Here is a 57,671-nt window from a genome sequence, read left to right as displayed (position 1 = left end):
AACTCCCCGCCAGTCTGCGTGATGAAGTGCAGGGACAGATCGTAGTGCCGACTGTGGCGCACGGCCGTTTCGAGGAACTCCAGCGACGTCGCGTCGTTCATCAGATAATGCGCCTCGTCGATGGCGAAGATAACCCGCTTATCGGTCCCCTTGGCGCGCTCGTAGACGGCGTTGAACAGCACCTGCATCATCAGACTCGTTTCCGAGCGGCCGGTTGCGCCTTCCTCCTGGTGCAGGTCCAGATACAGTACTGCGGAGTCGAGGTCGAACGCCGTCCGCCGGGCGAGATTCGAGAGTTCGCCGCCCTCGCGGAACGATGGCCGAAGGTCCGTCAGGAGTGTCTGGGCGTCGTGCTCGACTTTCTCCTGTTCGCCCTCGGTCGCGTAGCCGAACGCTTCGGGGGCGTCCAGCATATCTTCGAGCACGGCGATCACGTCACGGATCGTCGGCGAGTCCCGGTCGTGCGTCGATGGGTCATGCGTGATACCCTGCCGTTCGTACGCCTCCTGTATCGCCCGGCGAAGCGTCTGCTTTCGGCTCTCGAGCGGGTTCGCCGCGACGTGGGTGAAGAACGTCTCGAAGAACGTGAGCACCCACGAGATCTGCTCGGACCACGGGTCAAGGTCGGGGACGTTCTGCAGCACTTTTTCGGGGGTTGCACGGATCTCGAGTGGGTTGAGGCCGCGCGTCCCGCCGACGGTGACGCGCTCACCACCGAGCGCCTGATTCACGCCTGCGAACCCCTCTAGCGGGTCGAGCATGATGACGACCGTATCCTGGTCGTACATCGCCCGCCGGAGTAACTGGAGTTTCGTCGAGAAGGACTTCCCGGCGCCGAGCTGGCCGATGACCATCGAGCAGTAGCCGGTCTCGCGCTCGAACCGGTCGAGGATGAGCGGGCTCTCGTTGAGTGCGTAAGTACCGTACTCGATCCCGGGCTCGGCGAACGCGCCAGCGACGAACGGAAACATCGCACCCACCGCGCCGGCGAGCATCGGCGTCGTCGTATCCATCGACTCGTTCAGCTTGTCGACGCCGACCGGGCTCGCCGACACGAACGAGTCGAGCTGTGTCCACCGCGGCGTTACGGGCGTCAGATTCGTCGGCGACTGGCGAGCGGTGCTCGTGACGCCGCCAGTGTTCAGGTCGTCCAGCGAGTCGCCCTGCACGGCGAGATACATCGACACGTCGAACGCCGTCATCGACGTGTTCCGCAGTGCGTCGTAGAGTGCCTGATAGTCCTGCAGGTCCTTCTCGACACCACGGGCACCGGCTCGTCGTTTCTCGTCGAGATACTCGCGGTCGGCCTCGAGATCCTCGATCTTGTTTTCGAGCGTGTCGAGCGTTGCATTCGTATCCCGCGGCGTGATGTGGAGACTGATGTCCGTCCGCCGCGTCTCGGCCGTCGAGTACAGCGTCTCGAAGAAGCCATCCATCGGCGTGTCCGGGTACTCCCCGACCCACAGCGTCCGCGCCCACTTTTCCCCTGTTCTGACGGCGCTGGGGGTCCGCTCGATGCTCGAGGGCGTGACGACCGTCTTGTGAATCTCCGGGACTTCCGGGATGGCCCCGTCCGATCCGTTGTAGTCGACCGAGACGCCGTCTCTGGGCCCTCCACTCGGTTGATCGTCTTCGGGAGCGTCAGTTGATTCGGATTCCTCGGTAGCTGACTCGTCGGTAGACTCGGAGTCGGACTCGCGAGTCGGGATGACCGACAGGATGGTCTCGATCATCGGCCGGGCCCTCCGACGATCCCGCGGGTGCGAAGCACCTGGTCCAGCTGTCCGTACTCCATGGACTCGTCGCTCCAGTACTCGCCGACGATGGCCGTCGCCTCCGTCGCGTCGACGCGGTGGGCGGTACACCCCTCGATCGACCGCAGGCCGGCCCGAACGCGGTCGAGTCGGTCGTCGAGTTCGTCGAGCAGTGCCTCTCGCTCGACCGCCGCACGCGGCGCGTACAGTTCGCGAACGAACAGCCCGAGGACGGGGAGCGCTGCGACTTTCTGTGCGAGACTCGCCTCGTCGAATCGCACCTCCGTGGGCGCCACTGGAACGACGACGTAGTGGTCGCGGATGGTCATCCGCCGCTCGTCGAGTTCTGCCTCGTACCAGTCGATGTACTGCTCGATGAGCGCCTCCAGTTGCGGGTTCGACTCGACGTCGGGGTCGTCGAGACGTGATTCGTATCGGCCGAGATGTTCCTCCACGGGAAATGGCTGGGTCGTCGAGTAGATCTGGATCGGGAACTCGACGGTCGTGTTGAGGAAGTCCTGGAAGGATTCGGCCTTGGTCGCCCACTCTGCGTCGGTCGCGAGCGCCATCGTTGGTGGGATCACCTGCACCAGACCGAAATACGCGCCGTCGGTTCTCTCGATAGCACCGCGGTCGGGATACACCCGCTCGATCTGCGTGTACTCCTTGGCCGCCTCGTGGTCGATGTTCTCCGAGCGGCTGTGGAAGGTCAGCATCGACGTGACCCAGTCGGCACTGCTCGTGTACGCGGGCGTGAGATACACGAACAGCGCCCCGAGGCCGATCATCACACCCGCCACCGGGAGCGTGAGCGAGTCGAGGTGATAGCCGCGGACAGTCGCGTTCGACGGGAGGAGTACCTGGAAGCAGAGGACGACCACCACGCCGGGGAACAGCGCGACGGCGAGGTCGGTCATCGTGTAACTCCCAAGCAGTTTCGTGCCTGTGCCGAGCGACTTCGGGATCCGTTTCGCGGGGTTTCGGTCCTGCATCGTTAGCGAATGTATCGCGGCTCGTCGTCGATCGTGCTCCGCTCTCGGTCGTCGGTCGACTGGTCCCCAGTCCGTGCCGGGTCGCGCAGGGCGTCGAACTGCTGATCACGGCTCCCGGTGGATCCGTCCGATGACTGCTGCGGTGTCGAATCGTCGGACCGGGTGTCGCCGGATCTGCCCGTCGAGCCACCGTCTGCACGGGCACCTGTGCTCGCAGAGCGTCGGAGCGTTCCACGGAGGCGCGATCCCGTGTCGTTGAGTCGCGACCCTGCGGCGTGTGCCCGGGAACTGCCGGAGTTGAAGACTGCCTGCCCGTCGGGCTTGATCGCTGACTGCCCGCGAGCACCCCGGACGAAATTCCGACCGCGATGGAGAGCCGAGCCTCCGGTGTCACGGGTGCGAGTTAGTCGTGACCGCGCTCGCCGTGTCGACGCGTGATGGGACGCGCTCTGGGCCATGAAGAAGATCGACCCAGCCTGCCAGAAGAGGACGAAGGGGGAGACGACTGCGACAATAGGGATAACCAATGCAGTAAGCCATGCGCCGATGCCTGATAGAGAAATTGCGAAATTTCCACCCAAGATCTCGGCTAACCGAAACAGCAGTACGACGGGAATAGTCATGAACAGAAACGGCACGTAGAAACCCGCTAAGCGCTTCACAAAATTCGATACAAGAGAGAGTGGACCGACACCCGGGATCCACAGAGCGATCAGGATCGGCATCATTAGGGTGAAAAGATACAGGATGATTTCCCTGATAAAGTAGATCAGAATCACGAGAACGAACAAGAAGAAGTCGACTGAGAGCGTGATGGCGGTCACTATTGCACCGAGCGAGCCGAATGAAAGTGTCTGGAATAACTCGATGTCTGAAAGGTCTGGTGCAAGGAAGAGTGAAAGCTCTTGAGTAAATTGACGAGCGAGCGCATCCATCCACCACCACGAAAGGATTCCAAGAAGACCCGCGAATGCTCGTCGTTTCAGCTTCGTTCGGTGGTAACTACTAAAGAGGTAACTCGTAGATTCTAGGAATATGACTAATCCAACAGCAAGTGCCCACAAGAGCAGGGAGAGTGGGACAATTACATCCCAAAAATATCCATAGATATCGGGCCAGGAATTGTTGGTTGGCTCTGAGAACACCTGGTCGGGGTGGGGAGTTCCAACGATAATGTCAATCACGTCGTTCGCGTGGCGTTCGATGATGACTTCTATCGGTTCGAATATTAGCTCGAGTGCTTCCTGTATCGCCCAAACAATAGTATCACCGAGTGCTCCCCCTCCACTGGACCCTCCATCGCTTTGAGCACGGACTGGGCTCGAAAATAAGCCCACAACTGTGGCCACGATCAGAGAATATCTGAATCGAGAGTGGCTATTCATTGCCACCTCCGTCCCCGATCATTTCGATCGAGATTTCAGTGCAGGTTACCCGGTGCAGTTCTTGGAGTTTCTCACCCGAAAGCGTGGCTCGGAGTCGTTGTTCGATATTCTCTCCGACACCGGAATAGACAGTTAGTGTGAAATCTACCGTCATCTCTCGGCAGTGTTCATCCCCTGAGAAACGGAAAGGAGGCCATTTTCCAAGGAACGCCTTTGGGCTATCCAGGGAGACAATAGTTTTAGCCGACGATTCTGGCTTTTCAAGCGATTTTGACGGTGAATTCTTTCGATGATTCTCTCGAGGAGTGTGAGTTTCTGACGGTGTTCCCTCGTACGCTAAATAGTATACCCAGGTCGGGGCTGTACCAGTGTTTTCTACTGTTACCAAGAGATTCGCACGGTTCTGAGGACTATCTTCACCGCCAGAGTATTGCTCTACATCAAGAACTCGGAGATCTGGCCGTAGGTCGATCGTCGTTGAAGAAACTTCCTCGCCGTCACGAACTGCAACAACCTCGTGATCCCCAGGCGAGTAATGCTCACCAGAATCGACATCTAAGAGTGGTAACTTGACTGCCGATGCACCGGTTTCTACGTTGGCTGTGCGGAAGGCACTACCATCTGGTGCAACGAGATTGATCTCAGACAAATTATGGTCAGAGCCCAATTCAACGGACAGATAACGTCCATTTATCGAAGTCCCTGAGATCGGACCTTGTGACCCTAATGAGGCAGCGGGTCCGGTACAGCCAGCGATTCCAACCGTTGCTATTGCTAGTCCTTGTTTCAGGTAGCACCGTCGAGAAGACCGCTTACCCGTCATAATCCCCTCCATGGGGGCCAGACAGGCATCCCCGTGATCCGGTCGATCAGGAAGACCGCCAGCAAGAACAGCGCCACTGGCACGCCTGCACGGTAGATCCACCGGACGATGGTCATCGCCGTCCCGTCGACGGACACTGTATCCGAGTCGCCGGCGTAGGCCGTCGGGAACTGCCACCAGCGTTTGGGTTCGAATCGAGCGGTGATGGCCCCGGGTGGCCGGTCGATCGTCGTCGTGAACGTCCCGTTAGTATCAGTCTGGACACGCTCGCCTGCGAGGACGACATACCCCTCGCGGAGCCCTGTCGAAATAGGGTCGCCAGTCTGTGCCTCCCGCAAGGTTACCTGCACTGTCGCAGTCTCTGCCGTCGTATCCAGCACCTTGAGCGTGAGGTTGCTCCGGTAGATCGAGACCTCGTTGTGCGTGTCGGGACCGGCTTCGGTCTTTACGCCGCGGACGAGCCCGTAGACGGTCAGATCCGATACGTCCTGGTCGGGCGTCTGATAGCGCGCCGCGATTCGGAAACTCCCCGTATAGGACTGTTCGAGGACGTCGAGTATGACAGTCCCCGGGAGCGACGGAGGTTCGTGCTCCCGCCCGAGAACCTCCTGAATCGAAACCGTGTCGGCCGGTGACGCGGTCGGCCCGGTCTTGATCGGATACGCCGAGAGTCGCAAGGGATGCATCGGCGAGTGACGGCGCGACGTACCGGACTCGGTCGACGTGATGAGACTGTCCCAGCCTGGGTCACGGGCGGAGTAGAAGCGCCAGACGCCGTTGATTCGGCCGCCGGGGAGTTCGTATCCCAGCCACGGGCCCTCCAAATACGTCATGACCCCGAGGTCGCCGTCAGGAAACCGGGCGTAGTAGCCAGAGACACCGACGGAGTGCTCTTTCACGTCGATCGAGTCCGAGACAGAGATGGTCTCGGTCAGGTTCGTCGTTTCGGACGACCACGACGTGCAGTTCCCTGCGGTGAGGTTTGAACACCACTCGTTGTGGCGCTTGATCGTGACCGTGACGTTCGCGGTGACCCGGAGTGTGTGGTCCGTCCCGAAATGGTTCTCGAGGTCGTACTCGAGGTGCGGGGTTCGCGTAGCGTCACTCTCGACCTCGGGGCGACCGTCGACGAGCAACTGCAGGTCCGTGACGTTGTGCTCCTGAAGTTCCCAGCTGAGAGTGTAGTACGGACCGTCCGAATCCTCTGGGACGGCAAGCCGGTAATCGAGCGTCGCGAACAGTTCCCCCTCTGGAGCGACGTATCGTGGCTGTCTGTCGGGCTCGGCGCGGACGATCGTCGACGGCTGGACGGTGAATATCTCGACGTACGCGTCGCGGACGTACGTCCCCTGAACGAGCGACGCGCTCGCTGGGAACACCGACCGGTCCGCTCTGAACTGTGGGAACCTGGATACGACCTCGAGGTTCCACTCGGCAACGTCACCGACCGGCCGATTGAACGGGACGTCCGTCGTCGCGGCGAGCGAGCGCTCCGTGGCGTCCTCGCCCGTCCAGTTCCGCAGCGTCGCCCGGTCGACGGTGTCGCTATCGCGTGACCAGAGTTCGCGGTCGCTGTCGTGGTGATGGTCGGTCTCGTTAGGTCGAAACGCGGGCTCGCCGAGTGGCCGGGCGACCGACTGCGTCGCGACGAGTGCGCTCACGCCGACGGCGAGGGCGAGTGCGACGCCGACGCCGAGTGGGTGGCTCAGAAACTGCAACTGGACCCACCCGCCACGACGGACGTGAGCAGGAACTGGAGGATCGTCGTCCCCAGTGGCGCGACGATGACGCCCCAGAGCACTCCCTGTACGCGCATCGACTTCAGTTCCTTCTTCGTGTCGGCCCGCCGTATCATCGGGATCGCGACCGTCGCGCCCAGCGCGACGAGTCCACCGACGAGCGGCCCACCGAACTGGATGAGCGTGAAGAGGTTCCGTATCGTGTCGGCCATGTTCGTCTCGCAGAACGATTCGCCGACGGACTGCGCGCTCACCGGTTCGACGGCGAACAGGGCCAGCGCGACCGTTAGGAATCCGAGTTTTGGAACGGTCCCCCTCAGGGCTCGGACTGCTTTGTGAATTGATTCCCCCGTGTCGTAGATCTCACTAACAGGGCGCATGTTTTCCAATGTCGCCACTTGCCGTGTCACTCGTTCCCCCCGGAACGAGGTCGCGGCCAGTGTCTATTGCTTGATTGAAATGCCCCGATACATATACTTTACTTTTGATTGTTACTTTGTTACGGAATTAGTTTAGATTCGAATAGAAAATGGTGAGAGACCCATCTGTCTCTTTTTCAATATGGGAGTACGTCAATCTCGAAAAGCGAGGCCGGTCCACGCGGGTTTAGCACTCTCTGCTGTAGAATTGTCACAAACCGATGGTTCACTGCCGTGCGACCGCCACCGATCCTTAGGGACAGTTATTCGAACGAACGCCACTCCGTTTCAGTGCCGAGAATCTCCGCGAGCGAGGTGACCATCGATTGTAATTCGTCGATCTGTGCTTGCTGGTGCTCGATAACCTCCTGTAACTCGTCGATATCCGTGTCAGTCTCGTCGTGCTGTTGTCTGATCTCGTCAACGGTTTCGGAATACGTCTCCATCGCTTCGGAGAGATGGGTGATATCCTCGTCCGTTGCCAGTCCGTGTTGGTCCGGCTCACGGAGCATCTCTCTGTGCGTGACGATCGCGTCGGACACGCTCTCGCTCCCCTCTGGAAGCGCGATTTTCAGCCCGTTTGATGCGTCTGCGTCCTCGTTCGACGACTCGTCATCGGATCCAGAGGCCTGCTCCTGTTCGGTACGTGCATTCGAGTTCGTCGATTTACTGCTCATGTGAAAACGGGGGTGTCGCAATAGCATAAAACATCGTCAGACATATGAATTAAAGGAGAAAGATCGCGTTCGACTACCACTCATCTTTGTGCGTCATCGGTCCGCTTCGCGTGGACGAGATGCCGATCATGATCGTCGAGTACTCCGTCACCTGGTGCACCGCCTCGGGGTAAGTCCCGAGGCACTCGATCTTCTCCGCCTGTGGAATCTGCAGTGGTACATTGACAGTCTTCAACGAACAGCCGTTCATGATGCATCATGTCTGGAGAGGGCACTTCAATGGGGCCAGATAATCCTCTTAGGGCAATTCCTTGCGGCCGGACAGAACACACTCCCAGCACGGGAACTCGCCGATGCAGTCGTCGCAGTCTTGGGTCGGTACGGCCGAGTCGTCCCCATCAGTACGTTGGTCGGTCACTGTCTCGAAGTCCGATAGCGTCGTGGGCGAGTCAACCCGCCCACCATCGGCGACGATGGGTTGGTTGGTCGTCGTCATCGCATCGAGGATCGGCCGCCTGATCGCGATTGCGACGCGGTGCTTGCAGGCGCCCTCGTACTGCTCGTCTGCTGGGCACTCGCAGGCTGTAGGGAGTCCGTCGTCGACGGTGACGAGGTATTCGTGCTCACTGGGATCGGGGTGACTCCCGTTCCGGACGACGACGCCGTCGTCGGTGAGGGTAAACTCGAAGGCTTCGTACTGAGCGCGCTTTGCGACGCGGGTCGGGAACTCCAGTCGTTGCAGTGGATGCATGGTCTCTGGAGCGCCCGTTCGTGAGCGCCCCGCCCCTCGGGGCGCGGACAAACACACCGTGCTGTGCGTGCCTATCCGGCCTCGAGAAGTATGTTGTTGAATGGTGGCAGGGTCTGTTCGTCTCCGCAGTCGGCCGCCAACTTCTCTCAGTAGAAATACGTCGATACGTCTAATACATTCGCCGACAATGAGATACACATGCCCATCGACATCGAGACGTTCGAATCCTCCTCTGAAGAACGCCTTCAGAACAGCGGGGAGACGAACGCCGACCGAGTCATGCGATTTCTCGCCGCCCACCCCGACCAGGCGTTCACCCAGAGCGAGATTCGCGACGGGACCGACGTGAAAGCCGGTAGCATCAGCGTCGTCCTCTCACGCCTCGAGGAGCGCGGGCTCGTCCGCCACAAAGGAACCTACTGGGCGCTCGGAGCAGCCGACGAGGTGGCCGCCTATGCGGGACTATCCGAGAGTACGCGAGCCGCAAACGACCGCTTCGGCGAGGAAGACATGGACGAATGGCTGGAATACGCCGTCGACGACGAGGATACTGAATGAGTTACCAGCGCGGCGATGTCGTCTGGGGCCCAGATCCGTTCAAATCGGGTGAAAACCCGCGGCCATGGCTGATCCTGAACAACGACAGCCACCCGTTTGGCGGCGAAGAATACATGACAGTGACGTTGACGACGACGCCCCACGACGAGGGAATCCCTCTCGACGACGCCGACTGGATCGAGGGTGGGATGCCTCGGCAGAGCTACGCCTCCCCGTGGGTGGTGGCGTCACCGAAGCACGCCGCGATCGTTCGGCGACAGGGTCGGCTCGAAAAATCGTTCGTCCGAGCCGTCGTCGATGCACTCGAAACATATCTCGAACCGCCGAACGAGGAGTGACTGATCAAGCGGCCGTGTCTACCGTGCAAGAACTGCTGTTGCTCGGCAACCCGGTCCTACAGATCTCGCTGTGACGCCGCTACGAACACCGCCGTCTACTCTCTCGAAACGACGGGACCAGAAACCGGACTGTCGTCTGCGTGCGGTGCGTGCCTACCCGAGCTCGTAGGTCGCGATGCCCGACCGGCCACAGGACGGACAGGATTCACTCGTCCCATCGACGCCCTCTCTGCAGTGACGACACTCGTGGATGCATTCCACGCTCGAGTCGAACCCGGGGAGTCGTTCGCGAAGCCAGGCGAGCATCGTCAGGTCCACGCCTCCCGGTCGGCCTCGATGGTGTCGCGATGGGTGCGAACCGTGACCGGTGCTACATCCGCCTCGGCAGCGAGGTCGAGTTGGGTGCAGTCCACACCGTGATCCCGGCAGGCGACTTCGAGACAGGCCGCCGCGAAGCCCGCGGGATGGGAGCCGATGCTCTCCCCGGCCGCCCACGCTCGTTCGGCCAGTGAGCGTGCGTGCCGCTCCGTGTCCGCTGGCACGTCCACGGACGACGCGAGCCCCGGGATGTACTCCCGCGGCCGCTGGGGCGGCGCTGGGAGACCGAGTTCGTCGTTGAGTACGTCGTAGGCGTTGGTGACTCGCTCTCGAGACACCTGCGCGGCGTTCGCAATTTCGCCCCGCGTCCGGGTTGCATCCGTACACCGACAGACTGCGTACACCGCCGCCGCGGCGAACGCCTCGATCGATCGTCCGGGGAGGAGGTCTTCATTTTGAGCGGACCGGAACAGCCTGCTCGCCTGTTCACGATGATCGTAGTCGAGGTCGAGCGCGCTCACCAGCCGTGCGATCTCCGCACAGCCGTGGGCGAGGTTGCGTTCGGCCTTCGATTGCCACTTCGCGCGGGTGTGTTCGCGACGCAGGCGCCCCAGTTGTCGCCGCTTCTGTCGAGAGAGCGCGTTCCCGTTCGCGTCGGTCTTGCTCCCGATCTTCGTCGAGAGCCCACGATCGTGGCGCGCTTCGGTGAGCGGGGCGCCCGTCCGTTCGCGGTTCGTCTCGTCCTCGGGGAACGTCCGCGGGCCACGCCGATCGACGCGACACGCCTCGACGACGAGTCCGCAGTCCGCACACCGGGTTTCGCCGCCTTCCGTGGTGAGTCGTCCGTCACACTCGGGACAGTCGTCGGCAGGAATCGATTTGTCGGTCTGTTCGTCGAAGTCACGCTGGTAGGGTTCTTTCGTAGCCATCGACGGTCAGCGCGAGGCTCTGTTTGTGCCCCCCGCACCCCTCAGGGGGTGACAAAACGAACGAGGCGTCGCGTGATGTCTCGAGGAGTAGCTCAGAGAGTGGCACTACTGACGATGGAAGTACCGCCTTAGATGTGGAATTTCAGTGGATAGGTCCAGTCTCGGAGACAATTCAGTGGGCAAACGATACGCAAAACGCGTGTCGTAGTTATTTCAGTCACAATCCATTGTCGTGGTGTGCCAACAATGGACTACGAGAAGCAGGTGGCGCGGAATATGGAATATTTCGCGGGGTCAGATATTCATCCAGCGAACAAGGAGTCTCTGCAGGCATATCATCAGTATATGGTTCTCTCTGATATCAGTGCGGCCCAGCAACAGAAGCTCACGTCGCATCTCAGAATCATCGTAGACCACATGGGATCGACCCGATTTGGCGACCTCGAGAAAGACGATATGGAGGACCTCATCGCGTGGCTCTATACTCGGGATACGTCGAAAGCAACGGTCGGTGACTACAAACAGGTAATCAAACAGTTCTGGAAATGGCTCAATGGGGGTGAAAATCCTCCAGAAACCGAGTGGATTCAACGTGGTCGAAGCTATACACGTCGTATCCTTCCACAGAGTTTGCTTACTGCAGCGGATGTGCAGGCGATGATCGACGTCTGTCCGAACAAGCGGGACCAGGCGTTGATCGCCGTTCTTTGGGAGACGGGTGCCCGCATCGGAGAGCTGATTGATCTCACGGTCGATGATATCGAACTCACCAACCACGGGAGCCACGTCATCGTGAACGGAAAGACTGGCTCTCGCCGACTGCTACTTTCAGAGTCCAGAAAGTATCTTGAGGCGTGGCTCGCGGAGCATCCAAGACGACAAGCGGGCGCCTATCTCTGGTGCAAGGTTGACCTGAGTCAGGGTGATGCGACCGAGCAAATCAGTTACCAGTACATTCGACTGAAGATCCTGGACCGGTCCCGAGAGAAAGCCGAGATCGAGAAACCAGTCAATCCACACCACTTTCGACACAGTCGCGCAACAGTGCTGGCGAATTACCTGACCGAGGCCCAGATGTGTGAATGGTTTGGCTGGGCTCGTGGGTCGCGAGTGCCAGGACGCTACGTCCATCTGTCCGGGAGAGATATCGACAATGCATACCTAACGATGCTCGATGACCCCGCATACGAGCAGGTCTCGTAATCACTCGCCGAGATTCGGCCTGCGAATGATCAACTCTTCCTGGTCTTCGACCCACTCGTCGAGTTTTGTTTTCAGGTACTCGATGGCGTCGGCGTGGGTGAACACGCCCCGGTCGATCATGTCGCCGGCGACGGCTTTGAGCGCCTGAAACTCTCCCTGGGCGAAGCCGTCGCCGACGGGCTCGCCCTCGTACCAGCGCACGGTTCGGAGCGCGCCGTTACCGACCGTTGGCGTGTCTTCGACTGCTCGGCAGTCGTACTGCAGTCCGAACCAGTGGGTTCGGTAGGCGGTAACTCGGAAGTCGGTGTCGACGACGTAGAATGCCTCGTGGTGCAGGTAGTCCAGATACTGGGTGATGATCGCGTCGATCGTGACGTGGGTCGCCCACGGGTCGATATCGACCTGTCTGGACGGGAGGTCGGTGGCGTCGAGGACGCGGTCGACGGCACGTTCTGACGTGGCTTCCAGAAGTCGCCTGTGGACGGTCTGGACGGTTCGGTCTGGGTCGTCGCCCCCGAAGGGTGTCTCTTTCGAGATGGCTGGCTTGAGGCGGAGGTTCTGTGCGCCCCAGTGCGTGAAGTGGCAGTTGTAGGTACTATCCGGTCGTTCGTAGGCGATGAGTGCACGATGTCCCATTGGTACTCGCGGGAGGATTGCTGGCGCCCCCGCGCCCCTCAGGGGGAGATAAACGGATCGCTGCGTCACACACCAGATTTCGAGTGAACGTGTTGCTCCGGTACCAGCCTCTGAGGGACTGCTATTCGGTCAGATTGCTACCAGCACCGCGCAGGGTCATCGCTTATCGCTGGCCATCGGTCGAGAATCTACCGGATGATATCGACGTCGAGTAGTTGCTGGACGGGTTGGTTCGCGAAGTCGCCCTTGTCGACGGTGACGAACGTCGCCCCGAGGTCTTTCGCATGGGAGGCGATCAACAGGTCTCGCATCGGGAGCACCGCGTCCTGGGTTTGGAGCTTCGCCTCGACACTCGCCGCTGTCAGCCCTGCGCTCTGTGTGAACGGTTCGACGCCGTCTAGCACTCGTCCCAGCCACGCGTGGACTTCGCGGGAGTTGTCCCGCCGTTTTGCAGGTCGGAAAAACTCGAACAGCACGAACGACGAGGTAACGAACTGCTCGTCCGCGTGGTCCTGCAGGTACGGAACGACCTCGTCACTCGCTGCTGGGTCGCCCCACTTGGCGAGGACGTTCGTATCCAGCAGCCTCATTCGTAGTTGCCCGACTCCATGTCGAGCGATTCATTCACGTCGGCCGAAGACTCCTCGACCGCTTCGGCGAAGTCGGTGCCGAGTCCGCCCGCGAGCTCGGCGATCTGTGCTTCGGTATCCGGCGAGTCGGTCAGTCGAAGGACGACGTCGCTGAAGCTTTCGCCCTCCTGTTTCGCTTCTTTGAGCTGTTCGTACGCTTCGTCCTTCAGTGAGATCGTTGTCGTCCCCATGCATGCATGTACGTGCATGTATTGAGTATACTTTTCGGTGAGCATTATATCAGTCGTGGGCTGTTGAACAGTGAAGGTACGTAGCCTCGTGGACCGACTCGAACATCTCGTCCCTGTCGTCGCTACCGAACGGTGATTCTCGGGGACAGCTCTATCGATCCCGAAGCGCTGTGCCCCAGTGTAAGTAACGTCGGTTGTAGGCACTATCCGGTCGTTCGCACACGACGAGTGTGAGAAATCCATTAGTATCCGTAGGAGGCTTGCTGACGCCCCCGCACCCCACAGGGGGCGATAAAATCACATCTGGCACGCACCCTGAGTACGTCAGGCGAATCGCACAGAAGCTAGGCCTGCAACGCCGCTAGCTCATCGGCGAGGGAGACAATTTCCTCGTGATGTGAAAGCTCGGACCACCATCGATCGGGGAGCGCCGACGCGCCAAATCGGGCCCCGGTGATCGCCCCGGTGACGGCGCCGACTGTATCCGTGTCGTTGCCCATGTTGACCGCGGAGACGATAGCCTTCTCGGTGCTGTCGGCCGTCAACCCGTGGTACAGGGAGGCCTGAATCGTGTGGACGACGTAGCCGCTCGACTGCAACTGGTCGGGATAGATCCTGTCAGGGATGGGATCCAGCGCAGACACGAGTTCCTCGGGTGCGTCGGAACGGAGTTCGTCGAGAGTGTCGTCGAGTTTGTTTCTGGTGTCGTTCAGAAGCCTTGCGAGCGTCCGATAGAGGGGCGCAAACCCGTACGTACAGCGCGGGTCGGCCTGGGTGATCGCCGACGACTGTCGACTCACCTCTGTGAGTCGCTCTGGCTGGTCGGCGAAGGCAGTCGCGTACGGCGAACACCGTATGGCGCTCCCGTTCCCCGCGTTCTGCCCTTCGGGGCGTTCGTCTCAGACGTCCTGTCCAACCACGCCCCACGGAGTGCCGTCCCGGATTTGACGGAGTGCGTCCATCGTCATGAGCCCGATATCGAACGGGTCGCTCTCGTACTACGCCACGAATCTGTCCGCGACGTCTGCGGGATCGAAGTTACCCTGTTCGACGAGACTACGGGCGATACACAGGGCCATTTCCGTGTCGTCGGTGATGGTCCCCGCTGGCTGGCCGTGTATTCCGTGGGCGAGCATCTCGGTCACCCGACTGTGGGTCTGTTCGATCTGGCCGGTCGACTGAAACTCCACTGGACGACCGAGTGCGTCGCCACAGCCGAGGCCGAGCAAGAGACCGGACGCCAGATCGGTGGCTATCATACATCCTATATGATCGGACAGCATGTGCCACTTGCCCTTCTTTGAGCAATCGAGATGGTTCAAAGTTGTGAAACCTGTCCAAACTTGCTACCGGCCAAGAACGAGGTGATTACAGTATTCCCATATATAAAATGACATAATCATGTGCGAATAAATCGATCGCTGAGAAGACACGCTGCACACTCGTGTCAGAGGGAACGATTACTCTTTTTGTTATGAGGGTCTGTGGAACTTAATATGGACGACGTGCAGATCGTGTACAGTCACTCGCAGCTTCGGTTTCCATCTGAAGGGGAAGCCAATGTGAGGGAGTTTCTATCTAAACAGTGTGACGAACACGATATCCACTTCGACGAGAAGTCACTCACGGGGGTATGGCAAGGTCGGATCCTTTCACTGATCTACGAATGGGAGTTCGAGGAAGCAAATGACGAGGAGGGATGCGTAGTCCATCAAGAGGTGAAAACATCTCCATGGTTACTGAAACAGCAATTGCGTGGATTCTGGCCACTTGGTGTGCTGTTTACTCTTGTTTATTACATCCAAAATACCGGAACAATCGATATCTATGCTTATGGCTTCGCTGTAATCTTGGGGGGTCTACTCCTTCTCCTATTCATCATCAAATCACTACTCCGTGACGGGTTGCGGAGTACAGATGTTGACAGCGCACCCGACCCGCTCATCGATGGATTGAACAGGGGGATCGAGTATCAGAGATACAATACCCTGAGAGTGATCTCGCTACTACAGATCAGTACACTTGGTACGTTACTGGTCGCTGCCTACGTAAATCGGGCTAAAGTGACGGTCACGATCGCTGGAGCATCAATCGTTTTCACTATATTGCTGTTCGTTCTCTTGTACGCGGATCGGGGGAGATGGGCGATTCGACTGCTCAAAGGGACGTTCATAGGAGAATTGCAGATTTCGGGAATCGCCCAACGCTATGCAACACATACAATTCGGTTACTGTGGATCTTAGCATTCCTTCCAGCGGCATCTCTACTCAGCGAAGTATTCATAAACAGACATCTAGAAAACAGTGACGAAATATTCCGAACTGCAGTATCCGAAGGTCCATTTAACGCTCCGTTCCTCGACGAGGCTGTTGCACTGATACTACTGATCGGTAGTATCGACGCCTTCAGAGATGCTGGCGACGAAGACCGTATTTTGGGTTATGTTAACTTCCAACGGCGGAGAGTGACGAACGCCGGTCGGTTGATAGATTCGCTGGCAGTTCTTGCTTCTTCAATCCTGATATATTTCGCACTCGAAACGACCCTCACTGTCCTCTTCGGAATCGAGGTTCGTCAGTTTCCTGATCAATGGATTACTCTATCTACGACCGAAACAGTCGTCGGTTTGTTAGCTCTATACTTCCCCGCTGGTATCATTTACCAGTACGTCAGTCGACAACGTCGTATTCATGATATCCTCGAAAATTCGACGCGAAAGAGTGTTTCCGTAGCAGGCTACTCTTCTCAATTCCGTGTCTACGACTCGAACGAGCTATTTGCGGCGAGCTTCTCGACTTGGAAGCAGTCGTACATCGTTGTCTCAGAGCGGTACGTCTCACTATTTGACGACGACCGTGAACTTGCGGCGATCGTCGCTCACGAGGAAGGCCACATTCAGAACGGTGACACCCGTCTCTGCAACCTCGTGACGATCCTGAGTACGGTCACACTTGTCGGTCAGAATGTCCTGTACGCAATGGTCGATTTCCAGTACCGAGAGGAACGAGCTGACGACTATGCCAAAGAGGCAGTCGGCGCGCAGTGGCTGACGAGTGCACTACTCAAAATCGCGATGGTTCCGGACGAGAAACCGGCTGAAGCGTTCGGTGTCAGCTTCACGCCGCGATTCGATCCTTCGACCTCGGGAGGATTGCTCGACGATTCTTTTGCCTTGTTTTTCGGTGAGTTTGCACTGAACGATCATCCCGACTATCAGCGACGAACACAGCGATTACACGAATCCGAAGCAGAGCGATCATGGTGGGATCGAACGGTTCAGCTCGTCGACCGGTTCGTCCCATAGTACAGTCGAAACAGACTCATGTGTGCCTGGAGACGTTGGCTTAGCATCCGACGGCTATCGTTCAGTAAGTTGCCTACGAGCGATCGTTCACGCTGGTCTGGTTCGTCCTCGTTAGTCTCGGGAGTGGAACTGGCTGTCTGCCATTCGGCGTTCAGACGGTCTATTCGCACCGATCCCGTCGGTGGTGAAAGTGACCGCCGTATTATCCGACCGCCGGGGACGAAAACGACTACGATGCTCAGAAGTAGCAAAAGAACGGATTGATCCTGGCCGCCCCGACGGACTTCACTGAGTAGAGATCGCAATTGCTCGGAAGAGGTGGACTCTCCGATTTCGGGACCCAGAAAGATGCATACAGTCTTTCCAAAAATCCGAATTGGAACGATGCCACTGACGTGATCAGTTCGCCTGACGAAGGGAACAGTGGTTTCTGGCTCGCAATCGACAGTTGAACTCTGTATAAGTGTCCACAGGATTCTGACCGGGGTCACGACGAGGAGAAAAACGAATCCGACAGAGATGTACACCGCTGGAGCAAGAGTGAGCAAAAGCAGTATTAGAATTCCATTCTCTCCAAGTGTGAACGGAATTGAGGAGGCCGCAGACTGGAAGACAGTGAATACACTTCCGACGAGGCCTTCTGTAGTACTCTCGATAGTAGACGGGAGATATGGGGAAAGAGGTTCCAGCGGAACGACCGGCAGATCGAATCGGGCACTCACTCTCGTGAGGAGGGTCACCACAACACCAGCAGTCAAAACAAGTGCGATATTGCCCCAGAAAAGGCTTAATCCTGCTCGTAGCAGTTTCGACCGTCCTGACGATGCAGCTGCTACCGTCGATGTCGTGAGTTGTGCGTACAGATGTGTCCCGCTTTTGGCAGTCTCCCGATTCCAGGATAACGAAAGACGGACACAATACAAACATATGAGGAGCGGAAACCATTCTCGGGCCAGAACCATCAGGTAGAGAATCAACTCGGGGAGATTAGCCGATCCGCCAACGATATCTGATGCGATCGATTCGAATGCTCGTACGTCCTCTCGTGATTGGAGCGCCTCGATCCCGAGTTTCGTTGCTCGTTCGACCCACGCACCAGAGACACCGGCCACGAGAATTGCTGTCACCGGGAGACTTATCGAACGAACTGCATCGAGTGGGATTCTAACGACGTGTGAGACGACTGAATAGGACTGTCTCGGCAGAGCATTGTTAGTGTATAACCGGCTAGAAGCGTAGAGAACGCATATTAGAATGATGAACAGGCGATGAGAAAGTGATGGTGCCATTGCTGCGACGATACGTGCCCAGGTGACAAACCCGACGAAATACAGAACAGCCACTGCGTTACTTACCTGATGCGTTATCTGAATAGCAGGACTATCCGTGAGAGGGCTAGTATCGTAATTTAATCCGTAGACCCCGACCCAGCTGAGAATGAGAGCGGTGTGCCAGGATGGGAACAAAATTGCCAATGGAACCAAACATATACTAAAATATATCAAATATCGGAACCACCCCGAGAGGCTCCGTGAGACATACATCTCGCCTCTATCTTCGATAGTCACTTGATATCCCTGAATTCCCGACTCTGTCGCATATTCCCACTTCCCTGCTGCAACGGAAAGCCACTGAATATCTCTATCTAACCAATCTGATATATCGTGGCCAGGTCGAACTTCCCACCGTTGTTTCATCGTCACGACTGGATCCGGGTCGATGATCGACATCGAGATAGAGGAACATGTAGAACATACCCCTTAGAGTTTCCGACGACCCATACTAGAGCAATCTCAGCCAATCAGTGCCGGGACGATATGACTACACTCGGTGTAGACGTACGTGCTGGTTCATTGAGAGACGCTGTTGCGCATATTATATGACGATCACCCGATCGTTCAAAGTCGTCTGGATCGACACCTCAGGGAAAACCCGAGAGCGCGTCTTCGCGATAGATCCATCTCGGGCTGATTCGCGAGCCATCGAACGGGCTGGTCGCCAGATGGCAGCGAACAGTCGATATGGATACCAGTCCCTCGTCTGGATACTTCCGTGTCGGCCAGACGGAACATGCAGGTTCCATGGCGAGTTTCGTTAGGGACGGATCCTCGGTCCCGTGACTCGAGGAGAAAGGCCACAGCTTCAGTGTCAGTCGGATCAAAAAGCGGCCAGAGCCGTCTTGTCCGGCGTACTGTAATTTGTTCGTCTGTTCCGTTGTTCGGATACGCACACCACTGCGGAGAGAACCGAGATACACAATCTCTGTGGAGCCTTCGCTGGCACGGACTCGGGCCTTTCGTACGCTGCGACAGAAAGGCAACCTACATCGATCGATACTCTCGAAAACTGTGATCCTGCTATGGACGTTCGAATTCGACCGGGTTCGATTTCGTGATCGGTTCCCAATCTTCATCGAGCGTATCCTGAACCTGCTTGTTCAACGAGCGGAACATCGCGTGACAGAGTTCAGGAGTGAGCCATTCGGTCTCGATGGAGCGCGTTTCGAGCCGATCGGCGATCCGGGAAACGGTCATCTCCCTCGGATCGTGAACCTTTGATGCGATAGTCCGACCCCAGAAGTCGATGTAGGCCGGCACCCAGTGTCGGTACGGTCGAGTGACTGGAAATTCGGTATCGAGGGTCGCGTTGATACGATAGAAGACGTCTCTACTGGAGTCTGGCGACTCACAATGGGTCACGATCAGTCCATCGTCCTGGAGGACCTCGGCGAGTCTGTTGTAGAATTCACGGGTAAACACCGATTGTGCCGGACCCTGCGGATCCGAAATGTCGAGCAGGATCACGTCGTAGCGACGATCGGTCGACCTGACAAATTCGAGCCCGTCGCGGAAGTGGAGAGACACTCGGTCGTCTTCCAAGCCGCTCGCGAACGACGGGAAGTATTCCCGGCAGATTTCGACGACCCGCTCGTCCAGCTCTATCACGTCGACGCGGCTGACTGGATGTTTGACGATTTCACGACTGGAGGCTCCATCGCCTCCACCGATGACCAACACATTTCGCGGATCTGGATGGGTGAGGAGTCCGGGGTGTACCATCGGTTCGTGCACGCAAGCATCGGAGTCCTCAGCGATCTGGATTTCACCGTTAAGGGCCATGATGCGTCCATACTGGTCGGTATCGAGGACGGACAGATTCTGGAACTCGGTCTCCTCGACGTGGACTGGATCTGAACGGACGTACTGATACATCGATTCTGAGTGGTAGTTTGCGAACCAGTGGGTACGGGTATCGTCGTAGGTCATAGGTTTATCTCGATCGTGTCGTATTCGACGGTCGCGATGCGCTCGTATTCGTCTGTGAACAGGAGATCGTCGTAGGCCCGAAGCGACGCAGCGGTGAACTCGGAGAGAGCAGCCCGGGCTGACTCGACGTACTCGGCTAGCGTCTCTTCGTCAAGCACCTCGGTCAACGGACAGCCGACGAGAACGATGTGCACGACCTCTCGTCTGTCGTCCAGTTCGAATCCAACCGGGAACAGACGACAGTCGAGTGGTCGGTCCTCGTAGATTCGACAGTGATTGTCGTCCGCAAGTAGGGTGCACGACCCATCCTCGTCGACTCGTGTCCGGCGTCCACACTCGTGGATTGCCTCACTGACTCCGCACTGTTCGAGAGTATCGACGTCTGCTGGACGGAGGAACGCACCATCCTGACAGCACGCTGCGCCACACTCCGTGGCACAGACCGAGACCGCGCCGACATCGCTATTCGGCATCGGACACCACCTTCACGATGTATTCCTCGTCGACCGGAAATCTACTACGGAGCTCCTGAGAGTCAGGGAGCGGAGTGCAGGTGAGCAACTCCACGTGGGCATAGCCGCATTCGGGCCAGGTATGGATGGAGACGTGCGACTCGCCCACGACGGCGAACGCAGTGATGCCATAGGGATCGAACTCGGTTTCTCCGTAATCCACGACCGTAAAATCGAATGCGTGGACGATGCACTCGATCAACTGTCGGACTTCGTCTCGGTCGGCGAGAAACGATGCTGGGGCACACAGCTCGACGACTCCACGATGCATCGTCGGTCTGCTCCACCGGATACTGTCGGGGGACTTCTCGAAGGTAAACTCCGGAAGCTTCCGATCCCCTGTCGATTGTAGCTTCGCTGGCATCGCTTGAATTGACCCGGCGTAAAGACATAAGCCAGGCTCAGCTGCTACACCGAGTGTATTCGTCGAGCTAGTAGCTACTGCAAACCGGCAACACTGGAGGGAAAGTGCCGCTAAAACTATTTTCTACGGTGTCGATAAGAAATACCGTGAAGCCGAGCCGATACAGTCGGCGAGAGCTGCTGAGGGTTTCTGCGGCGGCAATTGGCGGGTTGAGTGGCTGTCCAGTGATGCAGAATCACGATTCGTTGCCGTCTCCTCCGAGCGACCCCGCGCCACCGACTGTTGCGAGAGTCGAGGAGACTCCGCTACACGTCGTGATCGAAAACGAACTGATACGACTCAGAGTCACACCTGGAGACCGGACTTCACTCGCAGCCTGCCGTCGCCTTTTCCCACTGGGGACGCAGCCACTTCTGCGGCCAATAGCGGCTCGTCCGAAGACTCCGATATCGCGGACGGAGAGTGTGACACCGTCGGAGAGGAGACTGGTCCAAGTACGACCGATCGAGAGTTCGCCATCCATCGGGGGATACCGCCTCGTCAGGAACGCTCGTCTGCACGAGACACCGGTCCAAATCTCTTGGACCGTGCGGATGCCAGCCGGCCGTCGCTTCGTCGTGTTCGACCTTCGGATCACGAATAGGGGGACGACGCCTGTCCGCCTCGATCAGGACCGTGGAGATACTCACGACGGTATACAGCTTGCAACGCGCTTCGGGCTGGACTCCTCGCTCTCGTCAGTCGATGGGTCGGGCCGATTTACACTCCAGCGGTCTGGAATCCATTCGTTCGCCGACCAGCCTCGGTGGAAGACCTTCCCCAACACGAGGCGAATCAGTGTCTTCGACGACGAAGGTGGAGCGACTCTCACATATCTCCGGGGTGCATCTGCCCCGAAGATGGTCGTCGTCCACAATGGAGCTTTGAGTTTCCTCGTCAACGAACTGATCGTCGACCCGAGCGAATCCGTAGACTATCGGTTCGGGGTATTTATCCACCAGCGTGGCGGGCAGCCGGACATATCCCGGTTCCCACAGGCAGCCAGTCGAGTCAACAGGTGGGAACGTGACCGCTTCTAGCCGTGGCTGTGTAGTTAGTCGTCGTCTCGAGATTCGTCCCGGAGCCGGCGCTTGCGGTCGTCGATACTTGGATGTGCTCTGGTGAGTGCAAAGCTCCCGAAGAGCAACCCGAAGTACCGCTCGAGTGCCTGCAGTGTGTTTGTAGGGCGAGCGAGTGTACCCGGTGTCTGGACCGCCGGGACTGAAACGAGTGCCGCACCGGGCGATCCTTCGTCTGTGCTCCGCAACTGGTCGAGGGCGTCGATCAACGGTTCTGCACCGACCCGTGAGGCGGCGTAATCGTCGGCTGCAGTTTCCCGGTCTCGATAGTTGGCCAAAGCGTAGAGTACACTCTTTCCAGTTAGAGTGAACATGCCCAGCACAGGGAGAAGCGTTCCCAATTGCGCGTCACTCAACAGACTCTCGTCTGTATCCAGATGTCCCTCTTCGTGGGCGATAATTGCGGTAAACTCCTGACGTGAGGAGAGTTGCTTGCGGAGTCCCGTCGTCACGAAAATATACTGCCACGGACCGAGAGCTAGTGTGAATGCACGGGGTGCAGCCTCGGGGATCAGCCTGACGGGTTGATTCAGATGGGGAGATTCCCCGACGATGGTGGATTCGACGAAGGCGCGCCCCACCAAAACGAAGTGCGAACAGACCTGATATGTCACTCCCAGAAGGAGATACACGGCGGGGGACATACTCGCGAGTATGATGACGAGTAACACTGGTTTCTCGAGGACCGGGAGGGGATTTTGGTTGAGGAGCGGACCACCCAAGTAACTCCAGTATTTTCGGACAACGCCCACCAGTGAGAGAGCGACGGCGTACGAAAAGACTGTTCCCACACAGGCCACCGCGATTCGTCCCCTGATGGAGGAGAGATTACTGAGGCGCTCGATAGTCCGTCGAGAGACGTACTCACGGTTCTGGACTACCCACCAGTAGATGAAGACAGGCAGGGAAGCGGCCATCACCGTCGGCGGAAAGAGGAAGTAGATCCACTGTCTGGCCGGAGAGAAGCGATAGATCGCCGGGAGCAGAAAGTACGAATTCGAAAGCGCGATCAGTGGGACCCCAGCGATACCAAGTAGAAGAAAGTATCCCCCGGTGAGTTCCGGGGTGGGACCGCTTACTCGGGTAACGAGGTCGAACGGGAATATCTTGATCTGCGTTTCGTCCGCCTCGAACGCGTAGATGAACGCACCGAGCAGACACCCGACTACCCAGAACCCCAGCATCCAGGATGCACCGAGTAGCGGCACCACGAACCAGGTTCGAAACATTTGGATGTCGACGTAGATGCTGTCGCGGATCGTACTGAAGAGTAGCGGCATTCCAGCGAGGAAAACTGGCCCAGAGGCCACCAGTCCGCCAAGGAGCGCCGTCATGGACGGTCCAATACACGAACATCGATACGACTGTGGGTCCAAGACCGAATACTCGGATACTGCGTCCGGTGGCGGTTGTTCGGCTATCGCTGGCAAATTTATCCCGACTGACTCACCCCCCGTATCGTCGTCGGACATCTCCGTGTGATACTCGTCGACGTACCGAGCAAGTGGGCTAGGGACGAAGAGGAACCCTGTCAACAGCGCTGCAAAAACGAGGACGGCCGTTCCGAGGAGCAGCAAACCGAACGGGTCCGGAAGGTACACCCAGATGAACGTGGAAAGGAACGCGACAGTGAGGGCTGCAGAGAATATACCCGGTGCCTCGATTTCTTCCCTGAAGAGGGCGGTACCCGACCCATCGGCCTGTTCGGTCACGAAGCGCAACGTGACCAGCAGCCACCTGTGCTGATACTCGCAAGCGGTTTCCGTGGGCTGGTAGCCTACTTGTCGGGCACGCTCTTCGATGTTGGGTTGATCGAGCAGTTCGATAGCGCGTCGGTTCATTCTCCCTTCGATTGCTGATTGCTGATAGGTAAATCCAGACCGTGGATCGAAAATACGGAGGAGCCGTCGTAATGGACGTGAAGATGTCTTCTCCAGGACCGATCCTAGCCCAGCCATGGGACAACCTTTCGTCTGACCCGTAATTAAACTCGCTCACGGTCACCCTACTGGCTTTCAGAGATGCAGTGCTGGACCTACTCCTTGCTATTTACCATCGGGAACGGGAGGACATCCTTGATCGATTGCGAGTCCGTCAGTAGCATGACGAGCCGGTCGATGCCGATCCCGAGTCCGCCCGTTGGTGGAAGTCCATAGCTCAGTGCCTGAAGGAAACCTTCGTCCATCTGGTGGGCTTCTTCGTCTCCAGCCTCGTATCGTTCTAGCTGTGCAGCGAAGTGCTCTCCCTGCTGAACTGGGTCGTTTAGTTCGGTATAACTATTCGCGAGTTCGGCGCCGGCGACCATCAGTTCGAAACGTTCGATCCGCCCGTCCTTCTCTCGGTGGTCCTTGCACAACGGCGTCGTCTCCTGTGGGTGATCGACGACAAAGGTAGGATCCCAGAGTTCCGGCTCTGCAACTGTTTCGAACAATTCCATGATCCCGAGCCCACGACTGAACCCGCCGGGGAACTCTGCCCCGTGCTCCCGGGCTATCGTTTCGAGTTCGTCGTCCGAGAGCGACTCGACGTTGATGTTTCCGTGACGGTGGATCGCCTCGGTCATCGTGAGTCGTTCCCACGGGCGCGAGAGGTCGATCTCTTTCCCATCGTATTGCAGAGTTCGAGACCCGTCGAGCACCGAATCGACGACGTAGCAGACGAGGTCCTCCGTGATCTGCATCATATCCTCGTAATCCGCCCAAGCCTGGTAGAGTTCCAGCATCTGGAACTCCGGATTGTGGGTCGTGTCGATGTCCTCGTTGCGGAACACCTTGCCGATCTCGAACACACGCTCGAATCCACCGACGACGAGCTTCTTGAGATCCAGTTCCGTGGCAATTCGCAGGTACATCGTCTGGTCCTTTGCCTCACAGAAGGTTTCGAAGGGAGTCGCGTTCGCTCCCCCGTAGACGTTCTGCAGGACCGTCGTGTCGGCTTCGGTGAAGTCTCTTCCTTCGAGGAACGACCGGATCTCACTGATCGTGTCGAATCGGGTCTCGAGTCGAGCGCGCACGTCCGGTTCCCACATCGCGACTGGTCGGTTGCGTAGTCGCGATTCTTCGTTCAGTTCGTCACGGGGCGGGTGGTTGAGCGTCTTCGTCAACACACTCAGCTGCTGGACCCGCAGGGAAAGTTCACCGCGGTCAGTCCGTATCGGTTCACCGGTTGCACCGATAATATCCCCATGGTCGAGCGAATCCAGCAGGTCGAACCCTTCCGTCTCGTCGTCGAGGTAGAGCTGCACGCCACCCGATTCGTCGGCGATCCCGAGGAACGCGATTCCACCGAGATCGTTAAATCGACGGATGCGACCAGCCAATCGGTACTCCTCGTCTGAAAGCGACGTCTCGTCGTCGTACCGATCGGTGAACTCTGCGAGCGCGCAGCTGCGGTCGAACGACGGTGGATACGGATTGATTCCCTCGTTCTGGAGTCGCTTTAACTTGTCCAGCCGGTCGGTCGCGAAGTGGTCTTCTGGATTGAATTCCACCATACTCGTGAGCGAGAACCGTCAGGATATACCCCCTCGCTCGGTGCTACAGTCACTATAGTTTCTATTCCGGGTGTAGTGTCTGGTTCCCCACTATGTCCGTGCCCAGGTGCACTGCTGGCATGGGCAAACACTTCCCAGACTGGTATCAGCCCACGAACCTCGGTATCAGTCACGAGTCCGATGCCGAGGACGACCTGTCACTCGGTGATACCGACATAGAGCCCCCGGAGTCGTTTCAGGACACCCGACCAGTCCTCGATCAGTTCGCTGGAGCAGAGCACAAGTATTCGGAGATCGAGGGTCGGCCAGAGACGCGTGAGGCGGTCGCCGAGAGATGGCTCCAGTCGGACCGATTCGAAGACCCGATCGACGTGCCAGAAACCGACGACGGCAAACAGTGCATCATCCTGACCCCGGGGGGTCAAGCGGCGATGCATCACGCCGTGAACACAGCCTTAGAGCGAGGTGAGACGGCACTGCTGATCGAACCGTACTATCCGTACCACCGCAAGTCCGTCCGGATATTCGATCAGGACCGACGGATCACCTCCGTGAGGGCGGGTCCAGAGACGGGATTCCAGCCACCGATTTCGGCCATCGAGTCGGCTGTCCGAACTGATTCGGTCGGTGCGCTGGTGCTCTGTAGTCCTGGCAACCCCACTGGTGTCTGCTACGACGGCGACTGGCTGGCAGATGTCGCCGAGGTCGCCCGTGCGCACGACCTCCTCGTCGTGTCCGACGAGGTGTACGCGTTCCTCACCTACGCAGACACGACCCATCGTAGTATCGCCACCTTCCCGGGAATGTCCGAGCGGACCTTCGTCGTCGGGTCGTTCAGCAAAATATTCGGTCTCAGCGGCTGGCGTATCGGATTCGTTCGATTCCCCGAGCACTACTTCGAGCCGTTGGTCGACGTGACGGACGCGGTCGCAATGCAGTCGGCCACGGTGGGCCAGTTCCTTCTCGAATACGCCCTCCGTGAGGAAGAGGCGTTGTCGAAAATCGAGGACGTGGCCAGCCGATTCGAGTCGCGCCTACCGGTCTTGCTCGAGCCGTTCCGTGCGAGTGAGAAGATCACGGTTTGTGAACCCGAGGGTGGGTTCTACCTGTTGCCGTTCGTTGAGCAGTCCTATCGAGATCCAGTCGAGAACCTCGGCGGATTCGAACAGGCCCGGGCCAAACTTCCCGACGGTTGTACTCCGGCGGCGGGGGACTGTCTGCAATGGCACCTTTTGGAGGAGGCAGACGTCGAAGGGACTCCCGGGCGGACTTTCGGAGACGCCGCGAAGCCAGCTGTCCGTCTGGCCTTCGGCCAGACGTCAGTCGATGACCTCGAAGCGGCCGCTGAACGGATCGAAGAAGCCCTGAAAACGTTCTGAGAGGGGACATACGACCACCCTCGTTCTGTTTTGCCGATACGTCCTATCTTCAAGTGAGATCTGTGTATAGTGGACGACATGTCGCTGAGCGACCCGAGCAGACCAGACGAACCCCACTGGATCCCACTGGGCGTGAACGAAGTTCGAATCAACGACGGCGGTGGAATGATTTCCATCCCCAAGGAACTCATCGACGCGGGAATCCTTCAGGAAAACAAACTCGGGGATTCTACCGAACACTACGGTTATTGGTCGTACGAGCGGGAAAACGGTTGGATACTGCTCGGGAACGAGGCCCTGACGAACAACGAGAATCGGGTCACAGATATTGCCAGTGACGGTGGGGTGTACGAAACTGACGATACCGACGGTGATTTCAAATTCGCGAAGAGATACAAACTCCGGCAGGATGGCCGTCTGCAAATTCCTGACCGATTCTTTTCGCCAGTGGCCGACATCGAATCGGCTCAAGACACGACCGAACAAGTAGTGCCTGAACAAGCTGCTATGACTGAGGGTGAACAACGCTTCTTCATGACCTGGTCGGAGTGGCTGAAATCGGACCCGAAGGTCGCCGTGCTGTTCCGAATGGACCACCTCCCATTCAAATCACCGGATCAGGTACCTGGGACCGGTGGGACCACCCCAGGACCGCGGTTCGGAGGTGGCGACGGTACGTTCGAAGAGCCTGATATCGGACTGTCGAACTAAGCAGGCTTTCTCACTTCGTTTCATCGTCCGTTGTAGCTTCGTCGGTATCTTCGAAACCAAACGCGGAAATTACCTCTTCGAGCGTTTGGCTATCTGCTGGATCCCGATACTGATCGATCGTTCGGTAGAGACTTTCGTGTAAGTGTCTGATGGCGATAGTGGAAAGAGTGATTCCGAGGAGTGTCTCTTGCATCGTTTCCCGAGACTGTGCCAGTGGGACGTCCGCGGAAAGTACTACGTCGGGGCTATCGAACACGGAGGTTCGATCCGTAGTGTACCGACGAACGACTGTCTCGTGCGCATTTCCGAGTGCCCAGACGAACGGTTCTCGATCTCGATTCGTTCGCCGTTCACCGAAAGATGGATCGAACGGATAGGTAAGGGTGAGATTCGGTTGCTCGTCTGGGACACCCCATGGGTACGTCAACTCCAGTATCGCGGTCGTATCTGGATATCGGAACTCGACGAGGTGGGTCCCAGTTTCAGTGACATCGTCAGGGATTCCGATCGCATTGAAATCCGTTAGTAGTTCCCACCCGTGTGAGAGAATCTGATCGAGCAGGAATCGATACCACGGTGTCTCGTCACGGAACGTTGGTCCGGTCATAGTTCCATGCTACAGAACTCCCAGTCGTCCCGAGAAATACGAGTGAGTGCTACAGTCGGTATAGCAGAGTTCCGACCCCTAATACGGGCGCTCTCGTCGTCCAGTCTGTGGTCGCAATGAACGAAGGACTGCTCGCACTGATATTCGCGGGGCAGGTTGGCATCGGTCTCGCCAGCACCCTCGTGGTGTACAAAGCGATCGAACGCAGCTGGGCGATCGGATGGCTGGTCGGCGTCGCACTGGTCACCATCGTCCCGGTGGCGGAATGGATGGCCGGTGAAGCGCTGTTCGAGATGACGACCGACGAGATGCAGCTGGTCGCTGTCGTTGCGGTGATCGGGAGTCTAGTCGGTGTCTTCACGATGGTCGTCCTCACGAAACCGGACCTGAAACACGATGATCGGACGACGAAAACGGAACCGAAAGCAGACTACACGGAGGAACGATAACGATGGTTAGTTTCAGAGAACCAGTCCTCGACTGGGCAAAGGAGACTTTCGGAGTCAAAGTGCTCAACGAGATGAAAGAGGTCGCAGAAAAACAGGGTGAAAAGGTGTTCGACACCGAATACACCGTCGCAGACTACGAGGCCGACCTCGACTACCACGAGAACAAGATGGCCGAAGCCGAACAAAAGTTCGAGAACTACAACGAGATCCGAAAGGATGCACTGGAGGACGCAGAGAACTCCTCTAGCCTGACGCGCAAGCGTCACCTCGCCAAGGCACGGCGGCTCCGCAAGCGGGCGACCAAACACGTCAAGCTGTTCGTCGCCCACCTGGAGAAGTTCGAGCGCAAGCTCGACGAGGTGACTGCCTACGAGACGAACGCAGTCTCGGCGGACGAGAACGCCCGTGTCGACCTCGATCAGACCGCGGAGAACGTCACTGAAGCGCTGGTCGAGAATCCCGAGGAGACCGAGAACCTGGAGCGCCAGCACGCCGACAAAGCCCTCGAGAACACTCTCGACGAGCTCAGTCTCGACGACAAAGTCGGCCGCGAAGAAGAGGCACTCCGGCAGATGGAACAGGAGGACATCTCTGCTGAGGAAGTGGGCCTCGAAAACGACGTGGACAGCTTCCTCAACTCGGAGTTGAACGGCGACCTCACCGAAGAGGCGGCGGCCGAAGAAGAAGACGATGAAGTCGAACTGAACTGGTAGATCAATGTTCGGACTCAACAGCGAATCTCGCAAACAGGCCTCGAAACAGGAGCTCAAGCACCAGATCGCGGAGCTAAAGTCTGAGGCGTCACGAGTCGCTACCTCTGACTCGCCGGACCAGACGGAGCTCGCCAGATATCTCGAGGAACTCGAGAAGTGCTATCGTGCACTCGCAGACGCCGAATCGTTTCCGCCGCTCGAGGACAAATACCGCTCGAAGGCCGCAAACTGGCGGAAAGCGGCCGAGGAAAAACGCGTGGTGGAGGCATCGGAGCTGACCGACCAGTCGTCTGAACCGGAACCGCAGCCCACTACGCAGGCCATAAACGAAGAAGACGACGACACAGATCTGTTCGACTGGGAGACCCCAGAGCTAGACTTCTCTGAACTCGGTGGCCGCGAAGCGGTCATCGACCGACTCAAGGAGTTGATCATCGCTCCGGTCGAAAACAAGGAGAAGCACAGAGAGTACGGGATTCCTGTCCCGAACGGAGTCGTCTTTACCGGGCCACCCGGCACCGGGAAGACTACGCTGGCCAAGGCTCTTGCTGGTGAACTAGGGCGTGATTTCCTCGATATCTCGCTGGCAGACGTTCGCGGGAGTCTCGCTGGGGAATCAGAACAGAACCTCCAGCAACTCTTCCAACAGGCAGTGGAGCACCAGCCCTGCCTAATCGTAATCGACGAAGTGGACGCGCTGGTCTACGATCGGACGAGTGCGTCCGATTCTGCCGAGATGCGACAGCTGATCACTCAGTTCCTGGGCGACATGCCGTCGCTAAGCGACGAGGACGTGCTGATCGTCGGAACGACGAATATGAACGGTGATATGGATGATGCCGCGACCCGGCCTGGCCGCTTCGGCCACAAGTTCGAAATCGACATGCCAGACGCTACCTGTCGTCAGGAAGTGCTTCGAGTCCACCTCAGAGAGCGTCCCGTCGCGGCCAGCGACATCGACTTCCGCGAACTCGCCCGACACACGCCCCAGTATAGCTGTGCCGACCTCGAAGCCGTCACTGTCGAAGCTGCACGGAAAGCGATGAACGAAGAGACGGTGATCTCTCAGAACCACCTGATGGACGCTCTCGAATCCGTCTCACCCAGTGTGAACATGAACAACTGGGAATGAGTGCGCTCCTGTCGTCGAGAACAGCAGAGAGGCACTCCTGGCTGGCTCGGTCCGGGGTCCCAGCTTCTGTTTTCCCCTCGTGATAGTCCCTTCACTTCCAGTCATCAGATCCCGGTCACCATCCATGCGTAACTAACGATGGCGACCGCTGCGGACTCGACTCCGAACTAGTCTCCACTTCTCTCGCGGTGACCTGCGCCGTCTGGCCGACCTCCGCGACTGTTTCAGATTGACTCCAGATCGTTCGGTCCGAACTTTCAATCGGATACGTGCGTTGTATGTGCTGTGTTACTTGCGAACGCGAAGTCCATCGCCGAACTCGCTACGGCTGTAGGCGATGCCGATATCGCGATCTCGTCTGAAGCGCCGCTGACGCTCGCTCTCGACCGACGGGCGACCGAATCCAGAATCGGTCGGATGGCCGCAACACCGCGGAGTCAGGCCAGCGGTGAACTGGCACCTGACGACCGTCTTGACCTCTTCGCGAGATTCGTCTCCGACACGGCTCTCTCGTGGAAGGCCGCGACGCGAGCGCTGGAACTGGCCCTCGACTGCTGGGACCGAACGGGCGAGTACGACGCGATCTGCAACTCCCCGAAGTTCGATACGCCACCGATCCGGGCCGCCGTTTCGCTCCTCGAGTCGGCGCCGAGTAGCTACCGCGCGCTCGACGAGACGACGCTCTCTCCGGGACAGGATATCGCCGTGATCGACGACCAGTCGCTGAGTGCACTCGACCGGCGCTTGCTCCTGGAACCCGACGAGTACCACTCACTCGAGCCGTTCACCGATGGAACCGCGGAACTTCCCGACTTCCACCTGTATCCCTCGGCGACGGCGATCGTCGAGGCGATCCTTGACCACGTCTCCGCCGAAACCGCCGATCAGGTCGGGATCGTACTCGACGAGGAGGCGATCTACAGTTCGCTCTCGAAGCCGAACTCGAGGCCGCAGAGATCCTTTATCAGGGTGGGCCGGGATTCGTCGACGACGACGAGATCCGACTGTTCTGTCGACTGCTCCAGACGACCTTCGCCGGTGAGGGACTGACAATTGGCGATATCCGGCCGCTACTGGTCACGGCTGGGATCTCACTCTCCGGAGACCGCGACGAACACTGACTCTCCGTCACCGACGTCGACGACGATGACGGCATCTGGACGTAGATCGAATCGTTCCAGACTGCCGTCCGAACCGGGACGTTCGCCGACGCGATCGGCGCCTTCGAGCCACTCGTCGAGGGATGCCTCGAAACACTGCGGACGGAACTCCAGTCACTCGGCCGACTCGAGAGCGAGGTCTCCGAACGGCGAGTGAACGACATCGTCTACTACCTCCGGTCGTTCGAGGTGCCGGTCGACCGAGAGGGCGAGGGCGTCCTGCTGGTCGACGCAGGGTCGACCGGGAACTCGTCTTCTATCTCGGCCTCGGCGACGGATGGGCGCGAACACCCCCGGAGTATCCGTGGGTCGACGTCGAGTCGTTCGCCGAACGCGACCTCTGTCGCTTCCAGTTGCTAATGCAGAATGGTGAGCAACGATATGTACTCGCCCAGACCTCGATGGCTGGTGACGAAGTGACCCCTTGCCCGTATCTCCGAGAGGTCCTCGACGACCGCGCGCTCGACGGCCTCGACGACCTACCGGACGTGACGACACATTCGGGGTATCGAGCGGAGCAAAACACAGCGGGGTTCGAGGGACCGACCGACAGTCTCGGCGCCGAACCCATCGAGAGCATCAGCCAGTCGATGCTGAAGCAGCTAGTCAACGCCCCCCGGGAGTACTACTTCGACGAGGTGCTGGAGTCACCGACGAACCCCGCGATGGAACGCGGGCAGGTACTACACGCTGCCGCCGAGTTGTACGTGAACGACCCCGAAATCGTCCACGAACAGCGCGAGACGGTTCTCGACGCGATGTGTGACCGACTGGCCCCGTTCGTCACCGAACTGCGCCTCCGGCCGCTTAGGACCCGCCTCGACGTCGTCATCGCGTATCTCGACGCGAACCGACCGACAGTCAAGGCCGAGGCGTTCACCACGTACGACGACCCCGCCCACGACAACGATCGCGCTGACGCGCTCGGTGTCTCACTGAAGGCACACCACTGCGAGCGGTGGTTCACCGCGACTAATATCGGCCTCCACGGCGTCGTCGACGTTCTGCAGGACGAGCGGACACTCGTCGATTACAAGTCCGGCCCCATCCGCGACGCCAGTACTGTCCAACAGAAAGCGGCGCTCGACCCGGTCCACGATACGCCGGATTTCCAGGCGAAAGCCTACATCGCCCAGCACCGCGCGGAGTGACCGGACGGACGGCTCGAACTCCGGTTCGTTCACCTCCTCGGTGCTGTCGACGCGATGGTGAAAGGCGCCGATCCGGACCTCGACGAACTCGTGACGACGATCACCTACGTCCCGTGTTCGTTCGGAGAGTTCGTCGCCGAGCGGGACATGTTCGACCAGCTAACCGACTATGCTGATTCGAACGCCCGCTGCAAGGTACTCGACACACTGGGCTACGATGCGTATCGGGAGTTCTTCCAGACCCACGAGTTGCCGCGAGAAGACGTCGATCCCGACCAACGGGCCGCTATTCGGGAGGGGTTCGCCACGCTCGCCGAAGCGGAGGTCGGTTCGTACAAGTACGTCACCAGTGGTGTCGAGAAGATCTTCGGCGACCTGACCGAGCCGACGGGGTACTTCCTCGAAGACGATCTCGACGCCTTCGAGACGTTCGTCACCGAGCGCATCGATCACCTATCCAGCAACTCGACGAACTCCGTTGCAGTCTGGCTGATCCGCTGCAGCCGGTCGCGGACGATGTCGGCATCGTCCGGCTCCCACGCGGCAAGGTAGAACGCCGATCCGCTCATGTCGAGCCCGCAGTACCGACCGACGATGTACGCGACCGCTTCAGCCTCAATCTCGCGCTTCGCCCGTTCAGTCCTGTCGAGATCACCGGAATGCAGACACGCGTGAGCGTACTCGTGGATAAGTGTCCCAGCGACCGCAGCCCGCTCGGGTCGGTCCCGGATCTCGACAACTGGCTGCCCGTCCCGACCATCAGGCCACTCACAGACGCCGTCAGCGTTACCGTGCCCCCATATCTCGTCAGGCACAACGCGCACTAAGACCCCGACCTCGTCTGCAATATCGAATAGCTGGCCAACGAGGTCGCCGGCGTCACCCTTCGCTGCCGTGTCCAGTTCAGGCAACGGCTCACCCTCCGTCTGAGAGACGTCGAATACCGGCGCTGGCTTGAACCCGACCAGCCCCTCTGACCACTCCTCGGGCGTCGTCTCGTCGTACTCACACCCGATCTGCTCGTGGTAGCTCGGCGCGTTTTCGCACTCGGGACAGCGCGTCGTGATGATCGGTGCCCAGATCCAGATGGCCGACTCGCCTTCCTTCACGTGTCTGTCGAACTCCTCCTGCCACGTCCGGTAGCCGGCGACCTTCGTCGCCTCGGGACACTGCCGTTTGATCAACAGTGTGTTTCGATAAGAGTAATCGTGGAAGCGACTCTGGACATCGAGCCACTCTTGAAACTCATCGCTCGACTGTGCTTCGTCGACAGCCGTGACGAGGTCGTCGATCCACTCGTCGATCGCACTGTGCATCTCGGCATCTCGTGTGTCGGCCTCGTCGAACGAGACCGGCGAGTCACTGTTCAGAACCATTGAGATCACGAACCGGAGGACATGGTTTGCGGCAGTTCAGGTGCCCCCGCACCCCTCAGGGGGCGATAAAATTCACCGGATCGAGAGGGGTTGTATCGAGATACAGCTAAGCTATTCTGAGAGAGCCGTAGCTACTGCTGTTGAAGGTCTTCAGGGTCGTACAGAAAGTCGAAGACCGGATGTTTCTGGAGGATCGGTTTGCAAGAGAGGCACTGAGTCAGGAGAGATTGGGTAGCGTCCCAGTACTCAGTCCGCTCAACGGTTGTGCCATCAGTACTCCCGTAGTGGCCGCCCGTTGCTCGAAAGTGCCGATACTCAGTAGTCCCGCACTCCGGACACGGTTCTCCCAACTGATCCCAGTCTTCGCGCTGCGTACCGGTTATTGTTTGTTCGGTGCCATCGCTGTCGATGACGACAATTTCGTCCGTCACTGGAATGCCCTCGCCCTTCAGGGGCTGGACAAAACCACCGGCCGTTACTCAGCGGAGTCTGTGAGCGACTCGGCGTGATACTCCGGCCGCTCGGCGTAGTCGATTGGGTCCGAGACACCGACCCGCTGGAACGCCTGCAGGCGGAAGGCACAAGCATCACACCTTCCACAGGCTGGCTCTTCGTCTCGATAGCAACTCCAGGTGATCTCATAGGGGACGTCGAGTTCCAGCCCGCGCTCTGCGATGTCGGTCTTGGACCACTCGACGAACGGTGCGACAAGTTCGATCCTCGTCTCCGGCTTCGTGCCGACATTGATGACCTGCTGAAACGCGTCGAAGAACTCGGGCCGGCAGTCTGGATATCCCGAGAAGTCCTCGCTATGCGCGCCGATGAACACAGCCGAACAATCGTTTGCTTCGGCGTACGATGTTGCCATCGAGAGCAAATTCGCATTTCTGAACGGGACGTAGGAGGTCGGGATATCGTCACTATCCAGATCGGCATCGGCCACGTCGATGTCGGTATCCGTCAGGCTCGACGCGCCGATTGCCACCAGGTGGTGTGTCTCGACGTGGAGAAAGTCGGCCGCGTCGACCTCAGCAGCAAGCGCTTCTGCACACTCTTGTTCCTTGTTTTCGGTCTCTTGCCCGTACGACGTGTGGAAAAAGTACGGCTCGTAGCCACGGTCGATCGCCTCGTAGACAGCCGTCGCACTGTCCATCCCGCCCGATACTAGAATCACGGCTCGCTTTTCGTCACTCATTGGTCGTAATGGGTCGTTGGAACTGCATACTCCGTAGCTGGTCTGTGATCGGTAGCATCGATTTCGGTGTCACGTTCCGGGGGCATCGTTCCAGAGGTCGACGTGTAGCCGCGGCGTGTAGCGATATCCATGTTCGGTCGCCAGTTCGGCGACTTCATTTCTCGTCTCGTCCAGTTGATCGCGAGTCACCCCTTCCGGCATCAGCAAGATGTCTGAATCGGGGATCGCAGTCGACGTTGCATCCCGGACTCGGTCGACCAACTCCTCGATCTCGTCCATATCATCGGGACCTGTGACGACGAACTTCAGTTGACTCTCGTAGTCGTCGACGAGCGTCGTGAGTGCCCCCATGTCGATCCGTCGGTCTTCGTGACGAGATGCCCAGTCTCCCTCCCCCTTAGGATCCTTCTCGGGTGTCGGTGTACTGCTCGCTAATTTGGGGCTGATGCTCGCGAGGTCGATGTGTGCGTCGCGGTAGATTGTCCCGTTCGTCTCGACGGTCGTGTGATACCCGGCTTCGCCGAGCCGATTCAGTAACTCGACGCTGTCGTCGTACATCAGTGGTTCACCACCAGTCAGGACGACGTGAGTGGCTTGGTCGTATGCTGAAACCTCGTCAATAATATCGTCGAGGCTCATCCACGAGTGGGTTGGTTCCCAAGAGGTGTGATAGGAATCGCAGAACCAACAGCGGAGATTACAGCCGCTTGTCCGCACGAAGACTGTCGGAACGCCCGCGAGCTTTCCTTCCCCTTGCAGGGAATAGAACAGCTCGTTGATCGGGAGTGATTGTGCGGACTCTGCTGAGGACTCCGTGTCCGGTCTCTCGACGTCTGCATTGACCGGCATTAGTACGTGGCACAGAGTTCGCTCGTCTCGCTCACTTCGACGGAGACGTTAGAGACGGAATCCGGGAACGCCTCCAGCATCTTACGCTCGAGGACGACTGCCATTACCTCGGCTGTCGGCGGGTGGTCGAGAACGACCAGTGCGTCCCCATCACCACTCTGCTCGAACGCCGAAACGAGCGGATCACCGCGTTCGAGCAGGAACCGATGATCCCACTCAGATAATATCTCAGTAATATCCCCTTTATCTACGACCCAGCCGTCGTTCGTGAGCTCACCAGTGACCGATACCGAGATTTCGTAGTTATGTCCGTGTGGTCGCGAACACTTCCCGTCGTGGTGTTGCAGGCGATGGCCTGCGCTAATTCGGATGGGGGTTTCACTACCGATTTCGAGCGTTCGTTCTTCCGAACCGAGAGTGCGACGTTCCGATTTTGCCCCCTGAGACATACCGGGATATTACCTAGGGAATACTAAAGTGTGCCCATCAGGGCAGACTTTGGGGCGTGGCCACATCCGAATCACACTAGTAGAATCGACGAGCGTTGTCGTCTCTTCAACTCAGCGCCATCTGATTCGGTGACGGCGATACCAATAAGACCCGTCGGCGTGATCACCCGCATCGTGAACACACTACTCGTCCAATCCTGTTCAGAACGGAAGGTAGACACGCCAGAGCCGATTCCGGCGTTCGAGCGATACGACGGGTACTTTTATCGGATCATCAAAAACGCCCTCGACAGCCCTCTCAACGGCGCACCATTCGACATCAGAATTCTCTCTGCGGAGTACGGTTTACTCCATCCCGACGACCCCATTGAGAACTACGACCGAAAGATGGACGAGCAGCGCGCGGCTGAACTTCGACCGACTCTCACGACGGAGCTACGCGAACTCGCTGAGAATTCCGAGTACGAACAGATAGTCGTCAACGCCGGAAAGACGTACTGGGAGGCAATCGACGGCTTTCAGAACGGTCTTGACGCAGAGTTAGTGCTGGTAGATGGAGAGGGCCTTGGAGAGAAGGGACATTTTCTGAAGGAGTTCTTGCAGTCGCTACAGTCGGATACTGAACTACCGCAGGCACAATGAAGTCACACTCAGCTATTGTTGGCGATGCAGTCACCTCACATAGTTCGTTTACCGTTGAGTCGACTGCAGGAGATGCACGCGCGGGACAACTGAGCTTCGACGACACTGCACTCGAGACACCAAATCTGTTCCCGGTGATAAATTTCTATGCGGGTGGTCTCGAACAGAGTCTGTTCGGTGGTGGCATCCACCGGACGATGAAGGAGTTCATGACGGGACGAGGAAAGTTGGACCTCGAAGCGTGTGCTGAGTATTTCGATGCAGCGATGGTTTCTGTCTCATCGCTCACAGATTACGGGATACCACGAGATACGTTCGAAACATATCTCGAAACACCGATCAAGGAACGGTCAGAGTTTTCCGAGTTCGATGGACTGCTGTTCGTTGACTCTGGCGGATACAAATTTCTCCACGACGGCGAGTTAGATGGAAGCGACTTCGAGATGGAGATTGACCAGCGAGCGGTCTTCGATATTCAACAACAACTGGGTGGTGATGTTCTCGTCAATCTCGACCATCCAATTACGCCTGACGACGGGTATCAGACCCGCGTCGAAAAGGCCAGGAAAACAGCACAGAATGTCGCTGAGTTCTTGCGATTGTCTGGGGACCATAAATCTGTCCGGTATCTCACCATACACGGGTACAACTACTCGATGTGTGATACTTTCTTATCTGAGTTGACAGATATTCTCGGCCCACATCTCGTCCGGTCGTGCTTCGACGGAATCGCTCTCGGAAGTCTGGTTCCGAAGAAGGACAACAAAGGCGATCTGATTACGGCAGTCAGCGACTGTAAGGAGGTCTTGGCCGACTACGAGTTCGATGATCTTCCATTTCACGTCCTCGGGATTTCGAGCAGTTCCATTCCACTACTGATCGCGCTCGGAGTCGATTCGTTCGACTCCTCTTCGTACATCCACGCGGCGATAAACGGGAAGTACCACACGTCGCTCACGAATACCGTGCCGCTAGATGAAGCGTCGTTTGAAGATTGCTACTGTCCGGTGTGTTCCAATCCGGAACTCCGAGCATGGATGAGAGGGGACGCCGAGTACAAAAAAGACGAACTGGGGGCCGTATCCATGCACAATCTGATCATCCAGAAAGACGAGGTAACACGAATTAGAGAGTGCATCCACGACGACGGAGCGGATGGACTCGCAGAGTATATCGAATCGACTGTCGGACGGAACAAATCGATGCGACGGTTTGCCCATCGCGTCATCAACGACTCCCTTGGGGGGTACTTCTAATGAAAAAGTCACCACAGGTCAATGAGGTCAACGAGTTCCTCGAGACGGCGAGCGACTTCGAGGATCCACTGGAAGTGATTCGGGAATCGCTCTCGAATAGCTACGACGCACAGGCGACGAACGTCGAAATCGAAATATCCAGCCACCCAAATGGTTCCGAGATCATCATCGAGGACAATGGAACTGGAATGAACCGCCAGCAGCTGGAAACGTTCTTCGACCTCGGTAATTCCCAGAAGACGGATTCGATTGGCTACAAAGGCCACGGGACGAAGATTTTCTACAAGAGCGAGCGGATCGTCGTCACTACGACAACTGGAGACACTACTCTTCGGGCGACGATGGAACGCCCGTGGGAGAAACTCAACGATCGAGTTCTCCCGGAGTACGAAGTTACGGAGGTAGAACCGACTGAATCTACCGACGGGACGGAGATCCGAATTGAGGGATTCAAATCCGGGCAGGGGTTCGACCCTAGGTCGCTCACCTACAACAAGATCCACCACTACCTCAAGTGGAAGACCATCGCCGGCTCGACAGCCCACTATTTCGGCGAGGAAGAGCGGGAGATGGAGATCCGCGTCGTTCTGGACGAGGAGATCGACGACACACAGTCGGAACTTCAGACCACGAATCGTCTCGAGTTCCCATCGGAGCAACTCAGACCAAGTACTGGTGAGTTCCCTGCAGAGCGAATGTGCAAGATCTACCCGCCTCAAGAGCTCACAATCCCTCACGACGGTGGAACGACGACAGCACAGGTGGTCGGGATGGTCGGTGGGAAGGCCGCTCGAAACGAACTGCCCACCTACGGGAAACACTCCGCCCAATTCGGAGTCTGGTTAGCGAAGGACTTCATCAAAGTGGAACGGGTGAACGAAGCCATCTCTCACGACAACGAGTTCCTCCACTTCTTCTTCATCGCGAACTGCCAGGAGCTCGAGCTCTCCGCAAACCGCGGAAAGATCCGAAACAAATCGAGCCCCGTCTATCAGGCGCTCGTCGACGAACTCGATCACTTCCTCTCGAAAGTGGGAGAGGACCCGTGGTTCAAGGACTATCTCGAACAGCGCCGAATCGCGGAGCTTGATCGGAAGGCGGAGTCGCAACTATCTTCTGTCGAAGAGCGCCGTGAGCGTGTGAAGGAGCGAAATTCGTTCGAACCCACAAACCAAGCAGAGGTACTCCTCGCGTTAGAGCGATCGAACAGTTCCGCCGAGACGGTACAGGCGGAAGACTTTCAGATGGGATCGGACATCAATGCGATGATCCGCAAGGACGGGGAACTCTGGAGTTGCTCCCTCCATCCCACACTTATGGATCATTTTGAAGCGGAGAAGCCGCTTCAGAGTGTCGAGAAAATCGTCTGCTGGGACCTGGGTGATCGTGACCAGCTTCAGGAGATCGAGCGAGACGGGTATCAAGGTGGCGAGGTGATCTTCGATTTCGCGGAGAGCGAGATTATCTACAAGAACGGGACCACCTCTCGTATCGAGATCATTGAAGTGCAGGAGCGATTCTAAACGGATCGTACGGATCTTCCGGGTGAGCTGGGTCGAGCCAAACAAGGACAGAAGGGGTAAACCAGACAGACTGCAGAAAATCACGAGACAGCTAGTGGATTTTATCAGTGAGAGTGACCGGATATTCTGGAGAAGGAAGTTAATTAACCCGGACCGTCTTTCACACACCTAATCAGATGTCGCGCGGATTCGAGTTAGTGAGTGAAGCAGACTTCGGTGCGGGTAGGCTCGGCCGGATCCATACCCCTGAGGCACCTCAGCAGGGTGCTGTTGAGACACCAGCGTTCTTTCCTGTACTCAATTTGATTGGTGGTCCAACACCTGTTTCCGGGGGTATCTGGAGTCGTCTCCGGAACCGCCTCTTTGCCGACGATAAATTTCAGGGTGCGATGTTTCAGGCAATGAGCTTCCTGGATTTTCATCTGAGCCCCGATTCGCTCGAAACGTGGCGGACAGAAGCCGAGGGCCTACACGAGTGGCATACCGATCACGACTCACCAAAGGATAATCCCGATCCTGCCCCATTTACGCAGCCATTGTTCGTTGACTCCGGGGGGTTCAAGCTGATGAACTCACGAACATTCGGCGATCCACCCGAAGAAGGAGGGGAAGAGAACGAGTGGGAAATCTACACCAATCCCGAATCTATTCTCTCGCTTCAGTACGACTACGGGGCAGATATGCTTGCAACACTTGATTATCCGATTCCACCGGATCTCAATCAAGCAGAAAAATACCAGCGTGTCGAGGATAGTATTGATAGCGCTGTTGAGTGCATTCGTCTTCTCGAAGAAAATGAGAGATACGCAGATTGGGATCCAACCGTCTATGCGGCCATCCATGGTCACAACTACGAGGAGATTGCCTACTACGTGAGTAACCTCCTTGAACGAACGGACTACGAATCGACCATCGATGGCTTCGCAGTTGGATCGCTCGTCCCACTACGTTCGGGGAATATCGGGACCCTTGTCGATATCGTCCAAGGTGCGACGGATGCTATTCCTCCCGAGCGCCGCAATGAAATTGCCCTGCACGTGTTTGGAATTGGGGGCCGACTCGCACCATTGCTAGCAACGCTTGGTGTCGATAGTTATGACTCGTCAACGTATATTCAAGCGGCTCAGCACAAGAAGTTCATTGACCGGGAAACAGGTGAAAAAAAGGTAGTAGACGATATCGACGCGGCAGAGTGGGATTGCACTTGTGAGGCCTGCAAGGAACTTACGGAAGTCGGTTTCCAGGACATGAAGTTCGTCTTCAATGCGGATCAGTCCTACAAGCCAATCGAAGTCAAACGGGACGGGCAGACGATGAAGTACATGAAAAGCGATTTTTACGCGCTGATCGCCCACCACAACTTCCATGTCTTCCAGGAGGAGGTTGACGATGTCCGACGCGCAATCGACGACAATAGGTTAGAGCAAGAAGTGTGGGACGCAGCTCAAGACAACGATGATATCGCCGCAGGGATCGCTCGAGCTGCGAGCCGGTGGCCTGAACTGGAGTCTGTGGTTCCAGATGACGTAGCTATCGACTCGAATGCACCAGAGGCGAATCCGGAAACATATCAGACGATATTCAATGACGATGGGGAAATCGTCGTCCCATCACAGGATGGAACGTCACTCTCGCATACGCCGAGCGATTTTGATCTACAGGACCGATCGTTTGAACCGGATCCCACGCGACCGATTTGCTTACTCGTCCCGTGCAGTCAGACAAAGCCCTACAGCGACTCACGGACACACGGCGTTATCGACAGTCGGCTACAAGAAGCAGGACTCAGAGACAGTGTCGAGAAAGTGTCTGTCTCAGGACTGTACGGTCCGGTGCCCAAAGAGTACGAAAGGGATGACGCGATCCTCTCGTATGATTACGTGTTGACTGACGCCGATACGTCACAGACCGACCTAGTAACTCGGCGCCTCAAGTCATTCCTCAAGACGTACGGCGATGAGTATGAACAGGTCTTCGGGTATGCAACAAGCAAAACGTATCGAGTCGTTATCGACGACGCATTCACACAGACTGGAGTCGGAAAAGTCCTCCCGACGGATCCGCCGGCACGGCGTCTTACCGAGCATTTCCGGAACGAGCATCTGGATGAGCTTGCCGAGAAAGTGCAGCAGTCTCTCAACACGATGCCGACGAAAGAGAAGTCGTAAGGACTGTTCAACGTAGATCATCCACTTTCGGAACAAGCCCTCACGACGACATCATCGGGACCTGATTCCTCAGAGTTCGACACTGAACTGATGTAGCACAGACTGGGGGACAGATTCTATCGTAGAGTGGGTGCCGCATGCGTGTAGTAAGATCGACGGTGGTATTAGACACTGGAGACCACCGTGTGGACAGGATGTTGTCAGAAAAGGTGAAACAGGTCCCAACCAATACGCCGGGCGTCTACTGTCTCTTTGATCTGGATGGCGAACCGGCCTATGGCGGGAAGAGTAGTGATGTTCGCGGACGGCTCCGCCAGCATTTCATCCGTCAAGACTCAAGCGTTGCAAGCTACGGACGGTTGGATATCTGGGATATCAGCCATCTGTGGTGGTGGGAGACTGACCAATACGCACTAGCCGAACAGCACCTTCTGGAGCAATTTTCACCGTATCTCAACTTCGATACGGAACACGAGCAGCCGGTAGACAGTACGCCAATACAGCTCGATGAACCGACTGGAAAGATACAGCTCATCGATGAGGAGGAGCGAGCATTTCGGTCCCAACCCTACAATCGGACAAAGCAGAAATTAGAGCACCTATCACGGATGGTTGATAAAATACGACTGGCCGGCCATAGTGAGAAGACGAAACAGACGCTCTACGAGCACCAGCGAATTCTGCAGGAGAATATGGGAGACTTTCTCGACCTCTCTCCCTCTGAGGTTCAAGCGGAACTCGATGACTATTTCGAGTAAACGACAGTCTTGGAAAATATACCTTCTCTACTACCCAGGACTCTAACCGAGGCGGATTTCAAGGTGATCTGCGAGGTTCGATCCCGTGAGCGCCTTACGCTCTTCTGCAGTAAGATCGTTGAAATAGAACCTGTCGTCAGACAGGAGTTGATCCATAACATCCGCTAAAGAGGTCCCGCTGTAGCTTCCGAGGAGATCATCCTGTACCTGTCGGAGGGCGCTCGACATCGTCTCAGCAACCTCGTGTGCCTCCTGTTGCTTCGCTTCGAATGAATCCTGACTCTCGTTGGTATAGACGTGAGCCTTCCAATCCCAGTCGTCAAGCAGCGATTCCAGTGCTTTGAGTTGGCTCTTGTCGGTGGCTTCAACGTACTCGTTCAACTTCCGCATCGCCCTGACACGGTCTCGCTCTCCGGTTCGTTCTTCTTGGATCGCGTCCTGGACTTCTTGGGCTTCCTGACTGACCTTATCTTCAACGTCATCGATGACCTCATCTAAGACATCGAATTTACGCTCATCGGCAAATCTCTTCGCTTCTCGTACCTGCCCCTTGGCATCATCGGAGACTGCAATGCCCAAACTGAGGAAATTTCGAGCAATGATTGCCTGCAGCATGGTCTCCTCCATCTCGGTTGCAACATCCTCTAACCGGTCCTCCAAGTCTTGACGGAGATATCGTTGATGGATGGAATCAAGTTCCTCCTCAAACTGGGATTGGTCACTCGCCTTCCACATAGTACTGGCTCACCTCCTGGAAGTGCGGGGCGAAGGATGATGTCGTGTCACCCGTTTCGAAGTCGATCGCATTGAACGCCTCAGTGACTTCGTGTTCCATCAATTTATACTCAATCAGCATCTTATGGATCAAATCCTGTGTCGATGCACCCAGTGTGTCGAGACATAACTGGCTGGCCGCGACCACGGCATCCACCTCATCTTGACTATACGAATCGAACTGCAGCAGTGACTCATACAGCGAGCGGTCCACGTCGTAGTTATCTAAGACTTCGACCTTGTCATGGATCCACTCCATATCCGTCCCTGCCAACTCGTTCAATGTGGTCTGTGCGACCGTGTAGTCGTGCAGTTGGTCTTCCTGCTGGTCCAGTGACTTCTGCATCCGGAAGGCCTTGGTCACCATGTCGACCAGTTTCGTGTCAGTATCGAATCGGACACGCGAATTCAATTGGTCAGGGTCGGCACGGAGTCGGCTCAACACGTCTTGCGGTTCATGATGGTTCAGCCATCGACGGAGTCGAGGAAGGTTCAGAGTCGAGTCACTGACAGCGAGGCGTTCCGCGACAAGGGCGTCAAACGCATCCGCATATCCCATGAACGCCTCAATATGGTCTTCCGCTTCGGGAGCCAATTCATCCGTCAGTGCCGTCTTCAATGTCGCGTCCAACGCGTATTCTTCGCCGCTTGCGAACCGCTTGTTCAGCGTCGTTGCTGTCACCTCTTGCCACGGGTCGTCTAATACCACGATCCACGCATAGGCTGCAAGGATGAAATCGTCAAACCCGTACGGCGGGTCGTACTTGTAGTAGACCGACGGATCCTCGATATACCGCTGTCGGACTTTCGTTCGCCACTGCCGCGCGTACGCTGTCAGGTGTCCGCCGACGATATCGAGAATCCGTTGCTGATCGGCGCTGGCGTCTGCCTCCTCACGCCGAATCCCGTATTGTAACAGCTCCCGAATGTCGGACCGTTGGAAATCACGGGGATCTAAGATAATCTGATCCGGGTTTGGAGCTGATTCTGCCGATGCGTACACGAAGGGATCATCCGACCGACTAAGATTGTATCGCAGATCACAATCCGTCCACAGTGAGTAATCCTGGGTCAACGTGTTGATCAGGTCGGTGAACGCCGTTCGCAGGTACGCGTCCGTCTCGACATACGACTCGTCGTGTGGGTTGGCGTACCAGTTGTCCACGTAGCCGCTTTGTTCGTTGATGATCCGCTCAACACGACTCACTCCGTCGTCATCATCGTCCTCTCCGTCGTCTTCGCTCGCTTCCTCTGACTCATCTTCGTCATAACCGTCGGTCTCTTCACTCGGGTCCGATTCGTAATCTTCGGGAGGTTTGTACCCAACGCCGGGAATCTTGACGTGGTCGTCGGTCAGTTCGATATTCGCGGGGAGGTCGTCTTCTTCCTGGTGTTCAGGAAGGAGGTCGAACGCTTCGAAGAAAGCCCGGTCAACGGCGATGTACTCCTCGTATCGGTCGGTATCGCCGTACCATTTTGCGACATCGGCGAAGACTTCGGCTTCGTGATAGACATCGTCGTGGGCTACAACCCGGTTGGTCACATGCTCTAAGGGGCTTGCCGTGGCAGGGCACCTAGCAGTCCCGTTGAAGTATTCGAGGACGGTCTCGAAAACGACAATGATCAGCTCACGGGGCGACTGCTCGCTTTCATCAAGCCCGGTGTAGATCCGTTCGACGAACCGCTGGTTGAATGGGAATAGGTCGCGGAAACTGTCGTCGCACAGCCCGCATGTTGCGCAGAGCGAGTCTGACTCCGGGTCCAGTAGGGTGAATTCGCCGGTGTCATTGCCCCGGTCGTAGCGAACGCTGCCATCGTGGTGCTTGATGTAGCCGAGGTACGGCCGGATAAAGTCAACCGCTGATCCATCATCAAGGAAGAGGACCTGGTTGGAATTTTGCTTGTTTGTCCGGTAGAACCGGAATCGGTCTTCTGCAGTCCGCTTGTGGAGGACGGCAGTCGAGTCGCGAGTTCCGGCGACGATGAAATCCCAGTTGTCACCGGGATTATCGCGTTCCATGAAATTGCGGAGTTGCCGTGCCTGCATCCCGGTGATCGAGAAGTCCTCAAAGACCGCGACCGGACGTTTGTCATCGTATTCCTCGTTGAATTTCTCACCGACCTCTTCCAGCAGATCTGTCAACGGCGGGGTGTCGTACTGGTCAAGTAATGCCTGCCAGAACCCGCTGCTCAGTTTCTCCGCTGGATGTCCTTCGAAGGCATCGGCATCTTCCTCAAACACCTGAAGGAAACTGTTCTGATCGTACTCCTGCTTGGTCACCAAATTCGGCTCTTCACCATACTGCCGAGTCTCGACAAGCCGTTCACGGATCCGTTCCGCCACGAAATCTAAGATCTCGTCTTCTTGTGCCGGTTCGATCGTCGTTTCGTAGCCGTCCCACCCGATCTCCAGCAAGGCGGTCGAGACCGCGTGGCTTGCGACCATCCGCGGTCGCTCTTTGATATCGTCTTCAAGCCGTTTGAACCGAGACGACGTATCCAACGTCTCGCCAAAGTGTGTCTGGTAGAAATCGGGGATTTCCTCCGTCAGCATCGACATCAGGTCCGTGTTTTTGTCGACACGCAGAACCGGCCGATTAGCTTCGTTCTCTAACTTGTGGGTGAGTGCCACACAGAGTTCCGACTTCCCGGTCCCGACCTCCCCCTCAATAACGACAGCAAAGTTCTTGTTACGGCTCGCGGAGAACTCTTGGTAGACATCGTCTTCGGTGACAACCCGTTCGTCACCGCTTTCCAGAGATGGCCCGTCGACACCTCCCTCAGTCTGGAAGAGCTCGATCGGCCGATGGGTGAACCAGAACAGCTCCGGATTTTCAGCGCGGACTGCGGCAACCCGGCTGAACAGGCTTCGCAGATCGGATTCATTCTTCTCATGAAAGTGAGGGCAGAACAGGTCGTCGGACGTCTTAGGCGTAGGTTCGCTACTCATGGCGTGAGGACGATGGAGTTCGCGGATTGTTCGCGTCGACGGTGGCTTGGCATCCGGTCAAAGGTGATTGCGCCTTGGTCCCCAATCTCTGCCAGGCGGATCTGTTCTTCTTTCAGCAAGTGGAACAAGGCACGGCTGAGGACCGCAGGGACGCCTGCTGTGTCGTCTGGAAGGTAGATCAGGTTGGTCGACAGCCACTCAAGATACGCTGACACCTCAATGACATCGTTGCTGTCGACTGTCCGCCCAACCGCGCCGTGCGCTCGCTCGACCGAGTGATAGATGATCTCTGGATCAGGATAGACCGTGAATTCGTGTGTGTCGTACTGATGAAGCAAGCCAAGATACGTGGCGAGGCGGCCCCAGTTTTCCATCTTGTTCGGGTTCAAATCGATCCGGTCGCCGCGGTAGGTTGGGTAGTAGTCCAACTCATCGCGTTGCCAGCGGTCCATCTGCTTCCGGACCGCTTCGTCGTTGTCGTTGATCCGGTGGTGGTCCTCTTTGAGAAGGTACGTATAGTTGAGGTGAAACACTGCCTGCTTTCCCCAGTCAGCGGGAGTAAGTGACGAGGCAAGATGTTCTAGCGCGGTGAGCTGGAAGTCACGCATCTCATCACCTGTTGACCAGGTGTACTCCCGAATGGCGTACTCCTCGTCATTGGACTCGAGCAATCCTAACCGCTGTAATCCCTTCGCTCCCTCATCAACGGCAGCAACACTCAGCCCGGTATCATCGACAATCTCGTCACCAATCGTATTGCCGCGATTGACTGATTCATATACCGGTTTGAGTGACCGAGGATTTTGGATAGTGTTGAGTATATAGCCTTGGTCAGCAGCGGCCATTACGGGTCCCGTTGTAGCCACGCTTTGTAAGTCTGCCCGATAGGTGTCGATTCGAGGTCATTGGCTTGACGACGTGCGTCGATCATCGCTGCGTCCTGAGCCACAGCAGCCGGATCGAATGCCCGCATATTCTCCGAGACCATGGCGTTCAGTGAACGAACAACTGCCTCTGCTTCAGAAGGCTCCCACTCGATACGGCGACGGAACCAATCGGCAAATGCCTGTAACGTAACATCCTTCTTGGGGCTTGTTCCGAGGCCGTCCTCACTTTGGAACGCTGCGGCGATCACGTCGTAGAGCGGGAGATACGGCGCATCGTTCACCACGTCGAAGAGGTCAGTTGTCTGGGTTACCGTCTCACCAGAGACGAGTTCGTACAAGATAGCGTTGTCTTGGAGGAAGACATTCTGTGTGTCGGTCAGTCTGAAAACGAAGCCCTGGTCGTTGTACCACTGCTGGACCGCGTCATAGACATCAGTATAGGGGCGCCGTGCAATGGCGAAGGGTTCGTGGTAGAGCGGACGCAACCCCTGCTGGGTTTGAAATCGTCTCTCGTTGGCGACGACGACCATCGTTCCGCTGTGCCGCCACTGATTGATCAGGCTGCTGATCGAGTGCTGTGTCTTATCCTCGTAGTATTGAGTCGTCAGTGCTGCCAGCATTTGATCGTCGTACTCGATGTTCGGCAGCAAGGTGTACTGGTAGGGGAACAGACCCTGGCCGTTACCGTTTCGCAGCTTCCGCCACTGCCACGGATACGTAAACTCCGCTATACCGAGGCGATGGAGCGCGGGCAGACAGCGGAGCAGTCCGAACTGTGGCCGTTGCTCGGTCGTGTCGTGGATGAACAATACGCCCTGTTGAGAGAGGAACGATTGGAGCGCCTGCCACTTCATCGATCTCGCCCCATCATCTGTAGTCGGGAGAAGACAGTCATGCCGGCTGTCCTAATGCCTTCGCCAATATTGTCCTGTTCAGCAAGTCGTTGTCGAGATAGGTAGCCGGCGTCCGGTCGATTAAGAGGCAGTTCTCACAGTAGCCGCTACACTCGTCACAGTCGATAACATTCTTAGCCTCGTTGACGACAGCGTCCAAGTGCTGGTCAACCTGTGTCGCGATCCCGTTGCCACCCTGCCGGTTATCGACGATGTAGACACAGACCTCATCGTCGGTTGCCATCACTTTCACACGGAAATCGTCTTGGTCACTCTGCGTCTCGACGGCAACTGCTTTTGTCAGCGCTTGCTCTAGGCTAATGAACAGTTGGGGCCACACTGCCTCACCTTCCTGCTCCAACGCCGTGTCCGGAAGCCGATCAGCCATCTCCGCCTGTTCAAACCTGAGAGTGATTCCCTGTGTCGCGTATTGGTTCCCCACAGGTGCATGCCGAGCATCGTCGGTGTCGCTATCAGGGATCCGTGCCTCAGACCGCTTGATATCTTTGCCGGATCCCATCGCATGGCGGCGCTCAAATGCCGGGATGAAGTCGATCACGTCGTAGCTGCCAACCGCGATATCACAGGTGAGGCCGAATGCCACGGCTTCGTCGCTTGCCGCTGCCTCGCTGCGCCCAGCAACGTGAGTTGTCATGATAGGCGATGTGCTGAACTGGTCTTCAAACTGGTAGGCCTTCCGGCAACTGACTGCTTGAACACCGTGAATCGAAATCATGTCCAAAGGGCTGCCGCAGTGCGGACACTGCTCCGCTGCTGTCCGGTAGCTTTCGAACGGCCGTGTACAGTCGTCGTTTGTACAGATCGCCACCGTCTGTAACGGTTCCTGCGTCCCCTCAACGTCCGATACCAGATAGGTTGAGCCGTACAAGGTCATCACTGCACCGCGCTCGTTCTCCTCACCAGGGTAGAAGTCGTAAAGGCGGCCATCGCCTTGGAACGAGATGCTTTCACTACTGCCCTCGAACTGGACGGGGAATTGTTGGCCGAACTCTCGGTAGTTCGCTAGGTAGCCCAGTCGGTTGAGCCAGAAATCCAATCGGTCATTCCCGTTACGGATGTCATCGAGATCGGTACTGCCACTAAAGCTGCGGAGTTGGCTACAGGTTTGCTGTGTCCGTTGCCGAAAGCTCACCGGCCCAGCACCGCTGAAGATTTCGTCGAAAACCTCTAAGCCGCGTTGCCTGAACACGCCCTCGATATGGTCCCGCAACTGGTCTGCCATGTCGTCGCGGACAAAGGTGCGTAGCTCATCAAGATTCGCTTCGACCCGGTCTGCGAACGCAGCAACCGAGTCGACCGACTGATCAACCCGATAGGTCGCCTCGAACGTGTCGCCCGGTTGCGGGTTGCGAGCGAGATAGCCAACGACTTCGGTCACGACATGGCCAGCCAGAATCTCGTCGAAGTCGAACGGTTCCGGAACACGGACAGGATCGAAGCTGCCGAAGAACCGATCCAGATCATCGTAGTAGTGTGCGTCGACAGGATGGGTCCCGCGTACCGTGGTGGCCACCAAAGATTCGCTGCCGCGTGTCCGCCCGGTGCGGCCACTGCGCTGTACGTAGTTGGTCAAGGTTGGCGGTATCCCGACCTGTGCCACTGAATCCAGGGCACCAATGTCCACACCGAGTTCCATCGTCGGAGTCGCGCTAACGATGTTGACATCTGGATCCGATTTGCGGAACCCCTCCTCGATAGCGCTCCGCAGTGTCGGTGGAACATCCCCTTTGTGGATCCCGACCGTGATGAAGTCCAGCTCCAGTGCCTCGACCTCGTCGCGCGACACTGGCGTCCCTTCACTCGGGATGAGGGGTGACAGGAGGTCGTGACCCCAGTGGTCGACCGGGTACTCCCAGTCACTCTCGATGTCTGCCCAGCCGAGGAGGGTCAACGAACCGTCGTCTTCGACACGGAATCGTTGGTGGACGTCAACCGTATTGCCGCAAGTCGGGCAGTGGTCAAGGCTGTCACCATCACGGGGGACAGGGGACGCCGTATAACAGTCGTCGCAGAACGTCACTCGGGGGACCAGTTGGAGGTCGCTTTCACTCGCGTAGTTTTGCACAACGAAGATGCCACCGCCGACATCACCGTATCCGTCGCGTGCTTCCAGATGTTCGATCTGGTCTTCGATATACTCGAAGACGTCGTCCTCAGTTGCTTCGTCTTTGCCCGCGTTGAGGATTGTGCTACGGACATCATCCCAGGTCTTGAATTCAAGGACACCGCTGTCCAACAAGCCCTGCAGCACATCATCGACAACCTCACTGAGTTCCTGTTCGGTGAACCGTGTCTCGGATTCAAGCTTGTTGACCAGCCGTTCTCGGGTATACCCCTTGAACTGAATCCCGTGTTTCTGGAACTGAGGCGGGAACCGGGTGACAAAGAGATTGAACACCTCGTGGCCTATCGCCGCGGTCTTCGGGTTGGGACAAGTGTAGACCCATGCGGGGGTAACAAGCGCTGCTTCGCGGAGATGTTGACACTCAGACAGCCGTGCGTTCGGCTCAATTTCGTTCCATAGCTCGACGAGAATGTCGTTCGCGTCCGTTTCCCGATCCGGTGTGTTCTGTTGCAGTGGCTGCCAATACTGCTCACGCAAGGTTTCCACTACTGGATAAAACAGTGACCGAACCTCGGCTTGGCCACCTTCCTCGATCAACTGTTTCACGTACAGCGTCTCAGCGGTCAGCCCGTATTCCGTTCCGATGATCTCGTTGCTGACCGATTCGGCTGTCGACCGTGAATCAGAGAAGACCAACGTCTTCTCGGACGGCATCGACCGGCACAGCGACGTCAACATGAACGAAAGCAGGGTCGGCGTCGGCACCGTGATATCAGTCAACCGGAGCCGCGACGTCGAACAGCCAGGGCATGGACCGTCCGTTCCGCCGCCGTAGACCGGTTGGAACACCTCCTCATCTTCGTCCTCGTTTTCGTTTTCGGTGTCGACTTCGACGAACGGGTGATGGCAGGTCCGGCAGAACCGGAGTTCCCGTGTCTGGTGGCCCTCGGGACAAGACCGGCCACGGATCACTTCCTCGCATGTCTGGCACCAGTAGATCTTCCGCGGCGGTTTGGCGAACATGTGGTACTTCGCCGTCACCATCCCGGCTGCTCGTCCTAGAGCAAGCAGGGCCGACACCGTTTCATCCGGGTTCGACGCACCTGCTTCCTCTAGTCGGTTCACGAGGTCAGCGTAGTGCTCGAACTCAACCTCGGTGGTCGACTCGTCCATGAACCACGATGCCAGAGTCGCGACTTCCGGAACCGTATCACGGATAAACTGGAACCATCTGCCGCCGATATCACCGTGCTCCACCACCTGTTCCGTCAAGATATCCAGTTCTTCGGCTGCTATCCCGAGCGCTGTCCCACCGTTCTGGATAGCTTTCGCTGTATCGGCTTCCTGTTCAGTATCGATGCTGTCAGCGATGGGGGCGAATACCCAGTCTCGGTGCTGGTCCGGTACATTCAAGGGGTCTGGTCCTGCCAAGAGTCCGATCTCCTCCAATGTGGTGACTGCACCGGTCAACTGGGGATAGCTGTCACAGAACGTCTCCCGGTCGACGGCGTGGCGTTCGGTGAGGACGAGTGTTTCAACGATGTCGCGGAGTGAGCACTCCGCAAACCGGTCGAAATCAGTCGTACCGGTGACCGGGAAGTCGCGGGCAGTGAACCCGATCTCGTTGACCTCGTCTTGATTCGTCCCGGTCAGGACAGAGGCCAAGTCGCTGGGATTCTCGATGGTGGCTGAGACGAGCGTGACTTGCGGGTCGTGCGCTGCGTAGAACTGTTTGAGGCGGCGAATGAGCAACCCGATACTGGACCCAGAGATTCCGCTCCAAACGTGCGCTTCGTCAAAGACCACGTGTTGGACCGGGCTTTTCTCCGGCCCTTGTCCCAAAATATCACGGGTATGCTCATTATCACTGACGAACATATAATCAAGGGCCTCCGGGTTCGTCAGGAGGATGTCGACCCCGTCCCGAATCTGCTCTCGGGTGATCTTGAGCCATGGGTAGGTCCAACTCTCACTGCCCGGTGTTCCATCAGTAGTTACCCGTAGATCATCTTGTGTACGGGGACACTCTAGACCGCGGATGTTAGCGCCTATTTCAAGGTCAAAGTCACGTGGCCCGACTGCTGCTGGCGTATCTCGATCCCAGATCCCGATGGTGACGCGGTCCTCGCGCGGCAGTTCCTGATTTACTGTGTCGATGTAGCGGAGAAACCGATTGAGCTGGTCGACACCCAGCGTCTTCATCGGGTAGTTGATGATGGCTTTCAATCCGTCTTCGTTCGTCGACACACAGTCATTGAGTAAAGGGAAGAAGAACGACTCTGTTTTCCCAGTCGCCGTCGGCACAGCCAAGATGTTGTCGTCGGAGTCCGTCTCGATGGCCTCAATCGTTTCTGCCTGATGCTGGTAGAGTGAGCCGGCCTGGTCGCCGCCGAACAGTTCGTCGACGATCGCGTCGACAACCCGGTCATCGTAGTCGTACTGGTCCAGTAACTCGGTGGCGGGTCGTGTCGTTGTGGCCGGTGGTGAGACAAATTCGAGATACGGGCCTTTGGTGTCCACCAGTTCGTTGGAGACAAAAGAAGGAGCGTTGGTAACGCCTGAAATACGGTTGAGCTTGGTAAGTTTCCGATTCCACCACGTGATCTCGGAGGCGCGATCCGTGGCGGCTGTAAATGCGTCGAGCGGAGATGGCATTGGCCGTATGACAGTGGGGACGGATACCCCTCACTAAGCCTTTGCGTCACCTCTCCGATACAGACTCATCATTTTCAGTGACGTCTATTGTTCGATGGGCAATGAGCGCTCGATCAAGAGGAAAGTTATTCAATTAGACCACTGTATCAGTTCAGCATACGTATCGATGACACGATCTCTGACTGTCTGGCGGATCGTCAACTTCGCCACTAATGCAATATAGCGACCACACAACGAACCCGAACCGGGTCCCAACAGAGGTCCGACCTCTGGTCCGCGGAATGCTGTTTAATCGCCAGCTGCTCGGCACCGACCACAACGGCGATCCGGTGACCGACGCAGTCAAATACACCAGCGAAGAGCAGAAACGGCGGCTGTCCACCCCGTACGACGGCGCCGACCCGTTCGTTGACGACATCCTCGATATTTTCGACTTCGACCCGCTCGACTTCCAGGTTGATAGCTGGCAGCTGATCAACGACTTCCACCAGCGACGCCACGACATAGGACAGCCCCATGCCGCTATCCTGTCGGCTCCGACCGGGTTCGGGAAAACGGAGGCATTTCTCGGCCCGCTGTACCAACAGTTGCGGGACGGTGAGCAAGATACCACGGTCATCGTCTATCCGCGGCGAGCACTCCTCCAAGACCAGCTCGGCCGGATCCTGAAGCACGTCAACTCCATGCGGTCTGCCGGCGAGCAGGCACCACTCTCCGTCGGTGTCTACATGGGGGGTATGCCCTACAGCGTGGGCGATGTCCGCGATGATTACTTCGAATCCGAGAACGGACGGGAAACGTTCCAATTGGCGCACTGCTGGTGCGGCGATGAAAACACGACGAACGCGTTTACCTATGATGGGAGTTCGGACTCCTACACCATTCGCTGTGAGGCAGACGACACTCACAACTTCACCAACAACGAACTCGTCTTGAGCCGCCAGCGTATCAAGGATGGGGAAACCCCGGACATCCTGCTGACCACGCTGGAATCGTTGGAGCTCTTTGCACTCAAGCCGAACTACAACATCATCGACGACGTAGACACGTTTGTCTTGGACGAGGTCCACCTCTACACCCGGCTGCGTGGCGCACATGCTGCCAAGATCATCGACAACATTAACGACATCACGGACCAACCCCTGCTCTGGATCGGGGCGAGTGCCACGATCGACAACGCCGACCGGTTCATACGAAAGCTGTTCAACTTCCCCTCCGATCATTTAGCCACGGTCGACGTCCCTGAATCCGACCTCAAACAAGACCACGACGACAAGGAGCATTACTACTTCCTGTTATCACCGGAGGACGGACCGGGTGCCTCCTCCATGATGATCCAGCAACTGCTGTTGATCGGCCACAGCCTCCTCCGCGATACCGACGGCAACGAGGGCAAAGCTCTGTCGTTCATCGACAGTATCAGTCAGGTCAACCAGAAGAAAGCCCAGCTCGACGACGCCGAACGCGGCGACGACAACCAAGACGAACCCCCCTTGTGGCACCACCATACCGATCGGTCGCCGCGCGGCCAGCAACCGGCGAATCCGGAAGCAGACTGGGCCGACATCGCTGATGCCATGGACTACGATTTTATCGAGAACCGACCCCTCGATTTCCTCTCCGTCTACTCCGAGATAGGGTTCGACGCGGAGGATGCCGCTGAAAGCGATATCTTCCTCTCTACCTCGTTCCTTGAAGTCGGGATTGACATCGGCGAGATCAAGCATGTCACTCAGTACCGAACTCCGCAGAACCTGTCCTCTTTCGTCCAGCGCACCGGCCGCGCCGCTCGGGAGGAAGGTATGGACGCCCACATCTTCGTCTTCCTGTCTAACCTGACGAACGACGCCAACATGTTCTACCGGGCGGACCGCTTCCTCAGCTCCGAGCTCCGCACCCCGCTCAAGCCCGACAACGACGTCATCGAGTGGATCCACACCACCCTCAACACCTACTATACTCGGGCGAGCGACATCGAGAACCGCCGCATCCGCCGCGGCGAAGAAGAAACATTCCTTGAGGAGTTCCTCACCCAGGACAGGCAGTACCAAGAGTTCTACCAGTTACTGCTCAATCCCAGCGACTTCCTCCTTGCCGAATTCGACATCGACGACACCGTCGAACCGTTGACTACGGAGGCAGGGATCGAATCCGTCCGCGACATACTCAACGAACGCGAATGCGAGCTGGAAGAGGAGTTCGCGGAAGTCAATGACCTGATCAACATTGAGAGCGGTGAAATTACCCGTAGCGACAACGCCTTCGAGCAGTACGTCGACGAAGTCCGGCAACGGACCCTCGAAGTTATCAGCCACTACGTCGACATTGCCGACCAGTACCAGGGCCACATTGACAGCAGCGACGCCTCCGACCTCGATGATGACCTTGACGAACTCCGCGACGAGTTCGCGGAGCTACGTGAGGAGACCCGTGACGGCTACCGCGGTGCTGAGACCGAACGTGTCGAACAGTATGAACAGCTCTTCGGCAGGATCATTTCGGCAGTCGGCGATCTCACCGGACTCCGCGCCCAGATCAACATCCACATCGATGACCGCCCTGAAGATGTCTCCCTCGACCGAATAAACGATCTCAGTGATGCCGTCGACATCCTAAGCTCGATCGCCGGTGACGGCCGGCTCGAGGAGAACATCGACGAACGATACCAGATTTATTACCTCCGTCGCGTCCTTGACCAGCTCGGAGAATACCGCGACCTCGAACGAGACCCTGACAGCCGGGTGAACCGGCCACATATGAGTCTCCACTACGTGAAGCACTTGCTCCGTGCGGCCTACTACCTCCACCGCTATCTCCAGGTCACCGACCGCACCTACAACGACGAGATCTGGTACGTGCCGCCATCGTACTTCGGCAGCAGCGGCCAGTTCTTCACTGTGATCGGCCCTAACGGGTTCGACGATAACGAGGAAACCATCGACAGCCTCGTCCACTCCCACGCACCGTACCGCAGTGAATTCCAAAACGAATCTTCTAGCCTCCATCTCTTCCTCCCACCGACTGAAGTCGAAAGCTACGGGGAACAGCCAACGGGCAACGAGGTCCAGTTCGACTTCAGCGACATCCCCGGAGACCGGCGGAACGGAATGCTGATCCCGGACTCCATCCAGCTCTCAGAGATCCCTGATGTCACCGGACAACGCGCGCTCAACATCGTGGCCTACTGCCCGCAGTGCCTGACCTTGCTTGACGATCAACGGTGCATCCGACACAACGAGATAGCGTGGGGCAAAGTCCATGCCGAACCCCAGGTCCGGACCGTCGCCCGCGACACTGACGTAGAGGACACAACCGGTAGTCTCGCGCTCGCCGAGATCCGCGGGCAAGTCACGTTGGAAGGAGTCTCTCTGGACATCACTCCCGCCCGGCCGATGGGCGATCTGGGTATCCAGTTTACCGGAGACGACCCTATCCAACGTGAAATCGACAGCCCGGAGACACCGCTCGGCTTCGATCTGAAGACACGCGGCCTCATCTACGATCTCACCGACTTCGTCGCCTACGTTGAGGACAACGAGGACCTCATCGCTGATGTCGCCCGGTACAAGAACCTGGACGAAGTCCCGATCGACGAATTAGCATATCATACAGCCGCCCACTTCTTCCTTCACTTAGTTGCGGACGTCGGCGGTGTCAACCCGTCCATGCTGTTCTACGGCCTGGATCCCGAGGAAGGCATCGTCTTCATCTTCGAGCGGACGGAAGGGGGACAGGGTATCGTCGATCTCGTCTACGATGAACTGGAGAACGACCCCGGCACGCTCCTTGAATCACTTGTCCGCATCACCTACAACACGCAGGTCATCAACGAACAACTCTGGGCCGACCCTGACTTCGTCGATGACCTGCCCGAGCGCAATGTCGATGATGACGCTGTCAAACGCTGTGTCGACACCTATCTTGAGGAGCAGCTTGACCTAGTCTTCCCTGAGATCAGGGACGAAGTGGTGCAAGAGGTATTGTCGACGTGTGACCGGGCTGCCCAGCTCAGCGATGAGGAAACCATCGCGCTCCGCGACGCTTATACTGTGAAGCACACCGTGGCCGATGCGCAACTTGATGGCGTCAACGCGTTTCCCGAAGGACGCGTTGACGCACTCAACGTCGATCTGGATGAGCTGTCGCGTGTCGAGTCACTGTTTTTCTCTCCGGATGTCGACGGCTGCGTCGAAAACCTGCACACCGGGGAATGCATCTCCGGTCACGACCAAGAGGAAGTCTTGAGCCACGTCTTTTTGCAGGAACTCCGCAACCACCTCGTTGACTTCGTGGACTCCGACGACGCTGTTGATGAGATGTTCGACCGTGAGCAAGTCCCCGCAGGAGAAATCAATGACACGAGCATTTACTTTACCTTCTAGAGCGTGTCATAGAATCCATCTCATAGCTTCTCACAGCCCGGATCGTTTCCTCGTTCGAAGTTGGTGATTGCAACGACGAGCCGCAGACACAACGCAAGGAACACTTCTGTTCGTGCGTGGACGCGG

The 57,671-nt window shown here is 57.4% G+C and carries 44 protein-coding genes and 2 pseudogenes (1 of these 46 running past the window's edge); 19 read left to right on the top strand and 27 right to left on the bottom strand.

All coding sequences use genetic code 11. The features are described from left to right. The 7 genes from D1409_RS16985 to D1409_RS16955 all read right to left on the bottom strand — a co-directional run. Window positions 1-1,733, bottom strand: the 5' portion of a protein-coding gene (locus tag D1409_RS16985) for a VirB4 family type IV secretion system protein (protein ID WP_123538187.1). 262 nt of this gene lie to the left of the window's left edge; the window shows 1,733 of its 1,995 coding nt (coding positions 1-1,733); its start codon is at window positions 1,731-1,733; its stop codon lies beyond the left edge, outside the window. After that, complete coding sequence (locus D1409_RS16980) at window positions 1,730-2,671, bottom strand: hypothetical protein (protein WP_328587668.1); 942 nt, start codon at window positions 2,669-2,671, stop codon at window positions 1,730-1,732. The genes D1409_RS16985 and D1409_RS16980 overlap by 4 nt, the downstream gene beginning before the upstream one ends. 77 nt (window positions 2,672-2,748) lie before the next feature. After that, entirely contained in the window at window positions 2,749-4,131 is a 1,383-nt protein-coding gene (locus D1409_RS16975; RefSeq protein ID WP_235853604.1) for a hypothetical protein, read from the bottom strand. An 819-nt stretch (window positions 4,132-4,950) separates the two neighbouring features. After that, window positions 4,951-6,672, bottom strand: a complete 1,722-nt coding sequence (locus tag D1409_RS16970; RefSeq protein WP_123538185.1) for a hypothetical protein — start codon at window positions 6,670-6,672, stop codon at window positions 4,951-4,953. Beyond that, window positions 6,660-7,073 carry a hypothetical protein gene (locus D1409_RS25440; RefSeq protein WP_235853602.1) on the bottom strand — a complete coding sequence of 138 codons (414 nt, stop codon included), beginning with the start codon at window positions 7,071-7,073 and terminating at the stop codon, window positions 6,660-6,662. Before D1409_RS25440 ends, D1409_RS16970 begins: the two co-directional genes overlap by 13 nt. Window positions 7,074-7,375: 302 nt before the next feature. After that, complete coding sequence (locus tag D1409_RS16960; protein ID WP_123538184.1) at window positions 7,376-7,789, bottom strand: hypothetical protein; 414 nt, start codon at window positions 7,787-7,789, stop codon at window positions 7,376-7,378. Window positions 7,790-8,087: 298 nt separating this feature from the next. Continuing rightward, complete coding sequence (locus D1409_RS16955) at window positions 8,088-8,540, bottom strand: SWIM zinc finger family protein (protein WP_123538183.1); 453 nt, start codon at window positions 8,538-8,540, stop codon at window positions 8,088-8,090. A 198-nt stretch (window positions 8,541-8,738) separates the two neighbouring features. Between D1409_RS16955 and D1409_RS16950 the strand changes: the two genes are divergently transcribed. Together D1409_RS16950 and D1409_RS16945 are read left to right on the top strand one after the other, a co-directional pair. Next, window positions 8,739-9,098: a MarR family transcriptional regulator gene (locus tag D1409_RS16950; RefSeq protein ID WP_123538182.1), complete on the top strand. Its 360-nt coding sequence runs from the start codon at window positions 8,739-8,741 to the stop codon at window positions 9,096-9,098. Further along, the gene (locus D1409_RS16945) at window positions 9,095-9,436 is read left to right on the top strand and encodes a type II toxin-antitoxin system PemK/MazF family toxin (protein ID WP_123538181.1); all 342 of its coding nucleotides are present in this window, start codon (window positions 9,095-9,097) and stop codon (window positions 9,434-9,436) included. Before D1409_RS16950 ends, D1409_RS16945 begins: the two co-directional genes overlap by 4 nt. A 308-nt stretch (window positions 9,437-9,744) precedes the next feature. On the opposite strand, the gene D1409_RS16940 is transcribed toward D1409_RS16945, so the two are convergent. Beyond that, the gene (locus tag D1409_RS16940; RefSeq protein WP_123538180.1) at window positions 9,745-10,683 is read right to left on the bottom strand and encodes a transcription initiation factor IIB; all 939 of its coding nucleotides are present in this window, start codon (window positions 10,681-10,683) and stop codon (window positions 9,745-9,747) included. A gap of 246 nt (window positions 10,684-10,929) precedes the next feature. Between D1409_RS16940 and D1409_RS16935 the strand changes: the two genes are divergently transcribed. Beyond that, window positions 10,930-11,886 carry a tyrosine-type recombinase/integrase gene (locus D1409_RS16935; RefSeq protein WP_235853599.1) on the top strand — a complete coding sequence of 319 codons (957 nt, stop codon included), beginning with the start codon at window positions 10,930-10,932 and terminating at the stop codon, window positions 11,884-11,886. Here D1409_RS16935 and D1409_RS16930 read toward each other — a convergent pair whose 3' ends face one another. From D1409_RS16930 to D1409_RS16915, 4 genes and pseudogenes are all read right to left on the bottom strand, one after another. Next, window positions 11,887-12,522 carry a DUF6735 family protein gene (locus D1409_RS16930; RefSeq protein ID WP_123538178.1) on the bottom strand — a complete coding sequence of 212 codons (636 nt, stop codon included), beginning with the start codon at window positions 12,520-12,522 and terminating at the stop codon, window positions 11,887-11,889. A 188-nt stretch (window positions 12,523-12,710) separates the two neighbouring features. Continuing rightward, window positions 12,711-13,112 (bottom strand): type II toxin-antitoxin system VapC family toxin, encoded by a 402-nt coding sequence (locus D1409_RS16925; RefSeq protein ID WP_123538177.1) that lies wholly within the window; start codon window positions 13,110-13,112, stop codon window positions 12,711-12,713. Continuing rightward, entirely contained in the window at window positions 13,109-13,342 is a 234-nt protein-coding gene (locus D1409_RS16920; protein WP_123538176.1) for an antitoxin VapB family protein, read from the bottom strand. The genes D1409_RS16925 and D1409_RS16920 overlap by 4 nt, the downstream gene beginning before the upstream one ends. A 344-nt stretch (window positions 13,343-13,686) precedes the next feature. After that, window positions 13,687-14,601 (bottom strand): annotated as a pseudogene (locus tag D1409_RS16915) (ADP-ribosylglycohydrolase family protein). Between the two features lie 237 nt (window positions 14,602-14,838). On the opposite strand from D1409_RS16915, the gene D1409_RS16910 reads away from it, so the two are divergent. Continuing rightward, window positions 14,839-16,647: a M48 family metallopeptidase gene (locus D1409_RS16910; protein WP_123538175.1), complete on the top strand. Its 1,809-nt coding sequence runs from the start codon at window positions 14,839-14,841 to the stop codon at window positions 16,645-16,647. Window positions 16,648-19,004: 2,357 nt separating this feature from the next. Here the strand turns inward: D1409_RS16910 and speE are convergent. From speE to D1409_RS16895, 3 genes are read right to left on the bottom strand one after another with little or no spacing between them, the layout of a single operon-like run. Next, on the bottom strand, window positions 19,005-19,913 hold the full coding sequence (gene speE, locus D1409_RS16905) for a polyamine aminopropyltransferase (protein WP_123538174.1): 909 nt from the start codon (window positions 19,911-19,913) through the stop codon (window positions 19,005-19,007). Continuing rightward, window positions 19,910-20,386, bottom strand: a complete 477-nt coding sequence (locus D1409_RS16900) for a YkgJ family cysteine cluster protein (RefSeq protein WP_123538173.1) — start codon at window positions 20,384-20,386, stop codon at window positions 19,910-19,912. Before D1409_RS16900 ends, speE begins: the two co-directional genes overlap by 4 nt. Continuing rightward, window positions 20,376-20,789 (bottom strand): S-adenosylmethionine decarboxylase family protein, encoded by a 414-nt coding sequence (locus tag D1409_RS16895; protein ID WP_206425105.1) that lies wholly within the window; start codon window positions 20,787-20,789, stop codon window positions 20,376-20,378. The genes D1409_RS16900 and D1409_RS16895 overlap by 11 nt, the downstream gene beginning before the upstream one ends. A 593-nt stretch (window positions 20,790-21,382) precedes the next feature. Between D1409_RS16895 and D1409_RS24685 the strand changes: the two genes are divergently transcribed. Then, complete coding sequence (locus D1409_RS24685; protein WP_164471749.1) at window positions 21,383-21,868, top strand: hypothetical protein; 486 nt, start codon at window positions 21,383-21,385, stop codon at window positions 21,866-21,868. A gap of 14 nt (window positions 21,869-21,882) precedes the next feature. Here D1409_RS24685 and D1409_RS16885 read toward each other — a convergent pair whose 3' ends face one another. Both D1409_RS16885 and lysS read right to left on the bottom strand, forming a co-directional pair. Next, the gene (locus D1409_RS16885; protein ID WP_164471748.1) at window positions 21,883-23,748 is read right to left on the bottom strand and encodes a M48 family metalloprotease; all 1,866 of its coding nucleotides are present in this window, start codon (window positions 23,746-23,748) and stop codon (window positions 21,883-21,885) included. A 194-nt stretch (window positions 23,749-23,942) separates the two neighbouring features. Beyond that, on the bottom strand, window positions 23,943-25,400 hold the full coding sequence (gene lysS, locus D1409_RS16880) for a lysine--tRNA ligase (protein ID WP_123538170.1): 1,458 nt from the start codon (window positions 25,398-25,400) through the stop codon (window positions 23,943-23,945). 119 nt (window positions 25,401-25,519) lie between these two features. Here lysS and D1409_RS16875 point away from each other — a divergent pair, with 119 nt between their 5' ends. The 8 genes from D1409_RS16875 to D1409_RS16840 all read left to right on the top strand — a co-directional run bounded on the left by D1409_RS16875 (window position 25,520) and on the right by D1409_RS16840 (window position 33,254). Beyond that, the gene (locus D1409_RS16875; RefSeq protein WP_164471747.1) at window positions 25,520-26,779 is read left to right on the top strand and encodes a pyridoxal phosphate-dependent aminotransferase; all 1,260 of its coding nucleotides are present in this window, start codon (window positions 25,520-25,522) and stop codon (window positions 26,777-26,779) included. 78 nt (window positions 26,780-26,857) lie between these two features. Beyond that, window positions 26,858-27,490 (top strand): hypothetical protein, encoded by a 633-nt coding sequence (locus tag D1409_RS16870; RefSeq protein ID WP_123538168.1) that lies wholly within the window; start codon window positions 26,858-26,860, stop codon window positions 27,488-27,490. A gap of 723 nt (window positions 27,491-28,213) precedes the next feature. Beyond that, window positions 28,214-28,546, top strand: coding sequence for a hypothetical protein (locus D1409_RS16865; RefSeq protein ID WP_123538167.1), 333 nt, complete (start codon window positions 28,214-28,216; stop codon window positions 28,544-28,546). Between the two features lie 2 nt (window positions 28,547-28,548). Next, window positions 28,549-29,259, top strand: coding sequence for a hypothetical protein (locus tag D1409_RS16860; RefSeq protein ID WP_164471746.1), 711 nt, complete (start codon window positions 28,549-28,551; stop codon window positions 29,257-29,259). A 4-nt stretch (window positions 29,260-29,263) separates the two neighbouring features. Beyond that, window positions 29,264-30,391 carry an ATP-binding protein gene (locus tag D1409_RS16855; protein WP_123538165.1) on the top strand — a complete coding sequence of 376 codons (1,128 nt, stop codon included), beginning with the start codon at window positions 29,264-29,266 and terminating at the stop codon, window positions 30,389-30,391. 705 nt (window positions 30,392-31,096) lie between these two features. After that, a complete protein-coding gene (locus D1409_RS24680) occupies window positions 31,097-31,441 on the top strand; it encodes a hypothetical protein (RefSeq protein ID WP_164471745.1) in 345 nt (114 codons plus the stop codon). A gap of 511 nt (window positions 31,442-31,952) precedes the next feature. After that, window positions 31,953-32,702 (top strand): PD-(D/E)XK nuclease family protein, encoded by a 750-nt coding sequence (locus tag D1409_RS16845; RefSeq protein ID WP_164471743.1) that lies wholly within the window; start codon window positions 31,953-31,955, stop codon window positions 32,700-32,702. 54 nt (window positions 32,703-32,756) lie between these two features. Then, a complete protein-coding gene (locus tag D1409_RS16840; protein WP_123538162.1) occupies window positions 32,757-33,254 on the top strand; it encodes a hypothetical protein in 498 nt (165 codons plus the stop codon). Here D1409_RS16840 and D1409_RS16835 read toward each other — a convergent pair. The 4 genes from D1409_RS16835 to D1409_RS16815 form a co-directional block, all read right to left on the bottom strand. After that, window positions 33,152-34,078 carry a M78 family metallopeptidase domain-containing protein gene (locus D1409_RS16835; protein ID WP_123538161.1) on the bottom strand — a complete coding sequence of 309 codons (927 nt, stop codon included), beginning with the start codon at window positions 34,076-34,078 and terminating at the stop codon, window positions 33,152-33,154. The two genes, D1409_RS16840 and D1409_RS16835, sit on opposite strands and share 103 nt — an antisense overlap. A 475-nt stretch (window positions 34,079-34,553) precedes the next feature. Continuing rightward, window positions 34,554-35,273 carry a 7-cyano-7-deazaguanine synthase QueC gene (gene queC, locus D1409_RS16825; RefSeq protein ID WP_123538159.1) on the bottom strand — a complete coding sequence of 240 codons (720 nt, stop codon included), beginning with the start codon at window positions 35,271-35,273 and terminating at the stop codon, window positions 34,554-34,556. A 69-nt stretch (window positions 35,274-35,342) separates the two neighbouring features. Further along, window positions 35,343-36,122 (bottom strand): 7-carboxy-7-deazaguanine synthase QueE, encoded by a 780-nt coding sequence (locus D1409_RS16820; protein WP_123538158.1) that lies wholly within the window; start codon window positions 36,120-36,122, stop codon window positions 35,343-35,345. After that, the gene (locus tag D1409_RS16815; protein WP_123538157.1) at window positions 36,122-36,571 is read right to left on the bottom strand and encodes a 6-pyruvoyl trahydropterin synthase family protein; all 450 of its coding nucleotides are present in this window, start codon (window positions 36,569-36,571) and stop codon (window positions 36,122-36,124) included. Before D1409_RS16815 ends, D1409_RS16820 begins: the two co-directional genes overlap by 1 nt. Window positions 36,572-36,700: 129 nt before the next feature. Here D1409_RS16815 and D1409_RS16810 point away from each other — a divergent pair, with 129 nt between their 5' ends. The 5 genes from D1409_RS16810 (at window position 36,701) to D1409_RS16790 (ending at window position 42,918) form a co-directional block, all read left to right on the top strand. Next, complete coding sequence (locus D1409_RS16810) at window positions 36,701-37,213, top strand: DUF6884 domain-containing protein (protein WP_164471742.1); 513 nt, start codon at window positions 36,701-36,703, stop codon at window positions 37,211-37,213. Next, entirely contained in the window at window positions 37,210-38,469 is a 1,260-nt protein-coding gene (locus D1409_RS16805; RefSeq protein WP_206425104.1) for a tRNA-guanine transglycosylase, read from the top strand. Before D1409_RS16810 ends, D1409_RS16805 begins: the two co-directional genes overlap by 4 nt. Further along, the gene (locus tag D1409_RS16800; RefSeq protein WP_123538155.1) at window positions 38,469-39,992 is read left to right on the top strand and encodes an ATP-binding protein; all 1,524 of its coding nucleotides are present in this window, start codon (window positions 38,469-38,471) and stop codon (window positions 39,990-39,992) included. The genes D1409_RS16805 and D1409_RS16800 overlap by 1 nt, the downstream gene beginning before the upstream one ends. Window positions 39,993-40,189: 197 nt before the next feature. Beyond that, window positions 40,190-42,160, top strand: coding sequence for a tRNA-guanine transglycosylase (locus D1409_RS16795; RefSeq protein ID WP_206425103.1), 1,971 nt, complete (start codon window positions 40,190-40,192; stop codon window positions 42,158-42,160). 194 nt (window positions 42,161-42,354) lie between these two features. Then, entirely contained in the window at window positions 42,355-42,918 is a 564-nt protein-coding gene (locus tag D1409_RS16790) for a GIY-YIG nuclease family protein (protein ID WP_235853612.1), read from the top strand. Window positions 42,919-42,960: 42 nt separating this feature from the next. Here D1409_RS16790 and D1409_RS16785 read toward each other — a convergent pair whose 3' ends face one another. Genes D1409_RS16785 through D1409_RS16765 form a run of 5 tightly spaced genes read right to left on the bottom strand, consistent with a single transcriptional unit; the run spans window position 42,961 to window position 53,163 of the window. Continuing rightward, complete coding sequence (locus D1409_RS16785; RefSeq protein WP_123538152.1) at window positions 42,961-43,653, bottom strand: hypothetical protein; 693 nt, start codon at window positions 43,651-43,653, stop codon at window positions 42,961-42,963. Further along, window positions 43,637-46,642: a hypothetical protein gene (locus D1409_RS16780; protein WP_123538151.1), complete on the bottom strand. Its 3,006-nt coding sequence runs from the start codon at window positions 46,640-46,642 to the stop codon at window positions 43,637-43,639. The genes D1409_RS16785 and D1409_RS16780 overlap by 17 nt, the downstream gene beginning before the upstream one ends. After that, on the bottom strand, window positions 46,639-47,487 hold the full coding sequence (locus D1409_RS16775) for a hypothetical protein (protein WP_123538150.1): 849 nt from the start codon (window positions 47,485-47,487) through the stop codon (window positions 46,639-46,641). The genes D1409_RS16780 and D1409_RS16775 overlap by 4 nt, the downstream gene beginning before the upstream one ends. Next, window positions 47,487-48,383, bottom strand: coding sequence for a hypothetical protein (locus tag D1409_RS16770; RefSeq protein WP_123538149.1), 897 nt, complete (start codon window positions 48,381-48,383; stop codon window positions 47,487-47,489). The genes D1409_RS16775 and D1409_RS16770 overlap by 1 nt, the downstream gene beginning before the upstream one ends. 37 nt (window positions 48,384-48,420) lie before the next feature. Then, window positions 48,421-53,163, bottom strand: a complete 4,743-nt coding sequence (locus D1409_RS16765; protein WP_123538148.1) for a DEAD/DEAH box helicase — start codon at window positions 53,161-53,163, stop codon at window positions 48,421-48,423. Between the two features lie 212 nt (window positions 53,164-53,375). Between D1409_RS16765 and D1409_RS16760 the strand changes: the two genes are divergently transcribed. Beyond that, window positions 53,376-57,545 (top strand): DEAD/DEAH box helicase, encoded by a 4,170-nt coding sequence (locus D1409_RS16760; RefSeq protein WP_123538147.1) that lies wholly within the window; start codon window positions 53,376-53,378, stop codon window positions 57,543-57,545. 20 nt (window positions 57,546-57,565) lie between these two features. On the opposite strand, the pseudogene D1409_RS16755 reads toward D1409_RS16760, so the two are convergent. Then, window positions 57,566-57,671 (bottom strand): annotated as a pseudogene (locus D1409_RS16755) (IS5/IS1182 family transposase); the annotation flags it as partial.

The sequence above is a fragment of the Halosimplex salinum genome (assembly GCF_003730195.1).
GTDB lineage: Archaea > Halobacteriota > Halobacteria > Halobacteriales > Haloarculaceae > Halosimplex > Halosimplex salinum.
The sequence above is the reverse complement of the archived record's forward strand: the minus strand, read 5'-3'. Positions and strand labels throughout refer to the sequence as shown.

Bases quoted from the DNA above. Each gene is read 5' to 3' on its own strand.
- D1409_RS16980 (WP_328587668.1), bottom strand. From the start codon at position 2,671: ATGACCGACCTCGCCGTCGCGCTGTTCCCCGGCGTGGTGGTCGTCCTC.
- D1409_RS16975 (WP_235853604.1), bottom strand. From the start codon at position 4,131: ATGAATAGCCACTCTCGATTCAGATATTCTCTGATCGTGGCCACAGTT.
- D1409_RS25440 (WP_235853602.1), bottom strand. From the start codon at position 7,073: ATGCGCCCTGTTAGTGAGATCTACGACACGGGGGAATCAATTCACAAA.
- D1409_RS16960 (WP_123538184.1), bottom strand. From the start codon at position 7,789: ATGAGCAGTAAATCGACGAACTCGAATGCACGTACCGAACAGGAGCAG.
- D1409_RS16955 (WP_123538183.1), bottom strand. From the start codon at position 8,540: ATGCATCCACTGCAACGACTGGAGTTCCCGACCCGCGTCGCAAAGCGC.
- D1409_RS16950 (WP_123538182.1), top strand. From the start codon at position 8,739: ATGCCCATCGACATCGAGACGTTCGAATCCTCCTCTGAAGAACGCCTT.
- D1409_RS16945 (WP_123538181.1), top strand. From the start codon at position 9,095: ATGAGTTACCAGCGCGGCGATGTCGTCTGGGGCCCAGATCCGTTCAAA.
- D1409_RS16940 (WP_123538180.1), bottom strand. From the start codon at position 10,683: ATGGCTACGAAAGAACCCTACCAGCGTGACTTCGACGAACAGACCGAC.
- D1409_RS16935 (WP_235853599.1), top strand. From the start codon at position 10,930: ATGGACTACGAGAAGCAGGTGGCGCGGAATATGGAATATTTCGCGGGG.
- D1409_RS16930 (WP_123538178.1), bottom strand. From the start codon at position 12,522: ATGGGACATCGTGCACTCATCGCCTACGAACGACCGGATAGTACCTAC.
- D1409_RS16925 (WP_123538177.1), bottom strand. From the start codon at position 13,112: ATGAGGCTGCTGGATACGAACGTCCTCGCCAAGTGGGGCGACCCAGCA.
- D1409_RS16920 (WP_123538176.1), bottom strand. From the start codon at position 13,342: ATGGGGACGACAACGATCTCACTGAAGGACGAAGCGTACGAACAGCTC.
- D1409_RS16910 (WP_123538175.1), top strand. From the start codon at position 14,839: ATGGACGACGTGCAGATCGTGTACAGTCACTCGCAGCTTCGGTTTCCA.
- speE (WP_123538174.1), bottom strand. From the start codon at position 19,913: ATGACCTACGACGATACCCGTACCCACTGGTTCGCAAACTACCACTCA.
- D1409_RS16900 (WP_123538173.1), bottom strand. From the start codon at position 20,386: ATGCCGAATAGCGATGTCGGCGCGGTCTCGGTCTGTGCCACGGAGTGT.
- D1409_RS16895 (WP_206425105.1), bottom strand. From the start codon at position 20,789: ATGCCAGCGAAGCTACAATCGACAGGGGATCGGAAGCTTCCGGAGTTT.
- D1409_RS24685 (WP_164471749.1), top strand. From the start codon at position 21,383: ATGCCAGCCGGCCGTCGCTTCGTCGTGTTCGACCTTCGGATCACGAAT.
- D1409_RS16885 (WP_164471748.1), bottom strand. From the start codon at position 23,748: ATGAACCGACGCGCTATCGAACTGCTCGATCAACCCAACATCGAAGAG.
- lysS (WP_123538170.1), bottom strand. From the start codon at position 25,400: ATGGTGGAATTCAATCCAGAAGACCACTTCGCGACCGACCGGCTGGAC.
- D1409_RS16875 (WP_164471747.1), top strand. From the start codon at position 25,520: ATGGGCAAACACTTCCCAGACTGGTATCAGCCCACGAACCTCGGTATC.
- D1409_RS16870 (WP_123538168.1), top strand. From the start codon at position 26,858: ATGTCGCTGAGCGACCCGAGCAGACCAGACGAACCCCACTGGATCCCA.
- D1409_RS16865 (WP_123538167.1), top strand. From the start codon at position 28,214: ATGAACGAAGGACTGCTCGCACTGATATTCGCGGGGCAGGTTGGCATC.
- D1409_RS16860 (WP_164471746.1), top strand. From the start codon at position 28,549: ATGGTTAGTTTCAGAGAACCAGTCCTCGACTGGGCAAAGGAGACTTTC.
- D1409_RS16855 (WP_123538165.1), top strand. From the start codon at position 29,264: ATGTTCGGACTCAACAGCGAATCTCGCAAACAGGCCTCGAAACAGGAG.
- D1409_RS16845 (WP_164471743.1), top strand. From the start codon at position 31,953: ATGGCTGGTGACGAAGTGACCCCTTGCCCGTATCTCCGAGAGGTCCTC.
- D1409_RS16840 (WP_123538162.1), top strand. From the start codon at position 32,757: ATGGTGAAAGGCGCCGATCCGGACCTCGACGAACTCGTGACGACGATC.
- D1409_RS16835 (WP_123538161.1), bottom strand. From the start codon at position 34,078: ATGGTTCTGAACAGTGACTCGCCGGTCTCGTTCGACGAGGCCGACACA.
- queC (WP_123538159.1), bottom strand. From the start codon at position 35,273: ATGAGTGACGAAAAGCGAGCCGTGATTCTAGTATCGGGCGGGATGGAC.
- D1409_RS16820 (WP_123538158.1), bottom strand. From the start codon at position 36,122: ATGCCGGTCAATGCAGACGTCGAGAGACCGGACACGGAGTCCTCAGCA.
- D1409_RS16815 (WP_123538157.1), bottom strand. From the start codon at position 36,571: ATGTCTCAGGGGGCAAAATCGGAACGTCGCACTCTCGGTTCGGAAGAA.
- D1409_RS16805 (WP_206425104.1), top strand. From the start codon at position 37,210: ATGAAGTCACACTCAGCTATTGTTGGCGATGCAGTCACCTCACATAGT.
- D1409_RS16800 (WP_123538155.1), top strand. From the start codon at position 38,469: ATGAAAAAGTCACCACAGGTCAATGAGGTCAACGAGTTCCTCGAGACG.
- D1409_RS16790 (WP_235853612.1), top strand. From the start codon at position 42,355: ATGTTGTCAGAAAAGGTGAAACAGGTCCCAACCAATACGCCGGGCGTC.
- D1409_RS16785 (WP_123538152.1), bottom strand. From the start codon at position 43,653: ATGTGGAAGGCGAGTGACCAATCCCAGTTTGAGGAGGAACTTGATTCC.
- D1409_RS16780 (WP_123538151.1), bottom strand. From the start codon at position 46,642: ATGAGTAGCGAACCTACGCCTAAGACGTCCGACGACCTGTTCTGCCCT.
- D1409_RS16775 (WP_123538150.1), bottom strand. From the start codon at position 47,487: ATGGCCGCTGCTGACCAAGGCTATATACTCAACACTATCCAAAATCCT.
- D1409_RS16770 (WP_123538149.1), bottom strand. From the start codon at position 48,383: ATGAAGTGGCAGGCGCTCCAATCGTTCCTCTCTCAACAGGGCGTATTG.
- D1409_RS16765 (WP_123538148.1), bottom strand. From the start codon at position 53,163: ATGCCATCTCCGCTCGACGCATTTACAGCCGCCACGGATCGCGCCTCC.
- D1409_RS16760 (WP_123538147.1), top strand. From the start codon at position 53,376: ATGCAATATAGCGACCACACAACGAACCCGAACCGGGTCCCAACAGAG.